The sequence below is a fragment of the Planococcus soli genome (genome assembly GCF_016881065.1).
In the GTDB taxonomy this organism is placed as follows: domain Bacteria; phylum Bacillota; class Bacilli; order Bacillales_A; family Planococcaceae; genus Planococcus; species Planococcus soli.
Map to the genome: position 1 here is coordinate 229480 of NZ_WXYN01000012.1, position 57671 is coordinate 287150.

At 47.1% G+C, this 57671-nt stretch carries 57 protein-coding genes, 1 tRNA gene and 2 other annotated features (2 of these 60 only partly in view); of the genes, 6 read left to right on the top strand and 52 right to left on the bottom strand.

All coding sequences use genetic code 11. The features are described 5' to 3' along the window. The 3 genes in view from queA to ruvA are tightly spaced (at most 18 nt apart) and all read right to left on the bottom strand, a layout consistent with a single transcriptional unit that may run on beyond the window. Positions 1 to 895 carry the 5' portion of a tRNA preQ1(34) S-adenosylmethionine ribosyltransferase-isomerase QueA gene (gene queA / locus GJB59_RS06625; protein WP_142827734.1) on the bottom strand. The gene continues 188 nt to the left of window position 1, outside the view, so only the first 895 of its 1083 coding nucleotides appear in the window; the start codon lies at positions 893 to 895; the stop codon falls past the left edge of the window. After that, on the bottom strand, positions 892 to 1890 hold the full coding sequence (gene ruvB, locus GJB59_RS06630; protein WP_142827733.1) for a Holliday junction branch migration DNA helicase RuvB: 999 nt from the start codon (positions 1888 to 1890) through the stop codon (positions 892 to 894). The genes queA and ruvB overlap by 4 nt, the downstream gene beginning before the upstream one ends. Before the next feature lie 18 nt (positions 1891 to 1908). Continuing rightward, entirely contained in the window at positions 1909 to 2505 is a 597-nt protein-coding gene (gene ruvA, locus GJB59_RS06635) for a Holliday junction branch migration protein RuvA (protein ID WP_142827732.1), read from the bottom strand. A gap of 125 nt (positions 2506 to 2630) precedes the next feature. Between ruvA and GJB59_RS06640 the strand changes: the two genes are divergently transcribed. Further along, positions 2631 to 3164, top strand: coding sequence for a transcription repressor NadR (locus tag GJB59_RS06640; protein WP_142827731.1), 534 nt, complete (start codon positions 2631 to 2633; stop codon positions 3162 to 3164). A gap of 312 nt (positions 3165 to 3476) precedes the next feature. Here GJB59_RS06640 and pheA read toward each other — a convergent pair whose 3' ends face one another. The 25 genes from pheA to GJB59_RS06765 all read right to left on the bottom strand — a co-directional run bounded on the left by pheA (position 3477) and on the right by GJB59_RS06765 (position 24601). After that, on the bottom strand, positions 3477 to 4340 hold the full coding sequence (gene pheA, locus GJB59_RS06645; RefSeq protein ID WP_142827730.1) for a prephenate dehydratase: 864 nt from the start codon (positions 4338 to 4340) through the stop codon (positions 3477 to 3479). Between the two features lie 16 nt (positions 4341 to 4356). Next, complete coding sequence (gene thrR, locus GJB59_RS06650) at positions 4357 to 4809, bottom strand: transcriptional regulator ThrR (protein WP_142827729.1); 453 nt, start codon at positions 4807 to 4809, stop codon at positions 4357 to 4359. A 16-nt stretch (positions 4810 to 4825) separates the two neighbouring features. Continuing rightward, a complete protein-coding gene (obgE, locus tag GJB59_RS06655; RefSeq protein ID WP_142827728.1) occupies positions 4826 to 6115 on the bottom strand; it encodes a GTPase ObgE in 1290 nt (429 codons plus the stop codon). 1 nt (position 6116) lies between these two features. Further along, positions 6117 to 6632 (bottom strand): Spo0B domain-containing protein, encoded by a 516-nt coding sequence (locus GJB59_RS06660; RefSeq protein ID WP_142827727.1) that lies wholly within the window; start codon positions 6630 to 6632, stop codon positions 6117 to 6119. Between the two features lie 145 nt (positions 6633 to 6777). After that, entirely contained in the window at positions 6778 to 7068 is a 291-nt protein-coding gene (gene rpmA, locus GJB59_RS06665; protein WP_008431505.1) for a 50S ribosomal protein L27, read from the bottom strand. Between the two features lie 13 nt (positions 7069 to 7081). Further along, the gene (locus GJB59_RS06670) at positions 7082 to 7411 is read right to left on the bottom strand and encodes a ribosomal-processing cysteine protease Prp (RefSeq protein WP_142827726.1); all 330 of its coding nucleotides are present in this window, start codon (positions 7409 to 7411) and stop codon (positions 7082 to 7084) included. 2 nt (positions 7412 to 7413) lie between these two features. Further along, positions 7414 to 7722: a 50S ribosomal protein L21 gene (gene rplU, locus GJB59_RS06675; RefSeq protein ID WP_142827725.1), complete on the bottom strand. Its 309-nt coding sequence runs from the start codon at positions 7720 to 7722 to the stop codon at positions 7414 to 7416. A 14-nt stretch (positions 7723 to 7736) separates the two neighbouring features. Continuing rightward, positions 7737 to 7818, bottom strand: a sequence feature (ribosomal protein L21 leader region). A 223-nt stretch (positions 7819 to 8041) separates the two neighbouring features. Then, entirely contained in the window at positions 8042 to 8980 is a 939-nt protein-coding gene (locus tag GJB59_RS06680; protein WP_142827724.1) for a nuclease-related domain-containing protein, read from the bottom strand. Between the two features lie 61 nt (positions 8981 to 9041). Beyond that, positions 9042 to 9842, bottom strand: a complete 801-nt coding sequence (gene minD / locus GJB59_RS06685; protein WP_142827723.1) for a septum site-determining protein MinD — start codon at positions 9840 to 9842, stop codon at positions 9042 to 9044. A gap of 1 nt (position 9843) precedes the next feature. Continuing rightward, complete coding sequence (gene minC, locus GJB59_RS06690) at positions 9844 to 10533, bottom strand: septum site-determining protein MinC (RefSeq protein WP_142827722.1); 690 nt, start codon at positions 10531 to 10533, stop codon at positions 9844 to 9846. After that, the gene (gene mreD / locus GJB59_RS06695) at positions 10533 to 11063 is read right to left on the bottom strand and encodes a rod shape-determining protein MreD (protein ID WP_142827721.1); all 531 of its coding nucleotides are present in this window, start codon (positions 11061 to 11063) and stop codon (positions 10533 to 10535) included. The genes minC and mreD overlap by 1 nt, the downstream gene beginning before the upstream one ends. Next, entirely contained in the window at positions 11060 to 11944 is an 885-nt protein-coding gene (mreC, locus tag GJB59_RS06700) for a rod shape-determining protein MreC (protein ID WP_142827720.1), read from the bottom strand. The genes mreD and mreC overlap by 4 nt, the downstream gene beginning before the upstream one ends. A 13-nt stretch (positions 11945 to 11957) precedes the next feature. Beyond that, a complete protein-coding gene (locus tag GJB59_RS06705) occupies positions 11958 to 12986 on the bottom strand; it encodes a rod shape-determining protein (RefSeq protein ID WP_142827719.1) in 1029 nt (342 codons plus the stop codon). A 94-nt stretch (positions 12987 to 13080) separates the two neighbouring features. After that, a complete protein-coding gene (gene radC, locus GJB59_RS06710; protein ID WP_142827718.1) occupies positions 13081 to 13773 on the bottom strand; it encodes a RadC family protein in 693 nt (230 codons plus the stop codon). Next, positions 13767 to 14375, bottom strand: coding sequence for a Maf family protein (locus tag GJB59_RS06715; RefSeq protein WP_142827717.1), 609 nt, complete (start codon positions 14373 to 14375; stop codon positions 13767 to 13769). Before GJB59_RS06715 ends, radC begins: the two co-directional genes overlap by 7 nt. Before the next feature lie 225 nt (positions 14376 to 14600). Beyond that, a complete protein-coding gene (locus tag GJB59_RS06720; RefSeq protein ID WP_142827716.1) occupies positions 14601 to 15356 on the bottom strand; it encodes a prepilin peptidase in 756 nt (251 codons plus the stop codon). A gap of 300 nt (positions 15357 to 15656) precedes the next feature. Further along, on the bottom strand, positions 15657 to 16415 hold the full coding sequence (locus GJB59_RS06725; protein WP_142827715.1) for a pilus assembly protein PilO: 759 nt from the start codon (positions 16413 to 16415) through the stop codon (positions 15657 to 15659). After that, entirely contained in the window at positions 16412 to 17185 is a 774-nt protein-coding gene (locus tag GJB59_RS06730; protein ID WP_142827714.1) for a PilN domain-containing protein, read from the bottom strand. The genes GJB59_RS06725 and GJB59_RS06730 overlap by 4 nt, the downstream gene beginning before the upstream one ends. Positions 17186 to 17191: 6 nt before the next feature. Next, positions 17192 to 18130 carry a type IV pilus biogenesis protein PilM gene (gene pilM, locus GJB59_RS06735; protein WP_142827713.1) on the bottom strand — a complete coding sequence of 313 codons (939 nt, stop codon included), beginning with the start codon at positions 18128 to 18130 and terminating at the stop codon, positions 17192 to 17194. 24 nt (positions 18131 to 18154) lie between these two features. Further along, positions 18155 to 18601, bottom strand: a complete 447-nt coding sequence (locus GJB59_RS06740; protein ID WP_142827712.1) for a prepilin-type N-terminal cleavage/methylation domain-containing protein — start codon at positions 18599 to 18601, stop codon at positions 18155 to 18157. 132 nt (positions 18602 to 18733) lie between these two features. Next, entirely contained in the window at positions 18734 to 19945 is a 1212-nt protein-coding gene (locus GJB59_RS06745; RefSeq protein ID WP_142827711.1) for a type II secretion system F family protein, read from the bottom strand. A 1-nt stretch (position 19946) separates the two neighbouring features. After that, complete coding sequence (locus GJB59_RS06750; protein ID WP_142827710.1) at positions 19947 to 20990, bottom strand: type IV pilus twitching motility protein PilT; 1044 nt, start codon at positions 20988 to 20990, stop codon at positions 19947 to 19949. Positions 20991 to 20993: 3 nt separating this feature from the next. Continuing rightward, positions 20994 to 22652 carry a GspE/PulE family protein gene (locus GJB59_RS06755; protein WP_185960036.1) on the bottom strand — a complete coding sequence of 553 codons (1659 nt, stop codon included), beginning with the start codon at positions 22650 to 22652 and terminating at the stop codon, positions 20994 to 20996. Between the two features lie 22 nt (positions 22653 to 22674). Next, on the bottom strand, positions 22675 to 24195 hold the full coding sequence (locus GJB59_RS06760; RefSeq protein ID WP_185960035.1) for a VanW family protein: 1521 nt from the start codon (positions 24193 to 24195) through the stop codon (positions 22675 to 22677). Further along, positions 24188 to 24601, bottom strand: a complete 414-nt coding sequence (locus tag GJB59_RS06765; protein WP_142827708.1) for a hypothetical protein — start codon at positions 24599 to 24601, stop codon at positions 24188 to 24190. The genes GJB59_RS06760 and GJB59_RS06765 overlap by 8 nt, the downstream gene beginning before the upstream one ends. A gap of 315 nt (positions 24602 to 24916) precedes the next feature. On the opposite strand from GJB59_RS06765, the gene GJB59_RS06770 reads away from it, so the two are divergent. From GJB59_RS06770 to GJB59_RS06780, 3 genes are read left to right on the top strand one after another with little or no spacing between them, the layout of a single operon-like run. Next, on the top strand, positions 24917 to 25351 hold the full coding sequence (locus tag GJB59_RS06770; RefSeq protein ID WP_185960034.1) for a type IV pilus modification PilV family protein: 435 nt from the start codon (positions 24917 to 24919) through the stop codon (positions 25349 to 25351). Next, positions 25341 to 25871 carry a PulJ/GspJ family protein gene (locus GJB59_RS06775; protein WP_185960033.1) on the top strand — a complete coding sequence of 177 codons (531 nt, stop codon included), beginning with the start codon at positions 25341 to 25343 and terminating at the stop codon, positions 25869 to 25871. Before GJB59_RS06770 ends, GJB59_RS06775 begins: the two co-directional genes overlap by 11 nt. A gap of 57 nt (positions 25872 to 25928) precedes the next feature. Beyond that, on the top strand, positions 25929 to 27728 hold the full coding sequence (locus tag GJB59_RS06780; RefSeq protein ID WP_142827705.1) for a hypothetical protein: 1800 nt from the start codon (positions 25929 to 25931) through the stop codon (positions 27726 to 27728). Positions 27729 to 27772: 44 nt separating this feature from the next. Here the strand turns inward: GJB59_RS06780 and GJB59_RS06785 are convergent, their stop codons facing one another. Together GJB59_RS06785 and GJB59_RS06790 are read right to left on the bottom strand one after the other, a co-directional pair. Then, entirely contained in the window at positions 27773 to 29476 is a 1704-nt protein-coding gene (locus tag GJB59_RS06785) for a sensor domain-containing diguanylate cyclase (RefSeq protein ID WP_185960032.1), read from the bottom strand. A gap of 49 nt (positions 29477 to 29525) precedes the next feature. Further along, a complete protein-coding gene (locus GJB59_RS06790; protein WP_142827703.1) occupies positions 29526 to 30713 on the bottom strand; it encodes a bifunctional folylpolyglutamate synthase/dihydrofolate synthase in 1188 nt (395 codons plus the stop codon). A 71-nt stretch (positions 30714 to 30784) separates the two neighbouring features. Between GJB59_RS06790 and GJB59_RS06795 the strand changes: the two genes are divergently transcribed. Both GJB59_RS06795 and GJB59_RS06800 read left to right on the top strand, forming a co-directional pair. Next, a complete protein-coding gene (locus GJB59_RS06795) occupies positions 30785 to 31648 on the top strand; it encodes an ATP-grasp domain-containing protein (RefSeq protein ID WP_142827702.1) in 864 nt (287 codons plus the stop codon). After that, entirely contained in the window at positions 31645 to 32442 is a 798-nt protein-coding gene (locus GJB59_RS06800; RefSeq protein ID WP_142827701.1) for an ATP-grasp domain-containing protein, read from the top strand. The genes GJB59_RS06795 and GJB59_RS06800 overlap by 4 nt, the downstream gene beginning before the upstream one ends. Positions 32443 to 32645: 203 nt before the next feature. Here the strand turns inward: GJB59_RS06800 and GJB59_RS06805 are convergent, their stop codons facing one another. From GJB59_RS06805 to sdhA, 22 genes are all read right to left on the bottom strand, one after another. After that, complete coding sequence (locus GJB59_RS06805; protein ID WP_142827700.1) at positions 32646 to 35279, bottom strand: valine--tRNA ligase; 2634 nt, start codon at positions 35277 to 35279, stop codon at positions 32646 to 32648. Between the two features lie 50 nt (positions 35280 to 35329). After that, positions 35330 to 35551: a binding site (T-box leader), on the bottom strand. Positions 35552 to 35572: 21 nt separating this feature from the next. Beyond that, positions 35573 to 36622 carry an AbrB family transcriptional regulator gene (locus tag GJB59_RS06810; protein ID WP_142827699.1) on the bottom strand — a complete coding sequence of 350 codons (1050 nt, stop codon included), beginning with the start codon at positions 36620 to 36622 and terminating at the stop codon, positions 35573 to 35575. A gap of 155 nt (positions 36623 to 36777) precedes the next feature. Next, the gene (hemL, locus tag GJB59_RS06815; RefSeq protein ID WP_142827698.1) at positions 36778 to 38064 is read right to left on the bottom strand and encodes a glutamate-1-semialdehyde 2,1-aminomutase; all 1287 of its coding nucleotides are present in this window, start codon (positions 38062 to 38064) and stop codon (positions 36778 to 36780) included. Then, positions 38061 to 39044, bottom strand: a complete 984-nt coding sequence (gene hemB, locus GJB59_RS06820; RefSeq protein ID WP_142827697.1) for a porphobilinogen synthase — start codon at positions 39042 to 39044, stop codon at positions 38061 to 38063. The genes hemL and hemB overlap by 4 nt, the downstream gene beginning before the upstream one ends. Then, on the bottom strand, positions 39041 to 39742 hold the full coding sequence (locus GJB59_RS06825) for a uroporphyrinogen-III synthase (protein WP_142827696.1): 702 nt from the start codon (positions 39740 to 39742) through the stop codon (positions 39041 to 39043). The genes hemB and GJB59_RS06825 overlap by 4 nt, the downstream gene beginning before the upstream one ends. Further along, entirely contained in the window at positions 39735 to 40664 is a 930-nt protein-coding gene (gene hemC, locus GJB59_RS06830) for a hydroxymethylbilane synthase (RefSeq protein WP_142827695.1), read from the bottom strand. The genes GJB59_RS06825 and hemC overlap by 8 nt, the downstream gene beginning before the upstream one ends. Before the next feature lie 18 nt (positions 40665 to 40682). Then, a complete protein-coding gene (gene ccsA / locus GJB59_RS06835) occupies positions 40683 to 41513 on the bottom strand; it encodes a cytochrome c biogenesis protein CcsA (RefSeq protein ID WP_142827694.1) in 831 nt (276 codons plus the stop codon). An 84-nt stretch (positions 41514 to 41597) separates the two neighbouring features. Beyond that, positions 41598 to 42971, bottom strand: coding sequence for a glutamyl-tRNA reductase (hemA, locus tag GJB59_RS06840; RefSeq protein WP_142827693.1), 1374 nt, complete (start codon positions 42969 to 42971; stop codon positions 41598 to 41600). Between the two features lie 734 nt (positions 42972 to 43705). After that, entirely contained in the window at positions 43706 to 44287 is a 582-nt protein-coding gene (yihA, locus tag GJB59_RS06845; protein WP_142827692.1) for a ribosome biogenesis GTP-binding protein YihA/YsxC, read from the bottom strand. Further along, positions 44284 to 46611 (bottom strand): endopeptidase La, encoded by a 2328-nt coding sequence (lon, locus tag GJB59_RS06850; protein WP_142827691.1) that lies wholly within the window; start codon positions 46609 to 46611, stop codon positions 44284 to 44286. The genes yihA and lon overlap by 4 nt, the downstream gene beginning before the upstream one ends. A gap of 426 nt (positions 46612 to 47037) precedes the next feature. Beyond that, positions 47038 to 48309, bottom strand: a complete 1272-nt coding sequence (gene clpX, locus GJB59_RS06855; RefSeq protein WP_142827690.1) for an ATP-dependent protease ATP-binding subunit ClpX — start codon at positions 48307 to 48309, stop codon at positions 47038 to 47040. 174 nt (positions 48310 to 48483) lie between these two features. Further along, on the bottom strand, positions 48484 to 49770 hold the full coding sequence (tig, locus tag GJB59_RS06860) for a trigger factor (RefSeq protein ID WP_142827689.1): 1287 nt from the start codon (positions 49768 to 49770) through the stop codon (positions 48484 to 48486). A gap of 102 nt (positions 49771 to 49872) precedes the next feature. Next, complete coding sequence (locus tag GJB59_RS06865) at positions 49873 to 50820, bottom strand: tetratricopeptide repeat protein (RefSeq protein ID WP_236015461.1); 948 nt, start codon at positions 50818 to 50820, stop codon at positions 49873 to 49875. A gap of 118 nt (positions 50821 to 50938) precedes the next feature. Then, positions 50939 to 51238 carry a TIGR04104 family putative zinc finger protein gene (locus GJB59_RS06870; protein WP_142827687.1) on the bottom strand — a complete coding sequence of 100 codons (300 nt, stop codon included), beginning with the start codon at positions 51236 to 51238 and terminating at the stop codon, positions 50939 to 50941. Between the two features lie 372 nt (positions 51239 to 51610). Beyond that, positions 51611 to 51684: transfer RNA gene (locus GJB59_RS06875), tRNA-Arg, on the bottom strand. Positions 51685 to 51827: 143 nt separating this feature from the next. Beyond that, the gene (locus tag GJB59_RS06880) at positions 51828 to 52433 is read right to left on the bottom strand and encodes an XTP/dITP diphosphatase (protein ID WP_142827686.1); all 606 of its coding nucleotides are present in this window, start codon (positions 52431 to 52433) and stop codon (positions 51828 to 51830) included. After that, a complete protein-coding gene (rph, locus tag GJB59_RS06885; protein WP_142827685.1) occupies positions 52430 to 53179 on the bottom strand; it encodes a ribonuclease PH in 750 nt (249 codons plus the stop codon). The genes GJB59_RS06880 and rph overlap by 4 nt, the downstream gene beginning before the upstream one ends. Positions 53180 to 53256: 77 nt before the next feature. After that, positions 53257 to 54060, bottom strand: coding sequence for a glutamate racemase (gene racE, locus GJB59_RS06890; protein ID WP_142828018.1), 804 nt, complete (start codon positions 54058 to 54060; stop codon positions 53257 to 53259). Between the two features lie 16 nt (positions 54061 to 54076). Further along, a complete protein-coding gene (locus tag GJB59_RS06895; protein WP_142827684.1) occupies positions 54077 to 54529 on the bottom strand; it encodes a MarR family winged helix-turn-helix transcriptional regulator in 453 nt (150 codons plus the stop codon). Positions 54530 to 54605: 76 nt separating this feature from the next. After that, on the bottom strand, positions 54606 to 55073 hold the full coding sequence (locus GJB59_RS06900; protein ID WP_142827683.1) for an acyl-CoA thioesterase: 468 nt from the start codon (positions 55071 to 55073) through the stop codon (positions 54606 to 54608). Between the two features lie 201 nt (positions 55074 to 55274). Further along, a complete protein-coding gene (sdhB, locus tag GJB59_RS06905) occupies positions 55275 to 56045 on the bottom strand; it encodes a succinate dehydrogenase iron-sulfur subunit (protein WP_142827682.1) in 771 nt (256 codons plus the stop codon). Positions 56046 to 56067: 22 nt separating this feature from the next. After that, positions 56068 to 57671: the 3' portion of a succinate dehydrogenase flavoprotein subunit gene (gene sdhA, locus GJB59_RS06910; RefSeq protein ID WP_142827681.1), read on the bottom strand. 145 nt of this gene lie beyond the right edge of the window; the window shows 1604 of its 1749 coding nt (coding positions 146–1749); the start codon falls outside the window, past its right edge; its stop codon occupies positions 56068 to 56070.

Below are 57671 nucleotides of genomic sequence, written 5' to 3' on the forward strand. Positions count from 1 at the left end.
TAAATTCATAGCCCGGGAAAATGAAAATGTCGGTCCAGCCGCTGTCTTCCTGCAGCTCGACGCCAAACTTCTGCGCAACTGATTCCAAAGTGCGCGTGGACGTCGTTCCGACTGAGACGATCCTTCCGCCCTGCTGTCTGGTTTTATTGATCAAATCCGCTGTTTCCTTGCTGATGCGGTAAAATTCCGAATGCATCTCGTGGTCTTCGATCGAATCGACCGATACGGGACGAAATGTTCCGAGTCCAACATGCAGCGTGATAAATGCGATATTGACCCCTTTGGCACGGATTTCTTCCAAAAGCTCGTCGGTAAAATGAAGTCCGGCAGTCGGTGCCGCAGCGCTCCCCCGCTCTTTGGCGAAAACAGTTTGGTAGCGGTCCTGATCTTCCAGTTTTTCACGGATATAAGGAGGCAAAGGCATTTCGCCCAATTGGTCCAAAATCTCGTAGAAAATGCCATCGTAGATCATTTTGAAATGGCGTCCCCCGTGATCAAGAATGCCGGTGCATTCCGCGCGCAGCAAACCTTCTCCAAAAGAAACGATGGTGCCGACTTTTACTTTCTTCGCCGGTTTAACCAAGGTCTCCCAAACGTCATCTTCGATTTGCTTCAGCAGAAGCAATTCAATATTGGCACCGGTGTCTTCCTTGACGCCCATGAGACGCGCAGGAAGCACCCGTGTATCATTTAAAACGAGCGTGTCGCCAGCGTGCAGATATTCAATAATATCGCGAAAATGGCGGTGTTCTGTGTCTCCAGTGGCTTTGTTCATGACCAACAGCCGGCTCGACGTACGGTCAAGCAACGGTGTTTGGGCAATCAATTCCTCCGGCAGTTCAAAATCAAAATCTTGTACATTTAAAGTTGTGGGTGGTGTGTTGAGTTTAGTCATTCAGGCATCTCCATTTTAAAGTGTTCATAGGCTAATTGCGTCACGGTGCGTCCTCTTGGTGTCCGCTGGATAAACCCAATCTGCAGCAAGTACGGTTCGTAGACGTCTTCAATCGTCGTCGACTCTTCCCCGATGCTAGCAGCAATCGTATCCAGTCCAACCGGACCGCCCCGGAAACGTTCAATCATGCCCGTCAATAATTTATGGTCAATATGGTCTAATCCAAGCGGATCGACTTGCAGCATTTCCAGCGCCTGCTCTGCCATATCCATCGTGATCGAGCCGGTTCCGCGCACCTGGGCATAATCCCGGACGCGTTTCAGCAAACGGTTGGCGATACGCGGAGTTCCACGGGAACGCCGTGCAATTTCGACAGCGGCATTCGGGTCGATGTCCGCTTCAAACAGTTTCGAGCTGCGGACGACAATGTCCGTCAAGGCTTCTGTGTCGTAATATTCAAGCCGCGACAACACGCCGAAGCGGTCGCGAAGTGGCGCCGATAACGCTCCTGCACGGGTAGTTGCCCCGATGAGCGTAAATGGCGGCAGGTCCAACCGGACAGAACGCGCGGTCGGCCCTTTGCCGACGACGATGTCCAAACAGAAATCCTCCATTGCCGGATACAGCACTTCTTCAATCGAGCGGTTCAGTCGGTGAATTTCATCAATGAACAAGACATCTCCAGGTTCCAATGACGACACGATGGCCGCCAAATCGCCCGGCCGTTCAATAGCCGGTCCGCTGGTCATTTTGATGTTGACTTCCATTTCATTGGCGATGACGGCAGCGAGTGTCGTTTTCCCGAGTCCAGGAGGCCCATATAACAGGACATGGTCCAGACTTTCCTGGCGCATTTTTGCAGCTTCGATGAAAATCTGCAGGTTGTGTTTTACTTTATGCTGGCCGATATACTGGCCCAGCAATTGTGGGCGAAGCGATTGTTCAAAACGCTCATCAAAATCCGAAATTTCACTGTCTATGATGCGTTCTTCCATGCCGTTCGCCTCCTTTCATCAGTTTTGTTTAAGCAGCAGCTGCAATGCTTTTTTCATGAAACCTTCTGTATCCAGGTCCAAATCCCGCAGCTGCGGTTTGACTTTGGTGATTTCGCGCTCTGAGTAGCCAAGGGCTCCAAGTGCCAGCATCGCTTCTTCCAGCTCTGCCTGGTCGTTCGACAATAACGTATTGGTTTCTTCCGGATCGAAAGGATCGCCGAAAAACTCGGTCAGCTTGCCTTTCAAATCCAAAATCATCTGGCGGGCTGTCTTTTTGCCGACACCGGGGAATTTCACCAAATAGGATTCATCTTCCCGCTCGATCGCTTCGATGACGTGCTGCGGCTGTCCGCTTGCAAGAATGGCCAGCGCGCCTTTTGGTCCGATGCCGGATACCGAAATCAGCTTGCGGAACAATTCACGCTGCTCCAGTGTCGGAAATCCGAACAATAACTGTGCATCTTCCCGAATGTGGTGATGCAGGAATACCTGCAAATCGTCCGAGCCGAACGAATATGGATTCGGGGCAAAAATCTGCCAGCCGATTCCCTGCTGTTCTATCACTAAATATTCCGGTGTTACGCGTGTAACCTTGCCTTTTATGTAATCGTACATGGACAGTCTCCCCTTTAATTCAACTCCATGATTATACCATATTCGGCTGCTTTAGACGAAATAAACCCGTTGCTGTTCGGTGCATGATAAGATAAAGACAACGAGTCGATAAGCGAGGGATCCCTATGAAAAAACTGCTCGGCGAACAGCGGCGCCAATTTCTGCTGGAAAAAATAAAAACGTCTGCTCAGCCGATGACCGGCAGCGAACTGGCTGCACTTGCCAGCGTGTCGCGTCAAGTCATTGTCGGCGACATGACCTTGCTGAAGGCAAAAGGCGAGCCCATTATCGCCACCAGCCAAGGCTACTTGTTCCTGGCTGACCGGGCAAGCGAAGAAGCGAGCCGGCGCATTGCCTGCCGCCACCAGCCCGAAGACACCGAACGCGAATTAAAGCTGCTGGTGGAGACAGGCGTCACCGTTAAAGACGTGTCGATTGAGCACCCGGTTTATGGAGAGCTGACAGCGGGCATCCATGTCTCGAACGTCCAGGACGTCGAGGCGTTCATGAAGCGCGTCCGCGACACCGGCGCCAGCTACTTGCTGGAACTGACCGATGGCACGCATCTCCATACCATCACCGCTCCCGACAACGCGACGCTTGAAAAAGCGCTCAGCCGGATGCGAAACAATGGATTTTTGTTGGAGGAAAGCGAATAAGATTTTGATTGAGCCTATGATTTCGTATTGCGGAGTTGTGGGCTTTTTTGAATGCTTATGTTTAGTATAGGCAAGTTGAACAAAAGAGGTAGCTTTTTCACGTCGCTTCGGTCGCTTAGGGCATAGCTCCCGCAAGAAGACAGAAAAAGCGCCTGTCTTCTAGCTTTTCTTAGCCCGTGGACGCGCCGGCGCTAAGATGTGCTTAAATCAGGTGCGAGTTTGAAATCACCTTACTTTATTTTGTAAGCAATGAGGAATTTTATGTATACCCAGAAAAGAGTCCCGCAGCGAAACGCTGCGGGACTCTTTATTTTATTTATACGTATAATACGAACCTAAGGTTTTCACTGTACAGCCAATTGCCGCAAGCTCTTCGAACGCTCCGCGCATCATTGTGTCGCCTTCATCCGCCAGCACATCGGCGATAAAAAAATAATCACCGAGGCCGGTTTTGAGTGGACGCGACTCGATCTTGCTCAAGTTCAGCCGGCGCCAAGCAAAAACGGACAGGATTTGGTGTAGGACACCGGAACGGTCATCATCGGGCGGCGTGATCATCAAGGTCGTTTTGACTTGATTGTCATGTGCCGGGTCAGTCAGCTTGTGATCGGATTTTGATAGCACGAAAAAGCGCGTGTGGTTAAAATGGAAATCATGGATATCACGCTGCAAAATGTCCAGCCCGTATTTATGGGCGGAGAATTCATTGCCGATCGCCGCGATGTTGCGTTCCGGCAACTCGGAAACCATTTTCGCCGCAGCAGCTGTGGAGCTGTACTGCTCCAAAGGCGTGCTCTTATATGTATAAAAAAGGTATTTGTGGCATTGCGCCAATGCATGCGGATGGGAATAAATCGCTTCAAACGATTCCGCGTTGCGGTTTTCAGGGTGTACCAGCAAATGCTGCTCAATCGGCGACAAAACTTCCGCCGTTACATACAATTGCGCTTCGTGGAACAAATAATCCACCGTTAATGGAACAGATCCTTCCAACGCATTTTCCAGTGGCACGACAGCGTAATCCACGCTGCCTTCTGCCACTGCTTCTATGCATTCAGGGATGGTTGTAAATGGCACCAAGGTGTCTTTAGGGAAAACTTTTGTTGCCGCAAGATGAGTAAATGACGCTTCCGGCCCTAAATATGAAATTCGTTTTTCAACAGCTTGTCCAGTCATTTAAACATTCCTCCAATTAAGATGATCCGCTTGAAACCACATCTGCCGACTCGACAAAATCGAGCTTTTTCAGCTGCTGCAAAAATACATCCAAATCCCCGTCCATCGCCGTAACGTCCAAAGACAAAGTGACATTTGCCCGCCCCTGGATCGGAATGGTCTGATGGATGGTTAAAATATTGCAGCCGTTTTCGGCGACTGCCTGCAAAAGTGTCGCGAGCGTTCCTGAGCGGTCTTCCAATTGCAGGAAAACCGTCAAGATCCGTTCTTTGACAATCGAATGGAACGGAAATACAGCGTCCCGATATTTATAAAACGCAGAGCGCGAAAGACCTGTCTTGTTGACCGCATCCATAATGGAAATGCGGTCATTCTGCAGCATTTTTTTCACTTCAAGCGTTTTTTGCATCGCTTCTGTCAAAACGTCTTCACGCACTAAATAATACCGTTGTTCCGAAATATCCTTCATTCAAGCTACCTCCGCATCAATCCATAAATTCGAATTCGAATTCAAGCAGGCGAACTGTATCGCCATTTTCCGCTCCGCGTTCACGTAGCGCATCATCAATTCCCATGCCGCGCATTTGGCGGGCAAATCGGCGAATCGAATCTTCACGCGAGAAGTCGGTCATCTTGAACATCCGTTCAATCGCATAACCAGCCAAGACAAATGATCCGTCAGAATCACGTGTGATGTTGAAGCCATCAGCATCGGTTTCGTGTTTGTAAAGAACCGTGCTATCTGAATCTTCTTCCGTATCGTCGATCAATGGGAATTCCGGTGTCACTTCGATGACATCGGCAATTGCGAACAATAAATTGTTCAAGCCTTTGCGCGACAAAGCAGAAATCGGGAAAATGCGAGCATCTTCCGGCAATTTCTCACGGAATTTCGCCAGATTTTCTTCAGAATCCGGCATATCCATTTTGTTCGCAACGATCAATTGCGGACGTTCCGTCAAACGCATATTGTATTGCTGCAATTCTTCATTAATTGTAACGTAATCCTCATAAGGATCGCGTCCTTCAAGACCGGACATATCGATGACGTGGATAATAACGCGCGTCCGTTCGATATGGCGCAGGAATTGATGGCCAAGGCCGATTCCTTCGTGAGCGCCTTCGATCAATCCCGGTAGGTCGGCCATGACGAAGCTGCGCTGATCTTCCGTTTCCACCATGCCGAGGTTCGGTACGATAGTCGTGAAATGGTATTCAGCGATTTTCGGCTTGGCAGCTGAAACGACTGACAGCAAGGTCGATTTCCCGACACTTGGGAATCCGACAAGTCCGGCGTCTGCCAATACTTTCAATTCCAAAATGACATTGCGTTCAAAGCCCGGTTCGCCTTTTTCAGACAGTTCCGGTGCAGGGTTGGCAGGTGTCGCAAAACGTGAGTTTCCGCGGCCTCCGCGTCCGCCTTTTGCGATGACTGCTGTTTGGCCATGTTCCACTAAATCGGCAATTGTTTCACCAGTATCGACATCTTTCACAACTGTGCCCGGTGGAACTTTGATCAGTGTATCCTGCGCTTTGGCACCGTGTTTATTAGAACTCATGCCGTGTGTTCCGCGATCAGCTTTAAAGATCCGCTTGTAACGGAAATCCATGAGCGTCCGCAATCCTTCTTCGACGATAAAGACGATATTTCCGCCTTTCCCGCCATCTCCGCCGGCAGGTCCGCCGTTCGGTACATATTTTTCGCGGCGGAATGCAACCATGCCATCCCCGCCGTCGCCACCTCTAACATAAACTTTTACGTGATCGACAAACATATTATCCCTCCATCTGTGCACGGACAGTAATTAATGTACTGTTTCCGCTGCACTCTTTTCGTACTGCAAATCCTGGTGCTTCCGATAGTTCCAAATCCAGCCAATGTCCTGGACAGGTGATGTTCATTTCAAAAGATAAGGCATTGGAAACCAATAGAATCGTGCTGTTGAATGCCTGGTAAGGATCCAGAAGCTCTTTGGCCGCTTCTACAAAATTCTCAAGAAAATGCCGAAACTCCGCATCCAAATGGACAGGTGCCTTTACTGCAGGACACTCTATTCGAAATTGGAATCCAGAAAATCGCCAATTGGCAGTCAACAGCCATTCCTCTGTCAGCGGCAGCCCAAGGTCGGACAGCCGGCTGGCATGCATAGCCGCTTCGGCATGCGAACGAATTATCGCCTGCGCCTCCTGGTGACGGCCAAGGTCCAAATTCATTTTGATCAATTGCAGTTCATTCAAAAAATCATGGCGCGCATGCCGAAGCGATTGTGCCACTGTGATTGTTTTTTCCATAAGTCACGTCCCGATTCAGCTTCTTATTCCAGTATACCAAGAGTAAGCAGTAAATTCCTAAAATAATGCGTACAGCCGCACCGGGAACCGCGCTTATTATGTTCAAAAGAAAAAGGACTGCGAAAGCAGCCCTTTTCGTTTTGTATTAAGCTTCTTGTGCAACTGGATATACGCTAACTTTTTTCTTATCGCGTCCGTAACGTTCAAAACGTACGACTCCGTCGATTTTAGCAAAAAGTGTATCGTCTCCGCCGCGTCCAACGTTCTCACCTGGATAAATTTTAGTACCGCGTTGACGGTATAAAATCGAACCACCAGTAACTTCTTGGCCGTCTGCACGTTTAGCGCCAAGGCGTTTAGATTCTGAGTCACGTCCGTTTCTCGTTGAACCTACACCTTTTTTGGATGCGAAAAACTGAAGATCTAATCTTAACATTCTGTCCCACCTCCTAAGCTGTGAAGGTTATTTTAATATATTCTTCATAGTCTTGTTCAATCGTTTTCAATGAAACAATCATTGCGCGTACCAGCAGTTGAACCTGCTCGTCCGTCTTGTCATTCAGGTTCTCCGGAAAACTGACTTTTAAAAAGCCGCTGTTTGCCTGCTGAATATCAGGTTCGATTCCCGTCAGCTCCATGATGGCGTTCACCGCTCCAAATGAGACAGCGGACGCTCCAGCACATACAAGGTCTTGCCCGTGTTCAGCATAATCCGCATGGCCTGACATTTCAAATGACGAAATGCGTTTTGAAGTTTCTTTTACAGTTACAAGTATCATTCTTACAGGTTGATCGCATCGACAGTCAATTTCGTGTATGGCTGACGGTGACCTTGTTTTTTATGGTAGTTCTTTTTAGCTTTGTATTTGAAGACAGTAATTTTTTTCTGTTTACCGCTTTTTACAACTTTAGCTGTAACAGTAGCTCCTTCAACAAAAGGAACACCAACTTTAGTATTGTCTCCACCTACAAATAGAACTTTATCAAATGTGATAACATCTCCAGCTTCTCCAGTCAATTTCTCAACATAGATCTCTTGGCCTGCTTCAACTTTGATTTGTTTTCCACCAGTTTCAATAATCGCGTACATATCCTTGCACCTCCTCTTAGAATAAGACTCGCCTATTCAGGTGACTCGCCGGAGCGAATTCTTAAAGCAACCTGATTCGAGCGGTTGTAGCACGGTACGCTACAAACATAACATTAGAATAATACCACGCCAGAACAGGGCGCGTCAATAGAGAATGTAAGGTTTCGGGAAATTGGTGATTCGCAGTTTGTGGATTGATCGGGCTGAGGTGCGGTTGTTGCGGATTGAGGTGCGGTTATGAGCCTGCGAGGTGCGGTCTTTGGTGTTTGGGGTGCGGTTATTGGCTCATGAGGTGCGGTCTTGGCCATTTGAGGTGCGGTCAACGGTAAATGCGTCCGAAATAGTTCCTCAGCAGCTCTCGATTCTCGACAATCCGCCGCTTGCCACGCACCTCACTTTGTGGCGCCGTCTTTCCCAGCAGCCGGTAGAGGACGTATTTATTTGTTATACCGAGCCACCGGTAAGCGAGTCTTGTATCAAGTTCTGTGCCAAAAAGCACCGCATATTCCTGAAGCGCCACTTCATGCGCATCCCGCGAATAAAATCCGCATACGGTGCAAAGCCATTTTCGCTCTTTCCATTCCAGCGAATGAATCCGGCATGTCGGACAGGTCACGCCGAGCCGCAATGAATCGAAAGTGATGTTATGGCGCTCGATCCAGTGGTGACCGGAATTTCGCGCCGGCAAGTTTTCCAGTTTGGAGGCCAGCGCTGCTGCATCGAAAAGTTTCAGACCCTTCGCGAACCCCTCCAGATGAAATGGCAAGTAGTCGAGCGACACGACCGGATAATGCTTCGGTGCTTCCACCACTTTTCCAGATCGGCTCGCCAGGACGATCACACCATGCACCGGAACACCGAGAAATCCACTGGCAGCCCGCACGGCCCGGTGTAGCTGCGCCTCCGGATTGCGCATCCCTTCCCTGCGGCCGTCGACAACACGGTGAAACTGAAAATTCACCGTGTCAAAATAAAATTCTCCAATCATGTTCTTAACTTCCAATACGCAAACGAACTCCGTGTGAACCAGCAGCAAATCAATTTGCGCCGCGCCGTCTTTGTATGGGATATGCACATCACTAAGAAAAATTGCTTCACCCGGCAAATCCAGTTCTCTCTTCAATAAAAAAGCCGTGCGCTGTTCACCACTGGCGCCCGCCAACGAATTTTTCAGTTCTGACAATACTGCGGCCTTTGATTCGTGCGCAGCAGGCAGACGTTCTGCCGCAACCATTCCTGCCAATAAAAAATCGTTCATTCTACACCCCCATGAATTTTTAAAAAAGCCCCCGCTTGGAAAGCGGAGGCTAAAAAAAATCTTATTTCGTGAAAACGGCTTTGATTTTTGTGAACAGGCTTGGCGGTGCTTTTTCCATGCTCATGAGTGGAACCGATTCTCCGAGCAGACGGCGCGCAATGTTGCGGTAGCCGAGTGCAGCGGCGTTGGATGGATCCATGACGATCGGTTCGCCTTTGTTCGAGCTCGAGATGACGCGTTCATCGTCTGCGATGATGCCCAACAGATCGATCGATAAGTGAGTAGTGATTTCATTGACATCCAGCGCTTCTCCCGCTTTCATCAAATGCGGACGGATGCGGTTGATGATCAAGCGCGGTGCGTCGATGTTTTCTTCCAGCTCTAACAAACCAATGATGCGGTCAGCGTCGCGGACAGCAGAAATTTCCGGCGTCGTGACGACGATGGCATGATCTGCCCCAACGACCGCATTTTTGTAGCCTTGCTCGATTCCAGCCGGGCAATCGATGATGACGAAATCATAGTCTTTCTTCAGCTCTGTCACCAATTCTTTCATCTGTTCCGGATTGACGTCGTTTTTATCAGCTGTCTGTGCTGCCGGCAAAAGATACAGCATGTCTTCAAAACGCTTGTCTTTAACGAGCGCCTGGTGCACTTTGCAGCGGCCTTCCAGCACGTCGATCAAGTCATAGATGATGCGATTTTCCAGGCCCAAGATAACATCAAGGTTGCGCAATCCGATATCAGTGTCGATCAGGCATACTTTTTTCCCTTGAAGAGCCAATGCAGTGCCGAGGTTGGCGGTTGTCGTCGTTTTACCGACGCCTCCCTTGCCTGATGTAATTACGATAGCTTCTCCCACACTAGCTTCCTCCTTTAAACGTTGAAATTTGCGGACGGATAAACCGCAATTCCTGCAAACGGTCGATGATGATGGTGCCGTTTGTATGTAAATAAGCACATTCCATTTCCGGCTGCTCCGATAAACTGGACAATTCGTCCGTCATCGTTTCCAATTCATCGTCGATTTTCAATTGCGTCGCTTCCAGCCACGAGGCCGCGATAACTGCGTCGCGATTGCCTTTTGTCCCGGCATGTGCCGCGCCTTTTAGCCGGCCCAGTACATAAACGCTGCCGCCTGCTTCCACGCGGCCGTTCGGATTGACGTCCCCAATGACGACGAGGTCGCCTTCAGCTTTGATGACTTGTCCAGAACGCACGATGCCGACATATGTTTCCGACTGGCGTTCACGGATCATTTGATCGCTTTCTTCGACTGTCAGGATATCGCTCGTTGTCGCAACTACCTTCAAATGAGGATTAGTTTGGACCACTGCGCTCAATTCCTGGATCTGATTTTCGGTGCAATAGCGTTTATTCAGATGCACAGTCACTTCGGTATCACTGTCAAGCGCAGGATCCGACACCTTTGCTTTTAACTCGGTTAATAGATCAGCGTAAGCACACTGGTCATCCAGATACAGCACGAGCCCTTTGTTTTTCCCTTTAATATTAACGAGATTCTTCAAAAAATGTGTCACCTGCGCTTTCATTAATATAACCCTATCTTATTGTCACGCTCCGACAGCTGCGTGATCATCACCGATTTGAACACCCAGCCGAGCATCACCAGAAAAATCGAATTGGCGACCATCGTCGGCCAAAGCCGTGTCGATAAAAATGTGCCAAGCGGCATTCCTGTCAATGAAATCAGCAGGAAAAACTGGTAAAGCACAAATTCGAATATCACCAATAAAGCGAGCGTCAGAAGCGTCGATGTCAGCAGGTTCCGTGGAACCCGCTTGAAGACAAACGATGCCACTAGGCAAATGGCTGGATACAAAAAAGAATATAATCCAATAATATCAATGTAAAAGACATCATACAAGAGCCCGAAAAATAATCCGTAAAACATGGCATGCTTCAGATCATAGTAGAGCGTCAGGAAAATCAGGAACATTATGAGAAAACGCGGCACAATGTAATTCAATTCTCCACCAATATTCAAAGGTGAAAAAAGGCCGAAAACCGGCTCCATGAAAAACAGGACGAGGCAGATCAACGGGATCAGGAAACGGATCATGATTCATCGTCTCCTGTCACGCCATTGTCTTCACCGTCCACTTCCGGCATTACACGGTCCGCAATGATGACATGGTTCAATAAAGAAAAGTCTGCCGCAGGTTTTACATAAGCAAGCTGCGTCAAACCGAATTCATCAATGGTGATTTCGGTAATGGTGCCGATTAAGATGCCTTTTGGAAAAATGCCGCCCAGTCCGCTCGATATGACCTGGTCGCCTTCTTTCAGTTCGATGTCTGCGTCAATCCTCTTCAATAACAGTTCACGGCGCTCGGCGTCATAGCCTTCGATCAGGCCGAAGACGTCTTTATCCCCGCCGACGACCATCGCGGAAACGCGGTAGTTGGGGTTAAGCGTAGAAATCAATTCCACTGTAGAAGTGGTTGGCGTCGTCAGCGTCACTTTGCCGATCAAACCGGTAGCCGTCATGACCGCCATGTTTTCCGCTACTCCCTGGTTGGAACCGCGGTTCAAAATGATTTTCTCTTCCCATTGATCCGGATTCCGTGCGATGACGGTTGCCTGGATCGGGTTGTAATCCCGCAAGTCTTCTTCTTTTCCAACAATTTGATTTAATTCTTCGTTTTCAGAACGCAAGTCTTTGACTTCAGCCTGCACGCTTGCAAATTCTTCTAAGCGCGTTTTCAGATGCTGGTTTTCTTCAAATGTATTCAGCAATGAATCGACATTATCAAAAATTCCAGTGACAAAATGAGCAGGGCGTGAAAATACCGACTGCCCGGCTCCTACAGCATCTTTTATGATTTGTTCCGGCAGCGATACATTGCTGCGGTCACGGAGCGAAAAAGAAATCAGTGCTACGAGCAGGATGACTCCCAACAGCAGCAAAATCAGCCGCTTGTTCGTTAAAAGCTGTGGCATATCGCCATCCTCCTTATTTGATTGATAGTTGGCGGCGGAATTGGTCCATGTTTTCCAAAGCTTTGCCTGTGCCGAGTGCGACGCAGTCCAATGGATTATCGGCGATAAACACCGGCATGGACGTTTCAGCTGAAATGACGCGGTCGAGGTTTTTCAGTAAAGCGCCTCCGCCGGTCAACACAATGCCGTTTTCCATAACATCCGCGCTCAACTCGGGCGGCGTCTGTTCCAGCGTCACTTTGATGCCGGCTACGATAGCGGCGACCGATTCACTGAAGGCTTCCGCAATTTCCTCGGAAGTGACTTCCAGTGTTTTCGGGAACCCTGTCAACAGGTCGCGTCCGCGGATTTCCATGGTAATTCCCCGTTCAGAAGGTTCCATGATACGCGCAGAACCGATGCCGAGTTTCAAGGCTTCGGCTGTCCGCTCACCAATCAGCACATTGTAGGTCTTGCGGATATACTGGGTAATTTCCATATCCAGTGCATCACCCGCAACGCGAATCGACTCGCTTGAAACGATGCCGCCAAGTGAAATGACCGCTACTTCAGTCGTTCCGCCTCCAATATCGACGACCATACTGCCCATAGGTTCCCATACCGGCAAATCTGCCCCGATTGCCGCTGCGAAAGGCTCTTCGATTGTGAATGCCTCGGTCGCTCCGGCTCCCCGGGCAGCGTTCAAAACAGCACGCCGCTCGACAGAGGTAATGCCGTAAGGAACACAAATCATGACTGCTCCACTTTTCCATTTGCCTCCTGCCGCTTTAGACGCTTCAACCAAATAATGCTTGATCATCGTCAAGGTCGTATCGTAATCGGCGATGACGCCGTCGCGCATCGGACGGATTGTCGTGATGGAACTCGCTGTGCGCCCCATCATGTTTTTGGCTTGGCTGCCGACTGCCACGATTTCGCCGGTTTTTTTATTTTTAACGACAACGGAAGGCTCACGAAGAACGATTCCTTTGCCTTTGATATATACCAATGTATTTGCAGTACCTAAATCAATTCCAACATCTTTTGAACCAAATCCAAACACAGGGTTTCTTCCTTTCTATAACAAGCCGGTATTTCGGCAATTGCGTTGACACAATACCAATCATTATAGACGAAAAGAAAAAAAATAAACAGTGCTACATGAACCCCTTTTCTTTCAACGAAATGAATTGGTGGTCTCCGATGATGACGTGGTCAAGCAGCTCGATGCCGATGATGCTGCCGGCTTCCACAAGCCGTTTGGTGACGTCAATGTCTTCCGGCGACGGTGCCGGATTTCCGGAGGGGTGGTTATGGGCGCAGACGATTGAAGCCGAGGAACGGCGTACGGCTTCACGAAAAATCTCGCGTGGATGGACGATGGAGGCATTCAGGCTGCCGACAAAAATGGTTTGCCGGTGCATGACCTGGTTTTTGATGTTGAGGAACAATACGACGAAATGCTCTTGCTTGAGAGAGGTCATATCCGCCATTAAATAAGAAGCCGCATCTTTCGGGGAACGGATGGTGAACTTTGTATCGGTCTGTTTCGAAGACAGGCGCCGGCCGAGTTCGACTGCGGCAAGCAGCTGCACCGCTTTTGCCTGGCCAATGCCATTGATCGCCACCATTTCTTCAATGGTGGCGTTTTTCATTTCCTGGATTTGCTCGAAATGCGTCAGCACGCGGTTGGCCAAATGCAACACCGACTCCTGCCGGCTTCCGGTCCGCAAAAGAATCGCGATCAGCTCCTGATTGGACAAAGCTGCCGCCCCCTGGTTGACCAAGCGCTCACGGGGCCGGTCGGCAATATGGACGTCGCGGATCATCAACGGCGCTTCGTTCAGCATCGGACACCGCTCCCTTCCAAGGAAATAAACCCTGCAGCCACCAATTTTTGCGTCAGTCCCGCAATCGGCAAACCGACCACGGCATTGTAATCGCCTTGAATCCTTTTGACAAACAAGCCGGATACTGTCTGGATGCCATAAGCGCCAGCTTTGTCGTACGGATCGTCCGTACCGATGTATAGATCGATCCATGCTTCCGGCAATTCGTAGAACGTCACCTTGACCGCTTCATGGAACGTCAGCTCGCTGTCTCCCTGGACAACGGTCACGGCAGTAATCACTTCATGCGTGCGATTTGATAATTTCTGCAGGTAGCCTTTCGCCTGCTCTTTGCTTTTCGGTTTCAGTAAAATTTCACCATCCAAAACAACAATCGTATCAGAGCCGATGACGACAGCCCCTTTGTGAGTTTGTGCCACTTCCTGCGCTTTTTGTTCGGCGCATGCCAGCACATAACCGAGTGGTGTTTGGAATTGGGCCGGATCGGGTTCATCCTTCGTGCTAGGGACGACTAAAAAATCAACGCCCAGCATGCCAAGCAGTTCCTGGCGGCGCGGCGACTGTGAAGCTAAGATGATGGGAAAATCGGATTTGAATTTCATAGATGGAATCTCTCCTTTTTCAAGAATCATACCATTTGGAGAAACTCGGAAACAAACAGCAAAAAATGAATTTTGCCGGGATGCAAGGATCCAAAAATGAGATTTGGACGGTTTGATTTGCACAAAGCGCTGCGCAGAGCTATTTTAAATTCTAATTTACAAAGTTTGAGTTGTTGTTCCGAAAAACAGCTGCAACTTTCAATAAAAAAAGATGAAGCCTCAGCTTCACCCCAGAAAATTCATATACCATGCGAGCATGCCATCTCCCCAGAAATAAACGATGACGGCAGCGGCCGCAATTGATGGGCCAAACGGAATGGGTGTCTTGCGCCCTTTTTTCGTGACGCGCAGCTGGATGATGCCGACGATCGCTCCGATGAATGATGCGAAGAACAGGGTCATGAACGTACCGGCTGTCCCGAGCACCAGGCCAATGACAAAGAACAGCTTGATGTCGCCGCCCCCCATGCCGCCTTTGGAAACGACAGCAATCAGGAACAACAGCAAAAATCCGACCGCAGCGCCGAGCAGGCTGTCCCACCAAGGTTCAAGCGGAATCGCAAAACGCAAGCCAAGCAGCACTACCGCAAACGGCAGGAGCACTTTGTCGGGTATCAGCATGTAGGCGATGTCCGACACCGTGATGATGACCAGCAGCGAGACGAAAAGGATCGCCACGATCAATTCAGGCGTAAAGCCAAACACCAAATACGACGCCACGAATAAAATTGCGGTGACCGCCTCCATCAGCGGATAGACCCAATGGATTTTCGAGCCGCAAGTCCGGCACTGGCCTTTTAAGAATAAATACGAAAACACCGGAACTAGATCAAGTGCCGTCAAGCGCCGCTCACAGTTTGTGCAATGCGATGGCGGGTAAGCGATCGATTCTTTTTTCGGCACACGCAGTCCGACTACATTGAAGAAGGAACCGAACACCAGTCCAAACAGCGAGAAGAAGATAGAATAAGTCAGTACCATAGAAACCCTCTTTGCTTTAATTTTTTTGGATAACCAGTAGTGAAGTTGAAGAAATTACTTCATGAAGGATGCTTTTCGCCTGCGAAAAGCGATCAACTGAGCTTTTGTTTGCGGAATAATCTAGTTTGTTTGCGGGATACCGAGTTTATTTGCGGAATATCCTAGTTTATTTGCGGTATGTCATCGTTTGTTTGCGGAATACAGCATGTTGTTTGCAGAACGGTCTCCACCTATTGCCAAATCCTTCAACCCAGCTCTACCAAAAAGAGAGAAATCACAATGATTTCTCTCTGTCGTTTATTACTCCTCTGAATCGGCTGCGTTTTCTTCGACATTAATATCAATATCCACGTCGACATTCGCCTCTTCGTCAACTTCCTGTTCTTCTGCCAAATCCGTTCCGTCGTTTTGCGGCAACGGATTGACTTTGCCTGCAGGAGCAGGGGCGTCGATTTTTGGAAGAGTGTCTGCTAGGGCAATCAAGTCTGGACGGAAGTACGCAGAAAATGTCAGGTTGACATCAATCGCTTCGCTCACTTGGTCGGCTGAAGTAATTTCTTCGTTGGAACCGAAATCGATGGCTTCAACAATCATGATCCGTTCCATCGCTTCCACTTCTTCGATGAAAGTCGTGATTTGCTGGTAGTCGTTCGCTTGGATGGTGACCGTCGTCAGCACTTCCTGGAGGTTTTCCAGTCCTTCGACCGGCACCGGCAATTCAACGAGGCCTTCTGTTATGCCGATGTTGTCGACCAACGTATCGGAAATCAATTCAGCTTGTTCAATCTGCAGAACGATTTGTTCGGTCAATGATTCGACGGAAACCTTTTGCTGCAGATCGCTCGCGCTTATCTTTTCGCCTTCCGGCAATTCTTTCAGCTGCGCCTGCAGCGCAACCAGCACGTCGCGTTCAGAACTTAAAGTTTGTTCGGCTTGCAGCCGGGCTTCTTTCGCCGGAGCGTAAACGGATAAATACGAATACGCTGCCAGTGCCAGCAGGAAGATGATGGCTAACACGATCAGGCCTTTTTCTTTTTGGCTTTTCGATAAGCTGCTCATTGGCTATCCCCTTCCGTTTCTGCTGGAGCGGTGTCAGCCGGTTCAACTGTTTCGGCAGGTGCTTCGGTTTCAGTATTGACATCAACGTTCACTTCGACATCTTCCGCCGGCTCTTCTACTGCTTCTTCTGTCGGCTCTTCAGTGACAACTTCGCCTTCTACAGGAACTGCCGTATCGTCTGTAGGAATGCGTCCGTCGACAAAGATGATAGTGTATGTCGCCAAATAGCGTGGCGTTTCTTGAATAATCGCTTCTTCGATTACAGCGCCTTCTACAATTTCTTCAGTTTCCAGTTCGTTTTGCGCGACACCGTCCAAAGTCGCTGATTCGATCAGTTCGGACGCTTTCAGCTGCGCCAAATAATAAGCGGCTTCACGTGCCGTATCAAATTGGACAGACAAGATTGCCTGGTCTAGACCGGTATAGGAAAAGCTATCAAAAAAGCCCCGTTCCGGCAGCATGGATACCAGTTCCTGCAAAAGCGGAACGGTATCAAATTGATAGCTCTCCGCCCAGTCGACGGTGGCTTTTAGCTGCTGCTCTTCGTTCATGCCTTGCGCCGCTTCCAATTGGGTGCGGATCGCTGCTTGTTCAGCAGCGACTTGCGTGGATTGAGCAACTAAGGTCTCTTGTTCATTTGTGTGTGAACCGGCCATAAATGCCAAAACCGCCCAAATAGTGACGGCCACTAATAAAATCGAAATTGCCGCAATCAGAAAAGCGGGACGGTCCCGTTCTTTTTGCGGCAATAGGTTAATATCAACTAGCATAAAACCTTACACCTCTTTCAGCGCGAGACCGATGGCCCGGTTAAAGCGTCTTGAAACATCTTTTTCGTCGCCGCATGGAATCACGTCAATAACGAGCGGCAGTACTGGAATTTGGAACCGCATTTCCAGGCTTTGCTGGAAAGTGGACCAGTCGTAGAATTCACCATTGCAGATAACTTTCGTAATGCCATCTTCCCCACTGTTCATATTGTAGCGGTAGAAGTTGGCCAATTTTTCGGCTTCGATTTCAATCGTCTGCATGACGGCGGAACGATCTGCCGAAAACGGATCTTCAACTTCCAGGTCAATCGGCCGCATGAACATTGGGAAATGCTCATGGAATATCGATACGGTCATCTTCTTTGACTGCAAATCGATCAGCATGATGTGCTCGTCTTCCTGAAAATCGTGCTGCAAATAGCCTAAACGGTAAAGGGCGAGCGGCGTGATGTCAGCAACAATCGCTTTAAGCTTTACCTGGTCAAACACGTCTTCATAGGACTTCATGACCGATTCCTTGGAGGCGATGATGATCGCTTCCGGCTGTTCTTCTTCCGGATGGTACGGCACCACATCAAAGACGGGATCTTCAAAGGGCAAGTAAAGCGTCGAACCAATTTCAATGAAAAAATGGCCTTTCAATTCATCGGCTTCAACATCTTCGGGGTAAGGTACTTTGCGGATAATAACGAATTCGTCAGGGGCGAGGAAGCGGACTGACTTCTTAGAGAGACCCCACTGATTGACAACCTTATCGAGTTCCGAGGCCAGCGCCACCGCATCGACGATCTTGCCCTCTTCGATGATGCCTGCGGGAAGAAAATTTTCTTCCGCGCAATTCAGCTCTATCGGCAAAGAGGATTTCAAGTCGACATGACGGATCGCGTCTTCTTCTATTGTAATCGTGACGACGCGTGCTTTTCTCGATAAAAACGATAAGGCCATGTTTTCAGCTCCTAAATAAAATAGTTATCTTGTTACAACGATACCATTCGTCGCATTTCCAACACCTTCAGTGTTTGCAGTATTATTGGCTAAAGAATTAATGAGTGTTTTATCTGCGTCATTAAATGTTAATGTAACTCCAGAAACTGTACCTGCACCATCAAAAACTCCTTCTGCAGTAACTGTAGAAGTCGCAGTAAGGGAACCTAAATCATCCATGTAATCTCCATCAAGAGTAGATAATGGCACTGGGGCCGTTACTGTAGGATTGTCAGCATAATATAAGTTAGCTGCAGAAATAGCACTTAAAGCATCTGATTTAATAGCTCCAACTCGGCTATTTTCAATAACATTCCCAATCGCCGGAATAGCAATCGCAGCGATAATTGCGATAATTACAATAACAGCTAAAAGTTCAATTAGCGTCATACCTTTTTCGTTGTTCAGTTTCTTCTGTAAGTATTTTTTCATTTTTATTCCTCCTATTTTTTTACTTTTAAATCATACTTTGAGTACAGCTCAATTATAACAATAGTACCAATTATAGCAATAGCCTTTTCTTGTTTTTTTACAAAATATTTTAAAGAGAAAACGCGAAAATTACTACAAATTGTCTACATTCTGGAACATCTCAAACATCGGCATCATAATAGCTAGCACTATAGTCCCGACTAATGCAGCAAGGAATACGATCATCAACGGTTCGATCAGCGCTTTCAACCGATCGGTCTCGGCTTCTACTTCTTTCTCGTAGAATTCGGCTACTTTGCTGAGCATGTGGTCGAGTGAACCGGTTTGTTCCCCGATAGAAATCATATGGGGAATGAGCGGTGGAAATGCCCAGTGCTTGCGCATCGGTTCTGTCAACGATCCGCCACGTTCAAGCGAGTCGCGTGACGACAGGATGACTTTCGACATGACAGCGTTACCGACAACTTTTTCAGTCATCGTCAAGCATTGCAAAATCGGCACCGAGCTGGAGAACAGTGAGCTCAACGTTCTGGTCAGGCGAGCAAGTGCCGACTTCTGGAGGATCTTGCCGAAAATCGGAATTTTCAAGAGCAGCGTGTCCAGGATCATATTGCCCCTCGGGTTTTTGCGCATCAGCCAAATGACTGCGAAAATCGCAAGCGCACCCATCACCAGCAAATACCAATACCCCATAACGAAGTCAGATGCTGCCATGACTATCTGTGTGATCATCGGCAATTCGCCGCCAAAGCCTTCGAACATATCGGCGAACATCGGCACGATGGAAGAAAGCAGGAAAATAACAACACCGATTGCCAAGATGCCAACAACAACCGGATACGACATCGCCGACACCACTTTTTGTTTTGTCTGGTAAGCTTTGTCGTAATGCGTAGCTAAACTTTCCAACGAATCGTCGATATTCCCGGACATTTCCCCCGCCTTTACCAAGTTAATGGTTAACGGCTCAAAGATTTTCGGGTATTTCGCCAATGAGTCAGACAAGGAATTCCCTTTTCTAAGTTCTTCCGCAACCTCCGTTAAAGTTTTCTGCAGCGCTTTGGATTCGACCTGCTGCGACAGGATGTGAATCGAGTCGACAATGGTTACTCCGGCACGCATAAGAGTCGAAAATTGGCGTAGGAACATGATAAATTGGTCGCGTTTGACCGGGTTGCCGAACGAAATGTCTTTTTGTAACGTAGTCGTCGGCATTTCACGGATGTCAATGACGCGAATTCCTTCATCACGCAGTTTCCCCACCGCTTCCCTCCGGCTGTTGGCAACGGCAATGCCGCTTCGGATTTTTTTGCGGTCACGGCCTTCGTATTTATAGCGGGCCACGTTATTCCGCCCCCTTCAGGTAAGGTTGCGCGATTTCCCTTGTGATCTTGCCTTTTTTCAACAACTCCTGCACAGACGTTTCCATCATGTGCATGCCAGACGCACGGTTGGTCAAAATAACGTTCGGAATTTGATGGACTTTTTCGGAACGGATCAAGTTGGCGATGGCCGGATTTGAAATCATGATTTCAGTCGCCGCTACTCGTCCTTTGCCGTCCGCGGTCGGCAACAGACGCTGGGAAATGACCGCTTTAATGATGCCGCCGAGCTGCGTCCGGATCTGGGCATGCTGTTCGTGCGGGAATACGTCGATGATCCGCTCGATGGTCGATGCGGCACTCGAAGTATGCAGCGTTCCCATTACCAAGTGGCCGGTTTCTGCAGCGGTAATGGCGGTAGTGATTGTTTCCAAATCCCGCATCTCACCGACCAAAATCACATCTGGATCCTGCCGCAGTGCGGCACGCAAACCATTTGCGAATGAGTTCGTGTCAAAACCGACTTCGCGCTGATCAATGACTGATGTACCATGTCTGTGCATATACTCGATCGGATCTTCGAGTGTGATAATATGCTTGGTCATGTGCTCATTCATATATCGGATCATGGCGGCAAGTGTTGTTGACTTGCCGGAACCGGTCGGACCGGTCACGAGGATCAATCCCTGGTGGGTATCCGCCAACTTTTTTAACGTATCCGGCATTTGCAGGTCGTCAATTGTGGGAATCCGGGATGGAATGGTTCTAAAAGCGTGCGAAATCGAGCCGCGCTGATGAAAAGAATTGACCCGGTAACGCGCTACGCCAGCGATCGAGTAAGAATAATCCATCTCGCCTTTTTCAAGAAACATGTCCCATAACGATTCGGGCATCAATGCCTTGGCAATCGCCATCGTGTCGTCCGGCATCAGTTTTTTGTCGCCAAACTGGATCAACGTTCCGTTCATTCGGAAAATTGGAGGAATGCCGGTTGTCATGTGGATATCGGAAACATTGCGTTCCTTGGCTTCGGTCAATACATAGTCAATGAATGTTGTAGTAGGCATAGGCTAGTCTGTCATGGCAACGCGAAGTACTTCTTCCGTCGTTGTCATGCCCTCCTTCACTTTTAGTAAACCGTCGTCAATAAGGAAGATGGTTTTATTCCGGACGGCGATTTCACGAATTTCCGCTGCAGTGCCGCCGCGATTGATGATGTCTTTGATGGCATCGTCCACCACCAGCACTTCGTGTATCGCCATCCGGCCTTTATAACCGCTCATATTGCATTGCGGACAGCCTTTGCCGCGGGCAATCGTTTCGACCGTAATACCGCGTTTAGCAAAAATCGCTTGTTCCCGTACGGTGGCCGGCTGGATTTCCCGGCAATCCCGGCAGACGCGGCGGATGAGGCGCTGTGCCACAACTGCGTTAAGTGAAGCAGTCACGAGAAACGGCTCGATGCCCATATCCATCAGACGGGTAATCGAAGCGATCGAATCATTGGTGTGAATCGTACTCAGTACCAAATGCCCGGTCAACGAAGCCCGGATGGAAATGTCTGCCGTTTCTTTGTCGCGGATCTCCCCAACCATGACAATGTCCGGATCTTGCCGCAAGATAGACCGCAAACCGGCCGCAAACGTCAAGCCGACATTGGCGTTCACCTGTATCTGGTTAATGCCTTCCAATTGATACTCAACAGGATCTTCGACCGTGATAATATTGACTTCTTCTGAATTGAGCTTGTTCAGCGCCGCATAGAGCGTCGATGATTTACCGGAACCTGTCGGACCTGAGATAAGGATAATGCCGTTTGGTTTGTCTATTTCGTGCATAAAGCGCTCCATGTTCAGGTCGTTAAAGCCGAGCTTTGATATATCCGTTAGGTTTTGGCTCAAGTCCAAAATCCGCATAACGATTTTTTCACCGAAAACAGTCGGCAATGATGATACGCGCAAATCGATTGCACGGAAGTCGACTGTCGTTTTGATCCGACCATCCTGTGGAATGCGATTTTCGGTTATATCCAAATTCGCCAAAATCTTAATGCGCGCAGTAATCATCTGTTGCATGTTCTTTGGAAGAACCCGCTCAGTGCGCAGCGTTCCGTCAATTCGGTAACGCACGAGGACGCGGTTTTCCTGCGGATCAAAATGGACATCACTGGCTTTTTGGGAAACGGCATTCGAAAGGATCTGGTTGACCAGCCGTACGATTGGTGCATCCAGATCGTTCAGCTCTTTTTGCTGTTCTTCTGCCGCCTGCGGCATATCCTCCAATAGTTCGTCAAACGATTCTTCGTCATAATATTTGGCAATGGTTCGAATAATGTCTTCTTTGGAAGCGATTGTCGGCTCGATCTGGAAGCCGGTCGTCAGCCTAAGATCGTCAATGGTGATAAAATCCGTCGGGTCGGTCATGGCAATAAACAGCCGGTCGCCTTCCGTTTTAAGCGGCACCAATAGTTTGCGCTTGGCAAATTCCTTGGGTACCACGTTGAACAGCATCGGATCGAACGGATAGCGGAACAGCGATACATGCGGGATGCCAAGCTGGACTTCCAGCGTCTCGATCAATTGTTGTTCGGTGATGATGCCTCGCTGCAGCAGGGCATCACCCAGCTTTTGATCGTTTTGCTTGTCCTTCAGCGTTTCCTGCAACTCCGCTTGAGTCAATAATCCCTGTTCAACCAATATATCGCCTAACCTTCTTCTGACAATCGCCATTTCGACCTCTCCTCTCTTAAGCTTAGTCTGTAATCAGGTTTCCGCCTTTGTCGTATTCAGGCGCTTCGTCTATTGGATTTTGCTCTTCGGACGGATCCGTGGCTGCGGGTACATCATGGATGCCGTCTTCATTTTCATCAATAAATCCGGGTTGGCCGACTGTCGGGATAGTTGGCGTTGCAGTCGTTCCATCATGGATGCCGTCGCCATTGTCATCAACAAATCCCGGCTGGCCGGCTGTTGGAGGAGCTACTGTTCCGTCATGGACACCATCCCCGTCTGCATCCACAAATCCAGGCTGTCCAGTTGTCGGGACAGTCGTAGTGCCGTCATGGATGCCGTCGCCGTTGACGTCGATAAATCCAGGTTCACCCGCAACCGGAACTGTTGCTTCCGGGGCTGCTGGCTGAGCTAACGGGTAAACTTCAACGCGATGGATTGGCGGATAAAAATCGTTTGATACCGTTTCGACTTCCACAGTTTCATTTCCATCGTAAATGGTGCGGGTAACATTCAGGCGTGTTCCGGACACCCCGATTTCGTCAACTTGGTTGCCGCTCGTCACAAATGCACTGTATTGCTTGATCAAGCGCGGTTGGATATCCGTTTGTTCGGCCAAGTCGATCGCATACGAATATACGAATGGATAACCTGTAATCGACGCGTTCAAAGAATCGCTCGCCTTTGTCAGGTTTAAGGTAAATGAACTGTCATTCGGGTTCGTGAAAACTAGGTCGATCCCAAGCTGCCGGTTGATCGCCGCTTCCTGGCCGAGTGGAATAGATGCGGGCACTTGCGAACCGATGCTGCGCTCATCCACCAGGTAATTGGTTTGGAGCAGTGCGCCATAAATGGCGGAAGCAATTTGCGTCAATTCCTCGTCGCTGACATCCGTCACTGCAAGTTGAGCAATAAACTCAAGAAACGAAAATTGGGCACCCGCCGCCAGTTGAACACCGTTCAAGGCATCAATGACCGTTGAACTGCCGATGCTTGAAAATGTGGTCGGGAATACAACATCCGCCACTTTTTCACGATCGAGGCTCAGGCTGTCGTCGCTGATTGACACTTGCGTTTTTGTTTGTCCACCTTGAAGTGCTGTTTCTAATTTCCCATTAATTGCTTCGACATCCGCTTCAGAAAAATCGGCCACCGGGAAATATTCAGCTAAAAACGATCGTGTCGTGTCCGGAGAGAGCCTGAAGATAAAGCTATTTTGTGCTCCCGTTTCGGCATTTCTGACCGTTTCATCCACCAAAACTTCAGCATTTTCAAGCGGGTAGATTTCCGTTGCATCCTGGTAAGTGACATGGAGTTCCGCATTTGCGCGCCACGTTTCCGACTGGCCAGCGAACATCATTGTCGCCGATTCCACTTCCATATTGGAAACATCGGTCGTGCCGATATAGGTGTTGTCGCCGAATTCTTCAGTAGGAAACAGCCAGTTGTCTACAGCGTAGGCGCCGGCATTTGCCGCTCCAAAGACAAAAACCGCTATGCCGAATATGGCCGCAAAGGCCATTCCAAATAATTTATTATCCACGGGTAATCTCCTCTCGCTCAGCATCAATCGACTGCATGCCGAACGGTTTTGGTTTTTGTGCCGGCTCTGAAACTGCTGGTGCTTCTTCTGTTTCTGGTGTAGCTAAATACGTTTTTGTTTTTTGTTGCTTTTGCTCCCGGCGTTCTTCCGCCAGACGCTGTTTTTCCTTTTGCTCTCTCTCAATCAGCTTCATGTAGACGAACGCTGCCAGAAATGATACGCCAAGAAGTGCCAAAGCCACCATATACCAGGCATAGGTTCCTTGCATTAGCAATGCGGCAGCCGCAGCAGCTAATCCGCCGCCTGCAATGGTCATCCGCTTGGCAAGCGGCACTTGTTTAAAGAGCATATAAGCCAGCGGCAAAACCACAGCCGCGAGTATGATGAATATTAATATGCGGATCATTAAAATTCCCCCTGTATGATGAATTACTTTCCATTAAACTTCTCAATTTACTATTCCCTATAAAATGGAAATTAAAGTAATAGAATTGGTTAAAGTAACCCATCTGATATAGCTATAATACAAGATAAGTGGTATAAATAATAGCGTATACTGAAAATAAATATTAATACTTATTCCTTATTTAAAAGTAAATATTTTATAAAAAAATCTAGGCACAATATTAAGAAAGTGGTATATATAACAGTATATTTAAATTTAGAGGAACTTTTTTGTTACTTTTTACACAAGTAGATGAGAGAAACGATGAGGTGTTTTATGAAGAACGAAAGAGGTTTTACACTAGTAGAAGTACTTGCTGCATTGGTAATACTATCTATTGTATTAATGAGTTTCATGGCTGTTTTTGCGAATACTAATCGTATAGCCGTTAACAATAGCGAAAAACTAGTCATTATTAATTTGGCTGATGCTTATTTGGAGCGTGTAAAAATTAATCCTACAGAATTTATTGGGAAACTCCCTCCAACAATGGTGAATTGTCCTCCACCCGAAACAGCAAAAAAATGTGCAACTATAACAGTAAGTCCAGCACCTCCTCCTATTAATGGAAAATCTTACTCAGTTACCTTACAAATAAAACAGGATTTAAACGAAAAAAGTCTTTTATTGTTAAGTACTGTGGTTACGGTTAAATCACCTGATACAAAAGTTTCAAGTTCAGTGGAAGGATATGTTTCTTATGAAAAGTAAACTTTCTAATGAGAAGGGAATCACTTTGGTAGAATTGCTGGCAACCATAGTGCTCGTGAGCATTATAGCTGCACTTTCTTACACTGTGCTTTTTCAAGGGTACTCGAATTACCAACGAATTAAAGTTGAAACCGAATTAAGAGACGAAGCAGATTTAATCATGGCTAGCCTAATTTCTGATTTATTTGTTGCTAAAAGGTCAGAACTACAATTAGTTCAAACTTGTAATAATGGTTTGGTTGAATCATATGTAAGAGTTTCAAAAGAAGGGGAACCTATATACGAAACTGGTTTCAAAAACAAACAAACAATTGTTAAAAACCAACCTGTTCAGTTTTACAATGAAAGTGTTAAGCTAATTGGTTCAACATGCACAGGAAGTTCTTCTGAAGTATTAAAATCCAATATTACTTCAACAGATGGAATAGCGTACACGGTCTCCTTCATTTTAGAAACTACGAAGCGACAAACAAAATTTCAAAAGGAATTTATCAACACAATCGTAGTTATTGATAATTGATTCTTTTCTTTTTAACATGATTTACTAATTTATTTTTGCGAATTGGAGGGAATCCATTTGAATCAGTTAAAAAACCAGCACGGCTATGCTCTTCTATTAACACTTGGGCTGATCGTCATTTTCACTATTCTTGGAGCAAGTCTTCTTATGCTGACAAGTAATGGCGCCGCTAAAAACGAAGTCCGTCAAGACATTACTCGTTCTTCCGATTTGTCGCAAAAAGGGATCGACTTAGTCACTACTCAAGTAAATGCTGAACTTGTTACTTTTTTAGGTGATAATGGCCGACCAAGAACTGAATTTATTCTTCAGTTGGAACAAATTTTAAACAAATATATGTGTACAGAGGGTTCAAGCATTCCAATCAAAGGTGAAACAGGAACCTACAAAGCTTGCATTGAATCCTATGTCGATACTGTAGACAGTGACGATCAAGCGAATCCGTTAAAAAAACTGGTAACCTTTAAAAGCATCGGAACAGCTGGTGATGCTAATAGAGAGATGTTAAGCAAGATTGAAATTGGTGCTGCTACAGCACCAGAAGCTTTACGCTACGCTATTGGAACAAACATTAACACAGCCGACGGACTTCAGAACGGAGAAGGCAACCTTCTGATGCACGGGGGCGTTGAGATTAAAGGTGACTTAAAAGTTGATGGCAATATTGTAACCAGTACTAATGGATACGCACTTTTAGGAGCAGATCGTTGGATTCCAAGCTTGGCCCCCTCCGCCCTTCCATTAGAAGGAGCAAAGACAGCAAGATTATTCTTAGGGAAAAATTCTTACACTTTTAATACAGCTTCCAGTTATGCAAATCATATCGAAAGATCAAACTTTTCTACCTCTCCTTACAGCTTGAGAACGAATATCTCCGACTTATTTAGATCTGGTTATGCTCCGACTTTGGTGTCGAGAGAGCCTGTTCAAAGTCCAATTGGAATTACAGAGCAAAAGCAGAGCTTTGAATATCAGAGAACCACTAATGGAGTAACTACTTTAGCCACAAATTCAAACAGAGTAATAAATAATCAATCGTATACAAATGCAAAAGTTTTTCCAGTCTATCAATATAGTGATTATTATTGTGTAAGATATTCTTGGAGTAGTTGCAGAGAATGGGAAGAAAGAAACTATTATAACGAAAGTGGGACTTTCACGTTTACTGGTACAAATACATTTAAACAATTTTCTACAAAAGGAAATATTGTTATGGCTGGAACTGATATAAAATTTACTAATGGACTATATGTTGACGGTAATCTGTCCATCGGAAACAATAGTACATCTTATGATGTCAATCAATATTCTTCAGTAACACTGGATGGTCCAATATATGTAAATGGAGATCTAAATATCCAAGGTGCAGATCTCCGAAGCAATGCCTTAATTTATGTCAATGGTGCAGTAAATATATCGCACTCACGAGTTAACGGAAAAGCTTTGCCGAATAAGAAGCAAGGTTCTCTAATTGTTCTTTCAAAAGGCAATATAAAAATTTCTAACAACTCAGTCAACTATGATGATCCGAGTTATATCAAAGGCTTCTTTTACTCCGAACAAGATTTCGAAATGTTTGGAGTTGGTTCAAATATGAAAATTGATGGAGGAATTTCTGCACGAAAAATTGTGTTAAACGCTATACGGGGCCGTGCAAAGGACAGTAATTTTGCTGGTGCATACAGAATACCCAACAGAAACGATTACTTCGAAGGTATCGCTGAACAGAATAAACGTAATTCCCGCCTTCAAGTCGTTTACGACTCAGAAATCATCTCCACCTATTCAGATTTAAAACAGCAGGAACCGGTCATTTATACCGTTGATCCACCAACTGAAAAAGAACGGGATTATTAAAAAGAGTCAGTGGACAAGGCAAACGCCTTGTCCACTGACTCTTTTCATTTCACATATGCCGCAACTTTATTCCGTCCAGCCTGTTTCGCTCCGATATACAAAGCACGGTCGGCATTGCGGATCAGCGACATGCCTTCATCGCTGTCGTCCGGTGCTGTTGATACCCCGATGCTTAAGGTGATGTGGACAATTTGCTGCTCCCGATCTGCGGCAAGATCGCTTTCGATCAGGAACTCATGTTTTTCGATGCGCTTGCGCAGGTTTTCAGCCAGCAGCATGGCCAAATCTTTGCTGTAATTTGTCAGCAGTACGACGAACTCTTCACCGCCATAACGGGCGATGGTTCCTTCGCCGCCAATTTCTTCTCTTAAAATATCCGCCAGCTGAACGAGGATGTCGTTGCCGCTTTGATGTCCGTAACGGTCATTGATGCTCTTGAAATGATCGATGTCCATCATAATGAGCGACAATTGCTTCAGACGCCCTTCATTCATTTCTTTAATGCAACTCTCCAGACTTTCATCCAAATAGCGGTAATTGTATAGTTTGGTCAATCCGCAGCGTTCGCTTTTCGCGATGACCTTTTGCATATAGCCGGCCTTTTCCAGCGACACTGCGAAATAAGTACTGAGAATTTCCAGAATCTGCAGCTGGTGTTTGGCGAAGGCGTATTTCTTTTTCGATGCCAGCACCAAAACCCCTTCTGTCTTATTGTTGCGGGCAATAGGTGTAGCCATTAGGCTTTCTGTGTCTTTCGGAAGATTGCCGGTGATCAAATCCTGCCACTGGCTTTTTACATCGTAAATATAAGAGTCGTTGGTGATGATTACTTTTCCAGCGATCCCTTTATTATAAGGGATCGATTTGATTTCACGAGGCTGCAATTTATTGTTTTCATAGATGCGCAGCATTTGCTGCAGGTCGTCCCTGTAATCGATTACATAGGCATATTCGACTTTGAACATTTTAGCGACCTGCACAACAAACTGATCGAGCACTTCTTCGGTCTCCAGCCGTGTGGCAAGCTGGTGTCCGATTGCCCCAGCCTTTTTCAAATCGATGTTGACCTGCTCGGAGTTATTATACATCTTCAGCACAGCAGTCATGATGAAAAACGGAACACCCAGCAGGACAAGAGCTGCAACACCGATATACGATTCAAAAATGTACATCGCGATGGCATATGGGAAGATCACCAGCATCAGGACAAAATCCCAAATGGCATCGATCGAAAAAAATTTGCTGTGGTTGCCGCTGATCCGATCATAAACTTGGAAAATGATTTGATTGCTCAAGAGCGACACTACTTGGAAAACCAATCCATATAAAATTACATGAGACAGTTCCAAAGAGCCGATTTGACCGCCAGCCGCCACAAACGCGAGACCTGCGATTAAAGAAATAAGGAAAAACATTAATGAGTTGAAAGGAATCCGCAGCGATTGCGCTTCATTCGTTCGGCTACGGTACAGCACAATGAACATGCTCAATTGAGAAACCAGCATCTCGATAAAAATGCCATATTTCAAGAACAGTGCCACGGTTACCCATTGCACCAAAAACGTCGAAGCGCCGTTGATGTTCATCGGCATCAGGCTCATTAAAACAAAAAACAAAATGTAGGCCATTAAGTTCCATGGATCTGCTACAGATGGCGGGAAAAAATTATAGACAACCACTAAGCCTGCTGGAACAATCAGAGTCCATAAGCTCCAAAGAATCGTTTTGCGAGTAAATTTCTTCCCCATGACATCTTCCCTTTCTAGACGAACTAAATCCATTTTTTACTAACTGTATTTAGCATTGATAATATTGAAAAAATGAATCCGTATAGTTTCTAAGGACTGCCAAGAGAAAAAGTGAACCCGTGACTATAGTCTCTTCTTTTCTGTCATTTACAGGTAATATATCATATAAATTTGTAATTGTCTTTCTTTTACTTCTACTTTCTTCAAATAAAGTTTTGGCCGGCAACGCGCGTTCATTTTCAAAATTGATAAAAGTGAAATGATCGCTGATCGTTTCGAGTTGGCGCAGGGCATACACATAGTCCTTATCTTTAAAGATTCCCATGACAATGTGAATGGGACGGCCGGGTAATGTTTCTTTTACTGTTTCCACGAGTGCATCGATGCTTGCTTTGTTGTGTGCCCCGTCAAAAATAACCCCCGGCAAGATCTTTTCAAACCGGTAAGCAAGCGTGGTCGATGACAAGCCAAGCTGCGCTTTTTCTTCATCAAACTCCAGGCCAAGCAATTCCTTGGAGGCTTCGAGTGCAAGTGCAGCATTCTTTTGCTGATGCGGTCCTTTCAATCCTAAACGTACATCTGCCAATTTGCTTGGCTCGATCACTTCCGAGTGGAGACGGTCTGCTTTTTCCCGAACAATGTTCATCGCTTCTTTTGGAAGATCGCCGACAACGACCGGCTTCCATTTTTTTATGATTCCAGCTTTATGGCGAGCGATTTCTTCTATTGTATTTCCTAAGAAATTAGTATGATCGATGGAGATGGAAGGAATGATGGCAATCTCTGGATCGATGACGTTGGTGCTGTCAAGCATCCCTCCCATGCCCGCTTCAATGATGGCAAAATCAGGGGCTTGCTTTCGGAAAATGACAAATGCCGCTGCAGTCAAAAGCTCGAAATCGGTTAAAGGGGTCTTCACTACACTCAATTTTTGCATGGCCCAGCCAAGTTCCTCTGAACTGACAGGCGTGCCGTTGATCTGAATCTGATCATGAAGATCCTGGATGCATGGCGAATAGAAATTGCCGACGCTGCGGCCATGCGCTTGCAGGATAGCCGAAAGAAAAGCCGCGGTAGAGCCTTTGCCATTGGTGCCTGCCAGATGGATGAACGTGCCCGTTTGGTGGGGATTTCCGAGTTCTTCCAATGCAGCGGTGATGGCATCCAAGCCAGGCAGAATGGCAGAGTCTGTATGTATATTCCATTTGTTCTTATATTGTTCAAGTCCGATTATCATAAGAAGCCTCTTTTCCGCAGTAAACATGATACACTTTTTGAGTATGATTATAGCACGAAGGTGGAATGGATATGACGAGTTGTTGGGTTATTTACAACGGAAGCCTAGTTTCCGATAAGTTTGCAGACCAAGCCAGGCTTGTGGCCGAAGCAGCCGACCGAGCAGGCATCGCTGTAAAGATCATGAAGAATTACGAAACCATAATGGATTTATCAGTTAACTTAAGTATACCCGATTTTGCAATTTTATTGGATAAAGATATATTGCTTGGATATTTTTTGAAAAGCCGTGGCGTTCCGATTTACAACGATCCCGCCGTCATTGATTTATGCGACAACAAAGCCACCCAATATGTCCAGCTCGCCGCGCGACAGTTGCCGATGCCGCGGACCATCGTTGCACCGAAAGTCTATCCGAATTTCTCTATACTGGATTCCGGCTATTTTGAAGAGGTCATCGATCGCCTTGGGCTGCCGATGGTCATCAAAGAGGGCCACGGCTCGTTTGGCATGAAAGTGTATTTGATTGAAACTGAAGAACAGTTTTACGAGAAAGTCGACAGCTTGAGAGGCATCGATTTTGTCTTTCAGGAATTCGTTGCATCGAGCCGCGGCCGCGACATTCGCGTCAACATTGTCGGTGGACGGATCGTTGCAGCCATGTACCGCCATTCCGAGACTGATTTTCGTGCCAATATTACCAATGGCGGCGTAGCTTCTCCCATTGAGCTGACCGCTGCCCAAAAAGAAATGGCATTGGCGGCAGCGCATGCAGTTGGTGCGACGTTCGCCGGAGTCGATTTGCTGTTTGGCGAAAATGAACAGCCTTTAGTGTGCGAAGTAAATGCCGCCGCACACATCCGCAATATCCTCAATGTCACAGGCATCAATGTCGCAGACGCCATGATTGCTTATATATTGGAGGACTTAGGATGAAACTTCTTTATGAAACGGATGACGCTAAACGAAACCAAGGTTTTATAGATGAGCTCGAGCGCTTTGGAGATGCTGCACTGGTATCGTGGGATGACTGGAGTGAAGATGGACTGGCAATGCTTGTGGATAAGTTGCACGATGACACCGTGCTTTTCCGTGTACGCCGTCCCGCAGCAGCCCGCTTCTTGGAAGACCACGGGATCTGCTTAGTGAACCGGGCAGAAGTAAACCGCATCGCCAACGACAAATGGCAATGTTACCAGTTGTTCCTGCTGCTGGGTGTTCCAACTGTTCCGACCTACCGGGAAGCACTGGAATTTCCGTGCATCGCCAAAACCACAGACGGACATGGCGGGTCTGAGGTGTGGCTTATGGATTCCACTGAAGAACTTCCAGAAGCCTCTTCCCCGTTGATTTTCCAGCCGGTGGTCGAGCATTTGGCCGATGTCCGAGCCTACGTCATTGGCACAGAAGTTGTCGGTGCCGTCAAGCGCAGCTCCGGCCAATCGTTCAAAGCTAATTATTCACTCGGTGGAGCTATCGAGAAGTTTACTCTTACTGCCGTCCAGGAAAAGGATGTCCTACGGATTGCGCGTGCTTTAAACAGCGACTATATCGGCATCGACTTTTTGCTGCTGGGAGATGGACGCCACCTGTTCAATGAAATCGAAGATCCCGTCGGAGCACGTTCGTTCTATGAAACGCACGATGAAAATATTGCAGAATTGCTGGTGGAACATATACGTAAGCTGGAAAAACATGGACCATTCCGGCAGGAAGAAGGCCCAAAGTAGTTTTATCTTTTCCAAACCGCTCCGGCCGCTTTGGGAATGGCTCCGCAAGAAGCCAGGCAAAGAACGCCAGTCTTCCTGCTTCGCCCAGCCCGTGGACGCTCCGTCGCTAAGAAACATGTAAATCCGAAGCAAGTCCATGTTCTTCACATCCCTATAAAAACGCAAAAACCGCTCTCCCCAAAAGGGAAAGCGGTTTTTTCATCTTACAGATTCTGCAATTCTACAATGCGTTTTTCAACCGTTGCGTGTTTTTCCACGTAATCGGCTTGCTTCGCACGTTCTTCTGCAACAACTGCTTCAGGTGCTTTGGAAACAAAGCGTTCGTTCGACAACTTGCCGCTGACGAGCTTCACTTCTTTCGCCCATTTTTCCAGTTCTTTATTCAGACGTGCAAGCTCTGCATCGATATCGATCAAGCCTTCAAGCGGCATGAACAACTCCGCACCGGAAACAACAGCTGACATCGATTTTTCTGGAGCTTCGATGTTTTGGCCGATCGTCAACGTTTCCGGGTTGCAGAAACGTTCAATGTACGCTGCATTCGCTTCAAGTACGGCGTGCGTGTTGGCATCTTTTGCCGAGATCGTCAATGGCACTTTTTTGCTCATCGGCGACTGCACTTCTGAACGGATGGTCCGCACCGAACGGATAACATCCATCAACAGCTTCATGCTCGAAGACTGGCTTTGGTCCGTCAGGGAATCATCCACTGTCGGCCATGCCGCAATGGTGATCGATTCGCCTTGGTGCGGCAAGTTCTGCCAAATTTCTTCCGTGATGAACGGCATGAACGGATGCAACAATCGCATCGTGTTATCCAGTACATACGCAAGAACCGAACGCGTCATTTTCTTCGCTTCTTCATCTTCGCCGTATAATGGCAGTTTCGACATTTCGATATACCAGTCACAGAAATCATCCCAGATAAAGTTGTAAAGCGAGCGTCCCACTTCACCGAATTCGTAGCGTTCTGCAAGTTCTGTCACCTGTTCGATGGTTTCATTCAAACGGGTCAGGATCCATGAATCGGCTACGGATTTCTTGCCGGAAAGATCGATTTGGTCGTACGTCATGCCTTCCATGTTCATCAACGCAAAACGGGAAGCATTCCAGATTTTGTTGGCAAAGTTCCACACAGACTCCACTTTGTCGTTCGAGTAGCGCAGGTCCTGTCCAGGAGACGATGCGGTTGCCAGGAAGTAGCGCAGGGAATCCGCTCCGTATTCAGATATGACATCCATCGGATCGACGCCGTTGCCGAGTGATTTGGACATTTTGCGTCCTTCCGCATCGCGTACAAGACCGTGGATCAATACGTCTTTAAACGGCTTTTCACCGGTGAATTCAAGAGCCTGAAAAATCATCCGTGATACCCAGAAATTGATGATGTCATAGCCTGTAACCAACGCATCGGTCGGATAGTAGCGGCTCAGGTCATCGTTTTCTTCGGGCCAGCCAAGCGTCGAGAAAGGCCATAGGGCAGATGAGAACCATGTATCCAACACGTCTTCATCCTGTGTCCAGTTTTCAGCGTCAGCCGGTGCTTCGTGGCCAACGTAGATTTCACCTGTTTCGTTATGGTACCAGGCAGGAATCTGATGCCCCCACCAAAGCTGGCGCGAGATGCACCAGTCGCGGATGTTTTCCATCCAGTGCAAATACGTTTTCTCGAAACGGTCCGGTACGAAGTTAACACCTGCATCGGCTTTTTGTGCTTCCACTGAAGCAGCAGCCAAAGGTTTCATGTCTACGAACCACTGTGTGGACAGGTAAGGTTCTACAACGGCCCCGCTGCGTTCTGAATGGCCAACTGAATGCAAATGTTCTTCAATTTTGAACAAAACATCCAGGTCCTGCAAGTCTTTGATGATCTGCTTGCGGCATTCGAACCGGTCAAGCCCTTCGTATTTGCCGGCGTTCTCGTTCATCGAACCGTCTTCGTGCATGATCAGCACGCGTTCCAGGTTGTGGCGATTGCCGATTTCAAAGTCGTTCGGGTCGTGGGCCGGTGTAATCTTGACAGCGCCGCTTCCGAATTCCATGTCCACGTAATCGTCCGCAACAATTTCCATTTCGCGGCCGATGATCGGCAGGATGACTTTTTTGCCGATCAAATGCTGGTAGCGCTCGTCTTTCGGGTGAACCGCAACCGCGGTATCGCCAAGCATCGTTTCCGGGCGCGTTGTCGCGATTTCGATGTGGCCGCTGCCGTCTGCAAGCGGATAGCGCATATGGTAAAACGCACCTTGTACGTCTTTGTAGATAACTTCAATATCGGAAATGGCGGTTTTGGTATTCGGATCCCAGTTGATGATATATTTGCCGCGGTATATGAGCTTTTTCTCATACAGTTTCACGAAAACTTCGCGCACCGCTTTTGACAAGCCGTCTTCCAACGTAAAGCGTTCTCGGGAATAATCAAGTCCAAGGCCCAGTTTTGACCATTGCTCACGGATATGGCCCGCATACTGGTCTTTCCATTTCCACGATTCTTCGAGGAATGCTTCACGGCCCAAATCATAGCGTGAACGCCCTTCTTCTTTCAGTTTGCCTTCCACTTTTGCCTGCGTCGCGATGCCGGCATGGTCCATCCCTGGCAGCCATAAGGCATCAAAGCCCTGCATGCGCTTCATGCGTGTCATGATGTCCTGCAAGGTCGTGTCCCAGGCATGCCCCAAATGCAGCTTGCCGGTCACGTTCGGCGGCGGAATCACAATGGTATATGGCGTTTTGCCGCTTTCCGGTTTCGCTTCGAAGAATTTGTTGCTGACCCACCAATCGTAACGCCCTTTTTCAATCGATTGCGGATCGTACTTGGTCGACATTTGTTCAGTCATTGGAATTCCTCCTCTAGTTTCTGGCAGAACGCAAAAAACTCCTATCGTCTGTAAAGGACGAAGGAGTTTTTCGCGGTACCACCTTTATACACAGGTCCACTTGCACACCTGGCTCTCAAGTTTCATAACGGATGTTAAGTCCGGTTCCCGCTACTCGTTTCACGGCAACTGCTCCGAGGTGACATTCAAATGTGTGCCCATGAAAACCTCTCACCACTCGGTCTTCTCTCTGAAATGCACGCACATCCTACTATCCTCTTCAACGCATGATTATCTAATTACTCTCATTGTACTCAATATTCGGTTTTAGCGTCAAGTTTTTTTACAATGAACGCCACAATCGGTGCAGCAATCAAAAGAATAAAGAACAGGCGGAACAATTGGAAGCCGGTGATTAGCGCTACATCTCCTCCGACCGCCAGCGCCGTAATGGCCATTTCTGCAATGCCGCCGGGGGCTGCGCTCAGGAAAAAGTCGAGAAATATGTATTCAGGCAGCCACTGTGCAAGAATCATCGCAATCAAAACTGTAAACCCAATGAGCAAAGCGTTGTTCAACACAATTGCGGCACCAAGCCGAAATGTCAGTTTTTCGCCGATCCCTTCCATCTGCAACCCGAGATTTGCACCAATGCACACTTGCGCGATGGCAATGAGCCAGTAAGGCATATCGATCAGGACATCGCCCGACATGGTCTGGACGACAGCCATCGTCAGGATCGGTGTCAGCAGTTCAGCAGCTGGAAAGCCGATCCGTTTCATTCCCATGAAAAGCACAACACCGACAACGAACGCCAACAAAAAAAGTGACGGCGAGAATGCGAATATCTGCTGCTCCATTTCTCCTGCGCCTCTGCCGTTCAAAAATATCGTCAAGAACGGCACGATTGTTACCACCATGAAAATCCGGATGGTCTGCATCATCGTCACAACGGTGATGTTTGCCGACGGAATGTCTTCAGCAAGAACGACCATCTGTGCCAGTCCGCCCGGAATCGAACCAAGCAGGCTCGTCGCCAAGCTTTCATTGACCATTCGCTTAAACAACAGCCCGAGCCCAATTGACAGCGCAACGACTGAAACAGTCATAAATGCCATATACGGCAAATCCACTGCCATCAACAACACCGCATCCCTCGTAAACGACGAACCGATCTGAATGCCCAGCATCACAAGTCCCGCTGTCCGCAAAATTTTCGGCCAGTACAAAGGAATTTTCGTGAATTGATTGACCAACAATAAAGCAAACATCGGTCCAAGCAGCCACGGCAGGAACATGCCGATCGCTTCAAACAGCGCTCCCGCTGCTGTTGCAATAATGGCGGTCAGTATAAACGCCCTCACAGTCATCCCTCTTTTCCACGTGCCATTAGTTCTTTCTATGTTACACGAAATAACAAAGTATATGTGCGGTGAGAGAAATTTCATGATTTTCCGCTCTCCGTTAATGAGTCCATAAAAAATAAGGCACCCAAAAAATCGGATGCCTCTTTTCTATATTAGCGTGCCAGTTTAGCAAATACGGCATGGAATGCTTCTACGGTTTTTGCAATATGCTCTTCCGTGTGGGCAGTCGATAGGAACATGCCTTCAAACTGGGACGGCGGCAAGAAGATGCCTTCTTCTGCCATCAACCGATAGTAATCCGCAAACAAATCGGTGTCCGAAGTTTTCGCAGTTTCAAAATCAACCACGTCTTCGTTGGTGAAGAAGAAACCAATCATCGAACCGGCGCGGTTAACAGTATGCGGGATGTTGTATTTCGTCGCTGCTTCCCGGAATCCTTTTTCCAGCTGGTCGCCGCGTTCAATGAACACGTCGTAGCTTTCTTCTGTCAAACGGGACAAGGTTTCGAAACCTGCGCGCATAGCGAGCGGATTGCCGGACAACGTGCCTGCCTGGTAAATCGAACCGCTTGGTGCCACTTGCTGCATGATTTCACGCTTGCCGCCGAATGCGCCAACCGGCAGTCCGCCTCCGATAACTTTGCCGAGGCATGTCATATCAGGCGTAACACCGAAATAGCCTTGTGCGCAATTATAGCCGACACGGAAACCGGTCATGACTTCATCAAAAATAAGAACGGTGCCGTTTTCATGCGTCAAGTTGCGGAGTTCCGTCAAAAAGCCCTCATTTGGCGGCACAACGCCCATATTGCCGGCAACCGGTTCTACAATAACTGCAGCCAGATCGTCGCCGAACTCCTGAAACGCCAATCGAAGGCTTTCAAGGTCGTTGTATGGAACCGTTATGGTGTTTTTCGCAATCGATGCTGGAACCCCTGGTGAATCAGGCAAGCCCAAAGTCGCAACGCCTGAACCAGCTTTGATCAACAGGCTGTCGCCGTGCCCGTGGTAGCAGCCTTCAAACTTCAGGATTTTGTCGCGTCCGGTATAGCCGCGCGCCACGCGCAAAGCGCTCATCGTCGCTTCCGTACCAGAAGATACCATACGTACCATTTCGATCGATGGAACACGTTCCATGACCAGTTTCGCCATCGTGTTTTCAAGTTCAGTCGGCGCGCCGAAAGATGTGCCAAGCGCCGCTGTTTCCTGAATCGCTTTGACCACTTCCGGATGGGCATGGCCCAAAATCAGCGGGCCCCAGGACAAAACGTAATCGATGTAGGTATTGCCGTCTATATCCGTAATGGTCGCTCCGCTGCCGGATTGCATGAAAATCGGATCCATGTTGACCGATTTAAAGGCACGGACCGGGCTGTTGACGCCGCCCGGCATCAGTTTTTTTGCTTCAGTGAATGCTGCCAATGATTTTTCGTATGTCATTTAGTTCCCTCCAACCAGCGTGCTGCATCTTTCGCGTGATAGGTCATTACAATATCCGCTCCAGCGCGCTTCATGCTAAGTAATGTTTCAAGAACAATTTTCTCTTCATCGATCCAGCCATTTGCTGCGGCCGCTTTAACCATCGCGTACTCGCCTGATACGTTGTAGGCAACGATCGGAATATCAAAATTATCCCGGACTTCACGGATGATGTCCAAATAAGACAGAGCCGGTTTAACGATCATGAAATCTGCGCCTTCCTGAATATCAGAAGTTGCTTCCCGCAAAGCTTCCATGCGGTTAGCCGGATCCATCTGATACGTTTTGCGGTCTCCGAATTGAGGCGTTGAGTGAGCCGCTTCACGGAACGGTCCGTAGTAAGCGGAAGAATATTTAACGCCATAGGACATAATCGGCGTATTTTCAAAACCGGCCTGGTCCAACCCGTAGCGGATTGCCGCAACAAAGCCATCCATCATGTTCGATGGTGCAATAATGTCAGCTCCTGCTTTTGCCTGTGAAACAGCAGTGCGCGCCAACAGATCAAGTGATTCATCGTTCAAGATAACGCCATTTTCAATAACGCCGCAATGGCCGTGGTCTGTGTATTGGCATAGGCATGTATCAGCAATGACCACTAGCTCAGGATGGTGCTCTTTTGCAAAACGAATCGCTTCCTGGGTAATGCCATGGTCGTGATACGCTTGTGAGCCGACTGCATCTTTTTCATTTGGTACACCGAAAAGAATGACCGAAGGAATTCCAAGGCCAACGACTTCATCGAGTTCTTCGCCCAGTTTATCCAGTGAATAATGGAAAACACCCGGCATGGATGAAATCTCGTGTTTGATGTTTTCACCTTCGACCACAAAAATCGGATAAATAAAATCCTCTTTATGTAAGCTCGTTTCGCGGACCATTGACCGGATATTGGCTGAACCGCGTAAACGGCGGTGACGGTTAAAATTCAATTCTTTCATTTCGACAAACTTCCTTTCGCTATTTCATTGATAACTTCTATATAGGTATATTTCTTTGGAGTAAAATCGACTGTTCCGCCGATTGCCTGAATGGCGTTCTGCGTTACGTGGCCAATGGCAGCAGTGCGGATATTCGACCAGTCGCCTCCCGCCTGCCGGTATGCCGACACGGCAGAAGGACTGGCAAAAAGAATGGTGACGTCTTTTAGCAGCACCAGTTTCCTAGCGTTTTCCATGTTCAGGACCGTATCATAGACCGTCCATTCATCCACTTGCATCGGCATGGAAGCAATGGTGTTTTTCGCCAAAGATCCTTTGATGAACAAGCATTTGGAATTCCCTGCAATTGCGGGAAACTCCTGGATAAAATGGTCGGCACTGAAGACCTTCGGGATGAAATCCGGCGCGTAGCCATGCTGCTGCAAAACCGCAGCCGTCTGATCTCCAACCGCGGCAATCTTTGCTCCTACGGTTTCATGAAGCTGGCAAAATGCCTGGGCACTGGTGCGGCTTGTAAAAATCAGCCAGTCGTAGCTGTTAAAGTCAGGCTTTTCCGACTGGCGGATGGATGTTGTTACAAGCGGAAAATAAAGCGTCTTCGCTCCCAGCGATTGTGCATGGCGGACCGCTTCTGCCGGTTCTCTTGATCCGGTGAAAACAACAGTTTCGCCTTCAAGCAGTGGCTTTTCCTTAGACATTGCTCTCAGCTTTAACGCGCTGAATCAAATCATAGCCGCCCTGTGCGCTGATTTTCTCAGCAACAACTCGGCCGGCTTCGATCGGATCACGGCTGATTGATGTTTCCTTAAACACTTGATCTGCTTCCGGTGAAGAAATCAATCCTGTAAATGTAATTTCTCCATCCTTCACAGTTCCGTATCCTGCAATCGGCACTTGGCAGCTGCCATCCATGTCTCTCAGGAATTTGCGCTCTGCATTAACAGCCAATGCCGTTTCTTCGTGATTAAGTTTAGCCAGTACAGCTAAAAGTTCTTCGTCTTCTTCGCGGCATTCAATCCCTAACGCACCTTGCCCGATAGCTGGAAGGCATTCGTCAACTTCCAGGAATTCTGTCACCAAATCATCTTTCCAGCCCATCCGCTTCAAACCGGCTGCTGCTAGAATGATGGCGTCAAAATCACCCGCTCTTAGTTTTGCAAGGCGCGTATCGATGTTTCCGCGAATCCATTGAATATCGAGGTCTGGACGCAACAGTAAAAGCTGTGAACTGCGGCGCAAACTGCTTGTTCCGACAACTGCTCCAACCGGAAGGTCCAATAATTTCACATGGCCATTGGCAATGTACGCATCGCGCGGATCTTCACGCTCTGGAATACAGCCTATAGTTAGACTTTCAGGCAATACCGAAGGCATATCTTTCATGCTGTGGACAGCAAAATCGATTTCTTTATTAAATAGCGCCTGTTCGATTTCTTTGACGAAAAGACCTTTGCCGCCAACTTTTGATAGCATGACGTCAACAATGCGGTCGCCTTTAGTGACGATTTCCTTGATTTCAAACTCAAAAGGCGCTCCCGCCGCTTTTAACTTATCGATAAACTGGTTGGTTTGCGTCAACGCCAGTTTGCTTCTTCTTGAACCTACAATAATTTTTCTCAAAATAAATCCTACCTTTCTTTAATACCAAAAATGAAATTCAGATAATCGGCTGCCTAAAAAGAAATTGATCAGCAGCAATAAAAATGCATATGCATGGGCCAGCGCATAATTCATGCCGTTTAATGAACCCTTGCGATGCCACCATAGGATAAAGCTGTAAACAACCAGGAGGATGAACGAACCGATAATCTTCATGTCGAGCAATGAAAATTCTGCAAGGGATATATAAGCCCATTGCAGCCCGAGAACGAGCGACACGAACAGCAGCGAAATGCCGACAAGGATGGAAATTGTCATAAACTGCTGGGTTTGGCCGAGTGATGGCAGATTGCTCCATTGTTTTGTCCACTTTTTCTGCTTCAGCATCCGGTAAAGAATCATGTGAAGCACCGAAAAGACAAACGACAAAGAAAAAGCCACGTACGACAAGATCGCGAAGCTGATGTGGATGAACAATAGCTCCGACACCAGCGCTTCCCCGACAGGAGAGCGTTCGATCTGAACCGGCGCAAATGTATGGATCGTCATAAAGATAAATCCGATAATGTTGATAAAAAATACAGCAAAATCAAAGCTGTAAAAAATACGCAGGACGAGCGACAGCGTCACCAACAGCCAGGCATAAAAATAAATGCCTTCAAACAAGGTCAATATCGGGAACCGCTGGGTCTCAAAAATGTACAGACCCAAAAATATCGTTTGCAATACCCAGACAATGCCGAGCAGTGACATGGCGATCCGGCTAGCTCTTTTTTCTTTATATAAGTAATCTATAAAATAAAAAACAAGGCTGACAGCATATAGAATAACCATAGCTTCGTGCAGCCTTGCCATTGTTATATCAGCCATCCCATTCCCCTTCGTTTCCATAGTTAAAGGCGTTTCGTCTCTACATTTTAACATATAGAATCGAAAACGCCTCTTTAAGAAAGCTTAAAATGAATATCCGGGAGCTTTAGTTGTTGATTGCTGGGTTTGAAGAACGGCTTTATCCGTTTTCTGTTGCGTTGCTTTTGATTGTTTTGCAATTTCCTGTTCCACTTCATCTTCGATTCCGAAGATTTGCATGAACAACTCCAATTGCTCGCGGGATTTAGGCGCTCCGCCCATTTCCTTTGCTTGCAGAATCGGATCTTTCAACAATTGATTGATGATCGATTTCGTATGTTTGTTCAAAATTTTCTTTTCGCGGTCAGTCAGATCTGGCATTTTGTTTTCAATGCTCGCCATTGTCTCAGCCTGAATGCCAAGTGCTTTTTGGCGAAGCGCAGAAATTACTGGTACAACGCCAAGCGTCGTCAGCCAGTCGTTAAACTGGATAGCTTCCTGGTCAATCATGGTCATGATTTGGCCAGCTGCGCGTTCACGCTCTGCCAGGTTCGCTTCCACAATTCCTTGCATGTCGTCGATGTCATATAAGAAAACGCTCTGCAAGTCACCAATTCGTGGATCCATATCACGCGGTACGGCGATGTCCACCATAAACAAAGGCTTGCCTTTGCGAAGCTTTTCAACATACTGCATCAATTCAAAATCAATGACAAAGTCAGCTGAACCCGTAGATGAAATGAGGATATCCGCTTCAAGCAATGCGCATTGCAATTGGTTTAACGGTTTCGCGTTGCCGCCGAATTTATCCGCAAGCAGTTCTGCTTTCTCAAATGTACGGTTAATCACCGTAATTCGATCAGCACCGCTGCCTTGTAAGTTTTTAATCGCCAATTCACCCATTTTGCCGGCGCCTAAAATGACGACGCTTTTGTTTTTAAGCGTGCCAAAAATCTTCTTGCCGAGTTCAACCGCTGCGTACGATACAGATACCGCGTTTTCACCAATGGCCGTTTCGGAATGCGCTCGTTTTGCCAACGTTACGGCCTGTTTGAACAGTTGATTGAACACTGTTCCAGTGGTGCCGTATTCCTGGCCTGCAAGAAAGCTGCTTTTCACTTGTCCTAAAATTTGTGTTTCGCCCAGAACCATCGAATCGATGCCGGCCGTTACACGGAATAAGTGCTCGATTGCTTTGTCCTGCTCATAGACAAATAAGTACTGCGAAATCGCTTCTTGTGGGAGGCCAAAATAATCGGCAAGAAACTGCTTCACATAATACTTGCCTGTGTGAAGCTGATCCACCACCGCATAGATCTCCGTCCGGTTGCACGTAGATACGATGACGTTTTCCAATATGCTTTTTTGTTCTTTTAGCGCCTGCATCGCCTGTGGCAGCTCATTTTCAATAAATGACAGCTTTTCACGGATCTCCACAGGTGCAGAGCGATAATTCACCCCAACTACTAAAGTATGCATGGGTACAAAACACCTTTCCCGGTCAATATTTCATATAAACTTAGTATACCACTTATCATCTTTAATATGCTTTTGAAATTGTGAACAAGACATGAATATAACGCTTATTTATAATTATTATAATCTAATACTAGCAAAGGTGTTTCGGGTCTACAAGTATAACGCTCTTAGTCGGAATTGCCTGTTAACTTACGCGTTGCAGTGTGAAGAATTCGCTCCCTGCGGGGTCTCCTTAATGTCGCTTCACTGCTCCATCAGCAGTCGCCGCCTTGCACTCCTTCTTATAAGCAACGTCACGTAATAAGACATTAGATTTTTCTAAGTAAGATTATTACATAAGTTGAACTAATAATCCTCACCTGTCGATAGACCGCAAAACAGCTGCTAATGCTCACGCTCCAGATTCTCAGTCATCACCCTTTACAAAAGAGGCACAGGAATTTTGCTCCACATACTTTGGAATCGCACTGAAAAAACAAACTCTCTCTTTAATTTAGAAAAATCTCTTAGCGCCGGCGCGTCCAAGGGGTAGCTGAAGCAGGAAGACTGGCGTTGTTCAGCCAGGCTTATTGCGTGAAGCATCCCCAAAGCGACCGAAGCGGTATATTAAGTGATGATTTTCAGATTCAGCTTTATTGTAATAAAAACGTCAGAAGATATGCAGCAAACCAACAGAACACCGAGCAGAATTTTTATTTAAAAAAAGCACAACCCGAAGGCTGCGCTTAAGTTTATTACATTCTGCTTTCGATTTCTTGCCATGCTTCGTCTTTGCCCAGGCCGGTTTCGGATGAGAAGACGATCAATGGATCGGATTTGTCCATATCCAAAGTTGTGCGGACAATCTTCTTGTGCTTGTCCCATTTTCCTTTTGGAATTTTATCCGCTTTGGTCGCGATGATGATGCATGGAATTTCAAAATGTTTCATGAAATCATACATAGCCACATCGTCTTTGCTTGGCGGGTGGCGCAAATCAACGATCTGAATAACAGCGCGCAATGGCTCGCGGTCTGTAATATAGCGTTCGATCATCTTGCCCCATGCTTCGCGTTCGCTTTTTGATACTTTGGCATAGCCGTATCCAGGAACGTCGACATAGAACAGCTTTTCTTCGATTTTATAGAAGTTTAACGTCTGTGTCTTGCCGGGTTTGGATGAAATGCGGGCCATGCTTTTGCGGCCGATCATTTTGTTGATGAAAGACGATTTGCCGACGTTTGACCGTCCGGCTAAAGCGAATTCCGGCAGGCCGTCTTCCGGATACTGGTCTGGACGGACGGCGCTGATAACTAGTTCTACATTATTAACTTTCATTCATTTTCTCCTTCCAAGGCAATTTCCAATGCCTCGTCTGCTTGAGAGACCAGTTTAAAGGTCAGTTCTTCACGGATGGTTTCTGGGATATCTTCCAAATCCCGCTCGTTATCAAGCGGCAGGATGATGGTCTTCAAGCCGGCACGGTGAGCACTCAAGGTTTTCTCTTTGATTCCACCAATTGGCAAGACACGTCCGCGGAGTGTGATTTCACCCGTCATACCGACTTCACGGCGGATCGGGCGTTTGGTCAAAGCGGACACCAAGGCTGTTGCGATGGTGATCCCCGCTGAAGGGCCGTCTTTTGGAACGGCGCCTTCTGGAACGTGGATGTGGATATCATGCGACTCGTGGAAATTAGGGTCAATCCCAAGCGATTCGGCACGCGCACGGACAAACGACAAAGCGGTCTGTGCAGATTCCTTCATGACATCACCCAGTTTACCTGTTAACTGCAGTTTGCCTTTACCGGCTGACAGAGAAACTTCGATCTGAAGGGTATCTCCCCCGACTGTTGTGTAGGCAAGCCCTGTAGCGACACCAATCTGGTTTTCTGTTTCGGCCATGCCGTAACGGAATTTGCGTTTGCCTAAGTAAGATTCAACTTCCTCTGCCCCGACGGTGACCTGCTCTTTCTCTTTCGAAATAATCTGTTTGGTCACTTTTCGGCAAATAGAAGCGATTTGGCGTTCTAGCCCGCGGACACCAGCTTCGCGCGTATAGTAGCGGACGATGTTGAGCAGCGCTTCGTCTTCAAACTGCAATTGCTCATCCGTCAATCCATGCTCTTTTAATTGCTTTGGTGCCAAATGGTTTTTGGCAATCATCTGTTTTTCAACTTCCGTATAACCGGCAATCGAAATGACTTCCATGCGGTCGCGCAATGGTCCGGGAATCGATCCCAAATCATTCGCTGTGGCAATGAAAAGCACATTCGACAGATCATAGGTTTCTTCAACATAATGGTCGCTGAATGAATTATTTTGTTCCGGATCCAATACTTCCAGCATTGCCGAAGAAGGATCGCCACGGAAATCATTCGACATCTTATCAATTTCATCCAATAGGAACACCGGATTTACTGTTCCGGCTTTTTTCATTCCTTGAATGATCCGGCCTGGCATCGCACCGACATACGTACGGCGATGGCCACGGATTTCCGATTCATCACGGACGCCGCCGAGGGACACGCGGACAAAGTTGCGGTCCAACGATTCCGCAATCGATTTTGCCAATGACGTTTTACCGACACCCGGAGGCCCAACTAGACAAAGAATCGGTCCACGCAAGGAATTGGTCATCTGTTGGACAGCCAAATATTCCAGAACGCGTTCTTTGACGCTTTCCAATCCATCGTGATCGCGATCCAATACTTCTTCAGCGTATTTGATATCCAGACGGTCTTCTGTCGATTCTGACCATGGAATCGTTACGAGCCACTCGATATAGTTGCGAATAATGCCGCTTTCTGCAGCTGCAGAAGGCAGTTTTTCATAGCGGTCTAGCTCTTTCAGAGCCATTTTCTCAGTGGATTCAGGCATTTTTGCATCTTCAATCCGCTTTTTCAAGTCGACCACTTCAGCTGATTTCCCGTCTTTGTCGCCAAGTTCGGTTTGAATCGCCTTCATCTGCTCGCGCAAATAAAACTCTTTTTGTGTTTGTTCCATCGCTTTTTTGACACGAAGGTTGATCCGTTTTTCCAGATCCACTACTTCCTGCTCACTGTGCAGACGGGTGATCAGCAGTTCCAGGCGTTTGCTGATATCAAACATTTCCAGCACTTCCTGCTTGGCAGCCACTTTCATCGAAAGATGGGAAGCCACCATGTCCGCCAATCGGCCCGGCTCTTCAATATCCGCTACCGTGTTATACGTTTCGGTTGTGACTTTTTTCGAGCTCTTGGCATAATTCTCAAAATGCTCCAACAATAAACGCATCAGGGCATCTTGCTCTGCGTCTCTTTCTGTTTCATCCGGGAATGAAGTCACTTCAACAACCGTATAATTGTCAGCTTCTTCGTAATTCTTCATCTGTCCCCGTTCCAAACCTTCAACTAGTACGCGGATTGTGCCGTTCGGCAATTTCAACATCTGTTTGACGTATGCCAAGGTGCCGATTTTGTGAAGATCGTCTTTTTCAGGCTGCTCCGTGCTCATATCTTTTTGGGTCGCCAAAAAGACGATATTGTCTTCCAGCAATGCCTGTTCCAACGCAGCCACAGATCGTTCACGGCCGACATCTATATGCAGCACCATCGTCGGGAAAACAAGAAGTCCTCGCAACGGCAATAATGGAACGCTTTTCGTTACTTTTTTCTTAGCCATGTAGAAAGTCACCTCCGGGAATATTTTCAACAAAAAATTTTAGGGTATGGATGTACTTTTCATTGTTCAGCTTCTGATTTTCCAGTACTGGTCGGGACACGCAGGATGCGTATCAGCTAAACGTTGCGACGCGATGTCGCGCTCTTAGGTTAGCTTCTGCTTTTGGCCGCTTCCGCTTTTCTCTTGTCCAGCTTCAGCGGCCAACTCCTCGGGATGTAAGCCACTCCGGCTGTGCGGCTGAAAAAACGCCGCTTCTCCGGATCGTCTTACACCTGTCGGAGCTAAACGGCCGCTTCCGCTCCTCTAACAAAAACGGGCTGACTCGGACCGTGCGGATGCGCACGATCAGAGTCAGCCCGTATCATCCTTTTTGATTGGTTCATCTGTCACTCTGCGAAATTTTTCCGCAGGGTGAAGTTCCACTCATTATGCGGATGTTTTTTCGTTATTGTCTTTAACGTACTCAGAGCCGTCTTCTAAAATTAGTTTAGGCTGTACGCTATCGGCAACTGTTTCTTTCGTAATGACACATTCGACGATGTCTTCGCGTGAAGGCAGGTCAAACATTACTTCGAGCATAATGTTCTCGATAATTGAACGAAGTCCACGGGCACCGGTTTTGCGTTCAATTGCCAATTTCGCAATTTCGACAAGGGCACCAGGCTCGAATGTCAATTTAACGCCATCAAGCTCCATCATTTTTTGGTATTGCTTGATCAATGCATTTTTAGGTTCAGTCAAAATTTCAACCAACGCTTTTTCATCCAATTGCTCAAGACTTGCCAATACAGGCAAACGGCCGATGAACTCTGGAATTAATCCGAATTTCAACAGATCTTCAGGAATCAATTGGCTAAGCAATGATTTCTCATCCAGCTCTTCTTTGTTCGGATCTGCACCAAAACCGATGATCTTGTTGCCGAGACGGCGTTTGATGATTTGGTCGACTCCATCAAAAGCGCCGCCTACGATGAACAATACGTTCGTCGTATCGATTTGGATGAATTCCTGATGAGGATGTTTGCGTCCGCCCTGAGGTGGTACGCTGGCAGTTGTGCCTTCCAAAATTTTAAGGAGGGCCTGCTGTACGCCTTCACCGGAAACATCGCGCGTAATTGATGGGTTTTCGGATTTACGAGCCACTTTATCGATTTCATCGATATAGATGATGCCTTTTTCTGCGCGTTCCACATCATAATCTGCAGCTTGGATCAGCTTCAATAGGATGTTTTCAACGTCTTCACCGACATAGCCGGCTTCCGTCAATGATGTAGCGTCCGCTATAGCAAACGGCACGTTCAGAATGCGGGCCAATGTTTGTGCGAGCAAAGTTTTCCCGCTACCTGTTGGTCCGATCAATACAATATTGGATTTCGACAACTCAACATCATCAATCTTGCTGTTGGAGTTGACGCGTTTATAATGATTGTATACTGCTACAGCCAGAGATTTCTTCGCTTTTTCCTGACCGATAACATAGCCGTTCAGAATGTCCAGAATTTCTTTTGGCTTAGGCACTTCTTTGAATTCTACTTCTTCGTCCGTACCAAGCTCTTCTTCTACGATTTCCGTACAAAGCTCAATACATTCGTCACAAATATAAACACCTGGTCCTGCAACCAGTTTACGAACCTGCTCTTGTGGTTTGCCACAGAATGAGCATTTTAAATGCTCTTTTTCGTCATTGAATTTGAACAATGTATTCACCCCTATTCAAGCCATTATCTTACAAGATTATCGTAATTCTAGCAACTAATTAGATTCACCGTCAATTCTTCGGCAGCGGACATGTGCATTCAGTGTTCTATGTAGTGGAAAACAAGGTGCGTCTCCGCACCTTGTTTCGCCTATTACTTATATGTTGCTTATGTGTTATTCAGAAATTTTAGCGTTGTCCACCAGGAACTCGACTGTGTTCTGCATACGGATATCGTTTTCAAGCATTTCAGTTCCACCTAGAGCTGTTTTGATCTGTTCAATGTCCATATTGAATTGGCCAGCCATTTTTTCAAGCTCTTTGTCGATGTCTTCTGAAGTGACTTGCATGTTTTCAGCTTCAGCAATTGCTTCAAGCGTCAATGAAACGCGTACGCGTGTTTCAGCATCACCGTGCATTTGCTCGCGAAGTGCAGCTTCGTCCTGGCCAGAGAATTGGAAGTACAATTCAAGGTTCATACCTTGCTGAGTCAAACGTTGTTCGAAATCGCTCATCATACGGTCCATTTCTGTGTGGATCATTGCATGAGGAATTTCGATTGTTGCATTTTCAGCAGCTTTTTGAACTAACTCGTCGCGCAATGTTGCATCAGCAGCAGATTTCTTTTCAGCAATCAGGCTGTCTTTCATTTTTGTGCGAAGAGCATCCAAGCTTTCAACTTCAGGGTCGATTTCTTTAGCCAACTCGTCATTCAACTCTGGAAGTTCCTTGCCTTTAACTTCACTTACTTTCACTTTGAACGTTGCAGCTTTTCCTGCAAGTTCAGCAGCGTGGTATTCTTCCGGGAAAGTGACTTCAACGTCTTTTTCTTCTCCAGATTTTACGCCTACCAATTGCTCTTCGAATCCTGGGATGAATGAGTTTGAACCGATTTCAAGGGAATAATCATTTCCTTGTCCGCCTTCAAATGCTTCTCCATCTACAAATCCTTCAAAATCGATAACAGCTGTATCGCCTTCAACGATTGCTTCGTCTTCTTTAACAGTCAACTCAGCCAAACGCTCCTGGTTTTCTTTCAACTGGTTTTCGATATCTTCATCAGACACTTCTGTATCCGGTTTTGAAGCTTCAAGACCCTTGTATTCGCCAAGCTGGACTTCTGGTTTTACAATCACTTTCGCTGTAAACACAAGCGGCTGGTTTTTTTCGATAGTTTCGATGTCGATTTCAGGACGGTCAACCGGGTTGATGCCTGCTTCTTCAACTGCATTCGCGTAAGCGTCCGGCAAGATGAAATCCAAAGCGTCCTGGTAAAGTGATTCTACGCCAAAACGTTTTTCGAACATTTGACGCGGCATTTTCCCTTTACGGAAACCTGGTACGTTGATTTCTTTAACAACTTTCTTAAACGCTTTATCAAGACCGGCGTTTACTTCTTCTGCAGGAACTTCAATTGTAAGAATCCCTGTGTTACCTTCTTGTTTTTCCCATTTTGCTGACATTATATAAGCCCTCCAAACATTTTCTAAAAAGTCATTTTACGTTTTATACGAATTTTGACAACTTCAATATTATAGCACACATAGAGTCAGGTTCAACTATTTCTACCTATTCCGCATTTCAAACCATAGTTCTGCCTGCTGAATCAGCTCCAGAAGCTTTTCATCTTCATCGAATGAAGTCATTCCGCTGAACAAGCCTTCGGTATAATCCATATACCCCTGCGCCACTTCCGCTTCATCGTAATCATCCCAGACGAACGGGTAGAGGAGGTAAATATGGCGTTCAAACAATTCTTTCACCAGTTCCAGGCGCGTTGGATCTTTCGCCAAATCATCTTCCATCATGGCCGTTATCTTTCGGATCCGGTCATTATTAATCGGTTCTGGCAAATTGTTGATATTGAATGTGCCTTTGTAATGGAACTTTTGGACAGTCACTTCTGCGTCGATTTTTTCCTGATAGAGCATGAATAATATGTATGTTTTCGTTAACAGATCCGCATTGGGATGCTCAATAATTGCCAGCAGCCGCTTTTTCAGCGCCTGATAGGAAGTTGTCGGCAAATCCAGAATCAGCTGCTCCTGCTCTGAAGGATGCAATGCCAAAAACGAATCAATCGCATAAAGCGAAGCATCTACTTTCTCCGAAGCGTTCGCGGCAATCCGCTCGTTCAAGTCACGCAATTGCTGGAACTGCTCAAGCCGCTCTTCCGGCAGGATTTTTTCTTCTATCAAAAGCTCGATCATCTTTTCCGCTTCTTCAAACTCACGTACTTGCATCAAAATGCTTATGTATAGCTCCATGGTCTCCAAATAATGGATCGGACCAATCTTCAATAGCTCCCTGCAGACTTCCAGGGCTTCTTCAAATTCTCCCAGTTCATACAGACAATACGTATAGCCGCCTAAAGCTGCTGCATGTTCAGGTTCATAAGCGAGCACCTGATACAGATTGTCCCGGGCATCTTCATACTTTTCTTCTTTTAAAAAAGTCATGCCTTCTGCGAGCAAGCGGTTCACTGTCGTTGGAAAAACGATCACATTCCCCATGCGCTTTAACTCCCGGTATTTCTTTCGCATCCTGCCACCTCATTTTGTGTTTCGTAATCATAGTATATTCCCTTTTGCCCGAAAATAAAAATCTTATCGCGGAGCGCGTAAACGGCAGCTACCACAAAGGTTTCTGTTCGTTGCTCAGCTCCATCATTTTAGGTATTAAGGACAAGGCTACAGCAAAGAGTATTAGTATCATGCTGATCGAATAAACCAAGGGCAAATTAAAAATTGCGGCAAACGGCAACGGCAATAACACCAGCCAGTTGATGAGCGTCATGCGCTTCCGTGATTTTGGCGTTGCGTACTGATCACTATGGCAATGCGGGCAGTTCATCGCTCCGCTGAACTTCCACGAAGCCTTGATTGATTCTTGCCAGGTCCATTCGGTTTTACAAGTTTTAGATGTCGGCATAGAAACTCCTCCTTAGTTATATAGTACGTAATGCAGGAGGAATGGTTTCAGTGTTATGTGAACTTGGGTGAAATGAAAAAGTCTCGGCCTCGCGAAATGAAGAGGTGAACTTTTTTAATCGCATGGCCGCTTTGGGCAAGGCAAAGACGAGTGCTCCTGCGCAAGCTCTTCACAAAGCGCGCGGACGCGCCAGCGCTTAGAGAGTTTTCAGAAATGAGCTTTTTATTTCAGTAAATAAAGTTCATTTTTAAAAGTATCCAAGTAAACGATCGTTTTAGAGATAGTTGAAATATTTCACCCATATATAAAGAACCTCCCAATCGTTCATTGAACGATTGGGAGGTTCTTAAAAAATTATGTACATCTCTATAATGTCCCAGGAGGGATTCGAACCCCCGACCGACGCCTTAGAAGGGCGTTGCTCTATCCAGCTGAGCTACTGAGACCAAAGCTTTCTTGAAGTCCAGACAGTGGCGTCTGCTGTTGCGGACGGCTTCGCTTTTCTTACGAAAGACAATTTTAATTATAGAAATGATTTGAAGAAAAGTCAATGCTATTTTAAAAAAACATTAGAAATAATTGATGGCGTTTATTTTTCCTCGTTCAACCACGCAGGCATGCTTTCATTGAGTTTGCGCAATGCGTTGCCACGGTGGGAAATTGCAGCTTTTTCATGAGGCTGCAGTTCAGCCATCGCTTTGTCCTGGGCCGGCACGAAGAAAATCGGGTCGTAGCCAAAACCATTATCGCCCCGACGTTCGTGGAGAATCGTGCCTTCACATGAACCTGAGAAGGTTTCGGTCTGCTGTCCTGGTGCAGCAACAGCCAAGACGCATCTAAATCGTGCTGTGCGCTCGCTGTCCTGCACGCCGTCCAACTTCTCCAGCACTTTATCAATATTGGCGTTGTCGCTCTTAGCGCCCCCAGCATAACGCGCTGAGTAGACACCCGGCTCGCCGTTTAAAGCATCGATCTCCAAACCGCTGTCGTCTGAGATCACCGGAATGCCGAGCGCTTGTGAAACCGCTTCGGCTTTTAGGATGGCGTTCTCTTCAAACGTCACGCCTGTTTCTTCCACATCCATGTCCTGTGCGACGTCAAGCAGCGTCAACACTTGGTAGCCAAGCGGAGACAGCATCGTTTCAAAATCTTTGGCTTTGCCTTTGTTTTGAGTTGCGATTACGATTTTTTTCATAGTTCTGCTGGCACCTTTTCACCGATGCGTGCAGCGATATCACCCAACGCTTCCCGCTGCATAGCAATCAGCTGGCTGATTCCGGCTTCTCCAAGGTCCATCAATTCGTTTAGCTGAGCACGAGTGAAAGTGGATTCTTCCCCTGTTCCCTGCAGTTCCACAAAGTGGCCGGCGCCGGTCATCACAAGGTTCATATCGACTTCTGCACTTGAATCCTCGACATAGTTCAAATCAAGGATCGAGCCGTTTTCAGCAGTGACCCCGACACTTGTTGCGGCAAGAAAATCTGTTACCGGAAATGCCGGCAGATCCAATTTGCCGATGGCCATCGTCATGGCGATAAATGCGCCTGTAATCGACGCTGTTCGCGTTCCGCCATCTGCCTGGATAACGTCGCAGTCGATCCATAGCGTACGTTCTCCAAGCTTCTCAAGGTCCACAACGGCACGCAATGCACGGCCGATCAGACGCTGGATTTCCATTGTGCGTCCGCCGATTTTGCCAGCCGAAGCTTCGCGGCGGTTCCGGCTGTTGGTAGCGCGTGGAAGCATGGAATATTCTGCTGTAATCCAGCCTTTGCCCTGGCCGCGCAGGAATCCAGGAACTCTGTCTTCAATCGTCGCAGTACAAATAACTTTTGTCTGTCCCACAGTGATCAATACCGAGCCTTCCGGATGAATCAAGTAATCTACGTCCACTGTTACCGGACGCAGTTCGTTCGTTTGTCTATTATCTATGCGTGTCATAAAAATCCTCCTCGTATATGCTCAAATAGCTTACCATATTTCCCTGGCAACGACAAAAACCTGACGGCTGAGAGCCATCAGGTTTTGTGGAATCGTATCGAATGGATGATCGGTTCATTGATCCCCAGCCACTTATGGATGATCGAACTGAATATTTGCGTTGATCCCGATGTATAGAAATGATGCACCGGCGGCTGGCTCCAATTTGCGAACTGCTTTTTGTAGCTCAAGTAACGCTCGACATCTTTTGCCGTTTCTTCAGCCGACGACAGCACATGCACCGTATCGCCGAGCACTTCTTCAATAAAGCCTTGGAGCAACGGATAATGCGTGCAGCCCAAAATCGCCGTGTCGAACTCTTCATAGGCAATCGATGCCAATGTATCCTGAACGATGCGGTGAGCAAACTCGCCTTCGTACTCGTCACTTTCTACTAAAGGGACAAACCGCGGGCACGCCAGCTGTACGACATTCGCGGAAGAAACCAGCGACAAGATCGCTTTTTCGTAAGCACCGCTGTCTACCGTTCCTAATGTGCCCAAAACGGCGATTTTTTTCGTCGTTGAAGATTTGATCGCTGCACGCGCACCCGGGAAAATAACCCCGATTACAGGGATCGGAAGGTTTTTCTGCAGGGAGTAAAGCGCCGCTGCGGTTGCTGTGTTGCAGGCGATGACCAGCATTTTAATATTCTTTTTCATCAGTGCATTGGCCATTTGCCACGTATAGGTCCGCACTTCTGAAAGCGGACGCGGGCCGTAAGGGCATCTGGCATTATCACCGATATAATAAATTTGCTCGTTCGGCAATAGTTTCATTATTTCTTTTGCGACGGTAAGTCCACCGACTCCTGAATCAATTACTCCGATTGGCGCATTCAACGTCATCGCCTCTATCCTATTTCATGTTTTTGTGCAATTTCTCAAGCAAAGCCGCAAATTGCTCGGCTTCGTCTAAAGTAAAATCTGCTAATACGGTTTCTAAGTATTCCTGGCGCTTTTGAATCACTTCTTCAATAACACGTTCGCCTTCTTTTAACAATTTGATCCGGACAACCCGGCGATCCTGTTCTTCACGGATGCGCACGACCAGTTCATTTTTTTCCATGCGGTCAACCAAATCGGTTGTGGTGCTGAACGCAAGATACATTTTGTTCGACAAATCGCCGATGGTCATGTCTCCGTGTTCAAATAGCCATTGCAGCGCAACGAACTGAGGCGGTGTAATTGTATAAGAATTTAAAATTTCCCGGCCTTTTTGCTTGATGATTCCGGAAATATAGCGCAGTTCCTTTTCCATAAAGGCTATGCGTTCTAAATCATGGCTGATGCCTTGCTTGTCATCATTCATTAATAGTTACCACTCCTTGAGAAAACCTATCTTATTTCTATAGTGAAGGTTTTTTATTGATATAGCAAGAACTCCCTTATTTTTTTGCAATTGCCAATTGTCCGGACCGGAGCAATTCGATGTCCTCTTCTGTCCACGGATGGCCTTTTCCGGTCTTTTTTGAAATCTGGACAATTGCCCCTCTGCCGGTAAAGCAAGTCTCGCCTTTTTCATTGACGGTCCAGTAATGGACATCAACTGAAGAAGTTCCAACTCGTACAATCTTGACATGAACATCCAACTTTTCATCGAAAAACACTTGCTGAACAAAATCCACCTGCATATCCGCCACCACCGGAAAAAGCTCATTGCCCTTTTCTAGCCAGCGCTGCATCAATCCCAGTTCTTTCATGAACTCGATCCGTGCAAATTCAAAGTAGGCAATGGGAACCGTGTTGTTTACATGGCCGAACATATCGGTTTCAGAAAACCGCACTTGAACCGGAGCAGAAAAGAAAAAATCCTGCTTCCACTCTTCAAAATCATTAATATAATTTGCTTTCATGGGTGGCCTCCGATTAATTAACTTTATATGGTGAACAAAAAAATCCGCTTGGAGCGTTTACTTCTCTCTACACAACTCGTATAAGTCGAACTCCAGTCAACTATTTCATTTTCCTAGTATATCAAAAATTTCGCAAAAGAGCAGTCAATTTCTAAACAAAGCAAATAAAAAACCCCGCCGCAGCGGGGTTTCCAGTAAATACTAGTCAACCATTCTGTCGCTTCCGAAGAAGTTCCGGAACATTTGAACAGTTGTATCGCGGTTCAACGCTGCGATCGAAGTTGTCAAAGGAATTCCTTTTGGACAAGATTCCACGCAGTTTTGAGAGTTACCGCAGCTTGCCAGTCCGCCTTCGCCCATGATCGCGTTCAAGCGTGCGTCGCGGTTCATGGCACCCGTTGGATGAGCGTTCATCAAACGAACTTGTGAAAGTGGTGCAGCTCCGATGAAATCGGATTTATCGTTAACGTTCGGGCATGCTTCAAGACATACGCCGCACGTCATACATTTAGATAGTTCGTATGCCCATTGGCGCTTGCGCTCTGGCATACGCGGCCCATCTCCAAGGTCATGCGTACCATCGATAGGCACCCATGCTTTAACTTTCTTCAACGAGTCGAACATCCGGCTGCGGTCAATGACAAGGTCACGGACAACAGGGAATGTCTTCATCGGCTGAAGACGGATCGGCTGCTCCAATTGATCCACCAAAGCAGTACACGATTGACGCGCTTTGCCGTTGATGATCATCGAACATGCTCCACAAACCTCTTCCAGGCAGTTCATGTCCCAGTTTACAGGAGTGGTTTTCTTCCCTTCGATGTTGACAGGGTTACGACGAATTTCCATCAATGCCGAAATGACATTCATGTTCATCACATATGGCAATTCGAACTTTTCCCAATACGAATCTTCATCCGTAGAGTTTCTGCGTTCGATTTCAAATATAACCGTTTTTGCTGCTTCACCCATGGTAAATTAGCTCCCTTCTATATCATGCTTTTGCAGAATAATCACGTTTACGCGGTGGAATCAACGAAGTGTCGACTTCTTCATAATGGAAGATAGGTGCATCAAAGCCATTGAATTTTGCCATCGTTGTTTTTAGGTATTCCTCATCGTTACGTTCCGGGAAATCCGGTTTGTAATGAGCTCCGCGGCTTTCGTTCCGGTTGAGTGCCCCGATTGTGATCACTCGTGCTAAATGTAGCATATTCCGCAATTGACGTGTGAACATTGCGCCTTGATTGCTCCAAAGCTGTGTGTCGGTGATGCTGATATGGTTGAATCGCTCAAGCAGTTCCTGGATTTTTTCATCCGTCTTCTGCAAACGATCGTTATAGCGTACAACTGTTACATTGTCCGTCATCCATTCGCCCAATTCCTTGTGGAGAACATAAGCGTTTTCTGTGCCGTCCAATGCCAGAATTTCTTCCCAAACGCGTTGTTCTTTCGCTTCATGCGCTTCGTAAATTGCTGAAGGAAGATCTTCCGCTAGAACATCAAGGCCTTTAACGTATTCAAGAGCGTTCGGTCCTGCGACCATTCCACCGTAAATCGCTGAAAGCAACGAGTTAGCGCCAAGACGGTTACCACCATGCTGAGAATAATCGCATTCGCCTGCTGCCAAAACACCAGGAATGCTAGTCATCTGGTGGTCATCGACCCATAATCCACCCATAGAATAATGGACAGCCGGGAAGATTTTCATCGGTACTTTACGAGGGTCATCACCTGTGAATTTCTCATAAATCTCGATGATTCCGCCAAGTTTGATGTCAAGCTCTTTTGGATCTTTGTGGGAAAGATCCAGGTAAACCATGTTCTCGCCATTGATGCCGAGCTTTTGGTTGACGCAGACGTCGAAGATTTCACGTGTTGCGATATCACGCGGCACAAGGTTGCCGTATGCTGGATATTTTTCTTCAAGGAAATACCAAGGCTTGCCGTCTTTGTAAGTCCAAATACGTCCGCCTTCTCCACGAGCCGATTCTGACATTAAGCGCAGTTTGTCGTCTCCTGGAATCGCTGTCGGGTGAATTTGGATAAATTCACCGTTCGCGTAATATGCACCTTGCTGATAGACGATGGAAGCCGCTGAACCTGTGTTGATGACAGAGTTCGTCGATTTCCCAAAAATGATTCCCGGTCCGCCGGTTGCCATGATAATAGCATCCGCACGGAACGATTTGATTTCCATAGTCGTCATATTTTGAGCAGTGATTCCCTTGCCTACGCCCTGCTCGTCAAGAACAAGACCAAGGAATTCCCAGCCTTCGTATTTGGTGATCAATCCGCTTACTTCGTAGCGGCGGACCTGCTCATCCAATGCATACAATAATTGCTGGCCAGTTGTAGCACCGGCAAATGCTGTTCTATGGTACATTGTTCCGCCAAAACGACGGAAATCCAAAAGGCCTTCCGGCGTACGGTTAAACATAACGCCCATGCGGTCGAACATGCGGATAATCCCTGGTGCTGCGTCTGCCATTGCTTTTACAGGACGCTGGTTTGCCAGGAAGTCGCCTCCGTAAACAGTATCGTCAAAGTGAATATCAGGAGAATCCCCTTCACCTTTTGTATTAACTGCTCCGTTGA

Excerpts from the sequence above, each read along its gene's own strand:
- ruvB (WP_142827733.1), bottom strand. The coding sequence starts at position 1,890 with ATGGAAGAACGCATCATAGACAGTGAAATTTCGGATTTTGATGAGCGT.
- ruvA (WP_142827732.1), bottom strand. The coding sequence starts at position 2,505 with ATGTACGATTACATAAAAGGCAAGGTTACACGCGTAACACCGGAATAT.
- GJB59_RS06640 (WP_142827731.1), top strand. The coding sequence starts at position 2,631 with ATGAAAAAACTGCTCGGCGAACAGCGGCGCCAATTTCTGCTGGAAAAA.
- pheA (WP_142827730.1), bottom strand. The coding sequence starts at position 4,340 with ATGACTGGACAAGCTGTTGAAAAACGAATTTCATATTTAGGGCCGGAA.
- thrR (WP_142827729.1), bottom strand. The coding sequence starts at position 4,809 with ATGAAGGATATTTCGGAACAACGGTATTATTTAGTGCGTGAAGACGTT.
- obgE (WP_142827728.1), bottom strand. The coding sequence starts at position 6,115 with ATGTTTGTCGATCACGTAAAAGTTTATGTTAGAGGTGGCGACGGCGGG.
- GJB59_RS06660 (WP_142827727.1), bottom strand. The coding sequence starts at position 6,632 with ATGGAAAAAACAATCACAGTGGCACAATCGCTTCGGCATGCGCGCCAT.
- rpmA (WP_008431505.1), bottom strand. The coding sequence starts at position 7,068 with ATGTTAAGATTAGATCTTCAGTTTTTCGCATCCAAAAAAGGTGTAGGT.
- GJB59_RS06670 (WP_142827726.1), bottom strand. The coding sequence starts at position 7,411 with ATGATACTTGTAACTGTAAAAGAAACTTCAAAACGCATTTCGTCATTT.
- rplU (WP_142827725.1), bottom strand. The coding sequence starts at position 7,722 with ATGTACGCGATTATTGAAACTGGTGGAAAACAAATCAAAGTTGAAGCA.
- GJB59_RS06680 (WP_142827724.1), bottom strand. The coding sequence starts at position 8,980 with ATGAACGATTTTTTATTGGCAGGAATGGTTGCGGCAGAACGTCTGCCT.
- minC (WP_142827722.1), bottom strand. The coding sequence starts at position 10,533 with ATGAAAGCGCAGGTGACACATTTTTTGAAGAATCTCGTTAATATTAAA.
- mreD (WP_142827721.1), bottom strand. The coding sequence starts at position 11,063 with ATGATCCGTTTCCTGATCCCGTTGATCTGCCTCGTCCTGTTTTTCATG.
- mreC (WP_142827720.1), bottom strand. The coding sequence starts at position 11,944 with ATGCCACAGCTTTTAACGAACAAGCGGCTGATTTTGCTGCTGTTGGGA.
- radC (WP_142827718.1), bottom strand. The coding sequence starts at position 13,773 with ATGCTGAACGAAGCGCCGTTGATGATCCGCGACGTCCATATTGCCGAC.
- GJB59_RS06715 (WP_142827717.1), bottom strand. The coding sequence starts at position 14,375 with ATGAAATTCAAATCCGATTTTCCCATCATCTTAGCTTCACAGTCGCCG.
- GJB59_RS06720 (WP_142827716.1), bottom strand. The coding sequence starts at position 15,356 with ATGGTACTGACTTATTCTATCTTCTTCTCGCTGTTTGGACTGGTGTTC.
- GJB59_RS06725 (WP_142827715.1), bottom strand. The coding sequence starts at position 16,415 with ATGAGCAGCTTATCGAAAAGCCAAAAAGAAAAAGGCCTGATCGTGTTA.
- GJB59_RS06730 (WP_142827714.1), bottom strand. The coding sequence starts at position 17,185 with ATGCTAGTTGATATTAACCTATTGCCGCAAAAAGAACGGGACCGTCCC.
- pilM (WP_142827713.1), bottom strand. The coding sequence starts at position 18,130 with ATGGCCTTATCGTTTTTATCGAGAAAAGCACGCGTCGTCACGATTACA.
- GJB59_RS06740 (WP_142827712.1), bottom strand. The coding sequence starts at position 18,601 with ATGAAAAAATACTTACAGAAGAAACTGAACAACGAAAAAGGTATGACG.
- GJB59_RS06750 (WP_142827710.1), bottom strand. The coding sequence starts at position 20,990 with ATGCCTACTACAACATTCATTGACTATGTATTGACCGAAGCCAAGGAA.
- GJB59_RS06755 (WP_185960036.1), bottom strand. The coding sequence starts at position 22,652 with ATGGCGATTGTCAGAAGAAGGTTAGGCGATATATTGGTTGAACAGGGA.
- GJB59_RS06765 (WP_142827708.1), bottom strand. The coding sequence starts at position 24,601 with ATGATCCGCATATTAATATTCATCATACTCGCGGCTGTGGTTTTGCCG.
- GJB59_RS06770 (WP_185960034.1), top strand. The coding sequence starts at position 24,917 with ATGAAGAACGAAAGAGGTTTTACACTAGTAGAAGTACTTGCTGCATTG.
- GJB59_RS06775 (WP_185960033.1), top strand. The coding sequence starts at position 25,341 with ATGAAAAGTAAACTTTCTAATGAGAAGGGAATCACTTTGGTAGAATTG.
- GJB59_RS06785 (WP_185960032.1), bottom strand. The coding sequence starts at position 29,476 with ATGGGGAAGAAATTTACTCGCAAAACGATTCTTTGGAGCTTATGGACT.
- GJB59_RS06790 (WP_142827703.1), bottom strand. The coding sequence starts at position 30,713 with ATGATAATCGGACTTGAACAATATAAGAACAAATGGAATATACATACA.
- GJB59_RS06795 (WP_142827702.1), top strand. The coding sequence starts at position 30,785 with ATGACGAGTTGTTGGGTTATTTACAACGGAAGCCTAGTTTCCGATAAG.
- GJB59_RS06800 (WP_142827701.1), top strand. The coding sequence starts at position 31,645 with ATGAAACTTCTTTATGAAACGGATGACGCTAAACGAAACCAAGGTTTT.
- GJB59_RS06805 (WP_142827700.1), bottom strand. The coding sequence starts at position 35,279 with ATGACTGAACAAATGTCGACCAAGTACGATCCGCAATCGATTGAAAAA.
- hemL (WP_142827698.1), bottom strand. The coding sequence starts at position 38,064 with ATGACATACGAAAAATCATTGGCAGCATTCACTGAAGCAAAAAAACTG.
- hemB (WP_142827697.1), bottom strand. The coding sequence starts at position 39,044 with ATGAAAGAATTGAATTTTAACCGTCACCGCCGTTTACGCGGTTCAGCC.
- GJB59_RS06825 (WP_142827696.1), bottom strand. The coding sequence starts at position 39,742 with ATGTCTAAGGAAAAGCCACTGCTTGAAGGCGAAACTGTTGTTTTCACC.
- ccsA (WP_142827694.1), bottom strand. The coding sequence starts at position 41,513 with ATGGCTGATATAACAATGGCAAGGCTGCACGAAGCTATGGTTATTCTA.
- hemA (WP_142827693.1), bottom strand. The coding sequence starts at position 42,971 with ATGCATACTTTAGTAGTTGGGGTGAATTATCGCTCTGCACCTGTGGAG.
- yihA (WP_142827692.1), bottom strand. The coding sequence starts at position 44,287 with ATGAAAGTTAATAATGTAGAACTAGTTATCAGCGCCGTCCGTCCAGAC.
- lon (WP_142827691.1), bottom strand. The coding sequence starts at position 46,611 with ATGGCTAAGAAAAAAGTAACGAAAAGCGTTCCATTATTGCCGTTGCGA.
- tig (WP_142827689.1), bottom strand. The coding sequence starts at position 49,770 with ATGTCAGCAAAATGGGAAAAACAAGAAGGTAACACAGGGATTCTTACA.
- GJB59_RS06865 (WP_236015461.1), bottom strand. The coding sequence starts at position 50,820 with ATGGGGAATGTGATCGTTTTTCCAACGACAGTGAACCGCTTGCTCGCA.
- GJB59_RS06870 (WP_142827687.1), bottom strand. The coding sequence starts at position 51,238 with ATGCCGACATCTAAAACTTGTAAAACCGAATGGACCTGGCAAGAATCA.
- GJB59_RS06880 (WP_142827686.1), bottom strand. The coding sequence starts at position 52,433 with ATGAAAAAAATCGTAATCGCAACTCAAAACAAAGGCAAAGCCAAAGAT.
- rph (WP_142827685.1), bottom strand. The coding sequence starts at position 53,179 with ATGACACGCATAGATAATAGACAAACGAACGAACTGCGTCCGGTAACA.
- GJB59_RS06895 (WP_142827684.1), bottom strand. The coding sequence starts at position 54,529 with ATGAATGATGACAAGCAAGGCATCAGCCATGATTTAGAACGCATAGCC.
- GJB59_RS06900 (WP_142827683.1), bottom strand. The coding sequence starts at position 55,073 with ATGAAAGCAAATTATATTAATGATTTTGAAGAGTGGAAGCAGGATTTT.
- sdhB (WP_142827682.1), bottom strand. The coding sequence starts at position 56,045 with ATGGGTGAAGCAGCAAAAACGGTTATATTTGAAATCGAACGCAGAAAC.